General features: G+C 61.6%; 51 protein-coding genes (1 of these 51 running past the window's edge). 12 read left to right on the top strand and 39 right to left on the bottom strand.

Going from position 1 to position 57,237, the window contains the following annotated elements:
* Positions 1 to 130: 130 nt before the first annotated feature.
* From HMPREF2822_RS01470 to HMPREF2822_RS01410, 13 genes are all read right to left on the bottom strand, one after another.
* Positions 131 to 499: a Na+/H+ antiporter subunit G gene (locus tag HMPREF2822_RS01470; RefSeq protein ID WP_070519999.1), complete on the bottom strand. Its 369-nt coding sequence runs from the start codon at positions 497 to 499 to the stop codon at positions 131 to 133.
* 4 nt (positions 500 to 503) lie between these two features.
* Entirely contained in the window at positions 504 to 776 is a 273-nt protein-coding gene (locus HMPREF2822_RS01465) for a cation:proton antiporter (protein WP_029158995.1), read from the bottom strand.
* A gap of 14 nt (positions 777 to 790) precedes the next feature.
* Positions 791 to 1,345, bottom strand: coding sequence for a monovalent cation/H+ antiporter subunit E (locus HMPREF2822_RS01460; protein WP_070519997.1), 555 nt, complete (start codon positions 1,343 to 1,345; stop codon positions 791 to 793).
* On the bottom strand, positions 1,346 to 2,887 hold the full coding sequence (locus HMPREF2822_RS01455; protein WP_070519994.1) for a monovalent cation/H+ antiporter subunit D family protein: 1,542 nt from the start codon (positions 2,885 to 2,887) through the stop codon (positions 1,346 to 1,348).
* On the bottom strand, positions 2,888 to 3,325 hold the full coding sequence (locus HMPREF2822_RS01450) for a sodium:proton antiporter (RefSeq protein WP_070519992.1): 438 nt from the start codon (positions 3,323 to 3,325) through the stop codon (positions 2,888 to 2,890).
* Positions 3,322 to 6,303 (bottom strand): DUF4040 family protein, encoded by a 2,982-nt coding sequence (locus tag HMPREF2822_RS01445; protein WP_070519990.1) that lies wholly within the window; start codon positions 6,301 to 6,303, stop codon positions 3,322 to 3,324. The genes HMPREF2822_RS01450 and HMPREF2822_RS01445 overlap by 4 nt, the downstream gene beginning before the upstream one ends.
* Before the next feature lie 188 nt (positions 6,304 to 6,491).
* The gene (ftsY, locus tag HMPREF2822_RS01440; protein ID WP_070519988.1) at positions 6,492 to 8,381 is read right to left on the bottom strand and encodes a signal recognition particle-docking protein FtsY; all 1,890 of its coding nucleotides are present in this window, start codon (positions 8,379 to 8,381) and stop codon (positions 6,492 to 6,494) included.
* Positions 8,382 to 8,455: 74 nt separating this feature from the next.
* Positions 8,456 to 11,959 (bottom strand): chromosome segregation protein SMC, encoded by a 3,504-nt coding sequence (gene smc / locus HMPREF2822_RS01435; protein ID WP_070519986.1) that lies wholly within the window; start codon positions 11,957 to 11,959, stop codon positions 8,456 to 8,458.
* Positions 11,960 to 11,969: 10 nt separating this feature from the next.
* On the bottom strand, positions 11,970 to 12,278 hold the full coding sequence (locus HMPREF2822_RS01430) for an acylphosphatase (RefSeq protein ID WP_070519984.1): 309 nt from the start codon (positions 12,276 to 12,278) through the stop codon (positions 11,970 to 11,972).
* On the bottom strand, positions 12,279 to 13,805 hold the full coding sequence (locus HMPREF2822_RS01425) for an alanine/glycine:cation symporter family protein (protein WP_070519982.1): 1,527 nt from the start codon (positions 13,803 to 13,805) through the stop codon (positions 12,279 to 12,281).
* A gap of 49 nt (positions 13,806 to 13,854) precedes the next feature.
* Positions 13,855 to 14,688 carry a bifunctional DNA-formamidopyrimidine glycosylase/DNA-(apurinic or apyrimidinic site) lyase gene (gene mutM, locus HMPREF2822_RS01420; protein ID WP_070519980.1) on the bottom strand — a complete coding sequence of 278 codons (834 nt, stop codon included), beginning with the start codon at positions 14,686 to 14,688 and terminating at the stop codon, positions 13,855 to 13,857.
* A 14-nt stretch (positions 14,689 to 14,702) separates the two neighbouring features.
* Complete coding sequence (rnc, locus tag HMPREF2822_RS01415; RefSeq protein ID WP_070519978.1) at positions 14,703 to 15,473, bottom strand: ribonuclease III; 771 nt, start codon at positions 15,471 to 15,473, stop codon at positions 14,703 to 14,705.
* A complete protein-coding gene (locus HMPREF2822_RS01410; protein WP_070519975.1) occupies positions 15,470 to 16,009 on the bottom strand; it encodes a YceD family protein in 540 nt (179 codons plus the stop codon). Before HMPREF2822_RS01410 ends, rnc begins: the two co-directional genes overlap by 4 nt.
* 133 nt (positions 16,010 to 16,142) lie before the next feature.
* Between HMPREF2822_RS01410 and HMPREF2822_RS01405 the strand changes: the two genes are divergently transcribed.
* Complete coding sequence (locus tag HMPREF2822_RS01405; RefSeq protein ID WP_232755531.1) at positions 16,143 to 16,781, top strand: hypothetical protein; 639 nt, start codon at positions 16,143 to 16,145, stop codon at positions 16,779 to 16,781.
* 29 nt (positions 16,782 to 16,810) lie between these two features.
* On the opposite strand, the gene HMPREF2822_RS01400 is transcribed toward HMPREF2822_RS01405, so the two are convergent.
* Positions 16,811 to 17,557 (bottom strand): DivIVA domain-containing protein, encoded by a 747-nt coding sequence (locus HMPREF2822_RS01400; RefSeq protein ID WP_070519973.1) that lies wholly within the window; start codon positions 17,555 to 17,557, stop codon positions 16,811 to 16,813.
* 115 nt (positions 17,558 to 17,672) lie between these two features.
* On the bottom strand, positions 17,673 to 19,019 hold the full coding sequence (gene gdhA / locus HMPREF2822_RS01395; RefSeq protein ID WP_070519971.1) for an NADP-specific glutamate dehydrogenase: 1,347 nt from the start codon (positions 19,017 to 19,019) through the stop codon (positions 17,673 to 17,675).
* A 172-nt stretch (positions 19,020 to 19,191) separates the two neighbouring features.
* Between gdhA and HMPREF2822_RS01390 the strand changes: the two genes are divergently transcribed.
* Positions 19,192 to 20,310, top strand: coding sequence for a glycerate kinase (locus HMPREF2822_RS01390; RefSeq protein ID WP_167595644.1), 1,119 nt, complete (start codon positions 19,192 to 19,194; stop codon positions 20,308 to 20,310).
* Positions 20,311 to 20,341: 31 nt separating this feature from the next.
* On the opposite strand, the gene HMPREF2822_RS01385 is transcribed toward HMPREF2822_RS01390, so the two are convergent.
* Positions 20,342 to 20,740: a hypothetical protein gene (locus HMPREF2822_RS01385; protein ID WP_070519967.1), complete on the bottom strand. Its 399-nt coding sequence runs from the start codon at positions 20,738 to 20,740 to the stop codon at positions 20,342 to 20,344.
* Positions 20,741 to 20,776: 36 nt separating this feature from the next.
* Here HMPREF2822_RS01385 and HMPREF2822_RS01380 point away from each other — a divergent pair, with 36 nt between their 5' ends.
* Together HMPREF2822_RS01380 and HMPREF2822_RS01375 are read left to right on the top strand one after the other, a co-directional pair.
* Positions 20,777 to 21,985, top strand: a complete 1,209-nt coding sequence (locus tag HMPREF2822_RS01380) for an amidohydrolase (protein ID WP_070519965.1) — start codon at positions 20,777 to 20,779, stop codon at positions 21,983 to 21,985.
* 142 nt (positions 21,986 to 22,127) lie between these two features.
* Positions 22,128 to 24,518: a glycogen/starch/alpha-glucan phosphorylase gene (locus tag HMPREF2822_RS01375; RefSeq protein WP_070519963.1), complete on the top strand. Its 2,391-nt coding sequence runs from the start codon at positions 22,128 to 22,130 to the stop codon at positions 24,516 to 24,518.
* Positions 24,519 to 24,677: 159 nt separating this feature from the next.
* Here HMPREF2822_RS01375 and pyk read toward each other — a convergent pair whose 3' ends face one another.
* The 14 genes from pyk to hisD form a co-directional block, all read right to left on the bottom strand.
* On the bottom strand, positions 24,678 to 26,099 hold the full coding sequence (pyk, locus tag HMPREF2822_RS01370) for a pyruvate kinase (RefSeq protein WP_070520168.1): 1,422 nt from the start codon (positions 26,097 to 26,099) through the stop codon (positions 24,678 to 24,680).
* Between the two features lie 304 nt (positions 26,100 to 26,403).
* Positions 26,404 to 27,309 carry a prolipoprotein diacylglyceryl transferase gene (lgt, locus tag HMPREF2822_RS01365; RefSeq protein ID WP_070519960.1) on the bottom strand — a complete coding sequence of 302 codons (906 nt, stop codon included), beginning with the start codon at positions 27,307 to 27,309 and terminating at the stop codon, positions 26,404 to 26,406.
* 41 nt (positions 27,310 to 27,350) lie between these two features.
* Positions 27,351 to 28,178, bottom strand: a complete 828-nt coding sequence (locus HMPREF2822_RS01360) for an indole-3-glycerol phosphate synthase TrpC (RefSeq protein ID WP_070519958.1) — start codon at positions 28,176 to 28,178, stop codon at positions 27,351 to 27,353.
* A 172-nt stretch (positions 28,179 to 28,350) separates the two neighbouring features.
* The gene (locus HMPREF2822_RS01355; protein WP_185963198.1) at positions 28,351 to 28,980 is read right to left on the bottom strand and encodes a TIGR02234 family membrane protein; all 630 of its coding nucleotides are present in this window, start codon (positions 28,978 to 28,980) and stop codon (positions 28,351 to 28,353) included.
* Positions 28,973 to 29,317, bottom strand: coding sequence for a phosphoribosyl-AMP cyclohydrolase (gene hisI, locus HMPREF2822_RS01350; RefSeq protein WP_154736475.1), 345 nt, complete (start codon positions 29,315 to 29,317; stop codon positions 28,973 to 28,975). The genes HMPREF2822_RS01355 and hisI overlap by 8 nt, the downstream gene beginning before the upstream one ends.
* A 53-nt stretch (positions 29,318 to 29,370) precedes the next feature.
* Positions 29,371 to 30,135 carry an imidazole glycerol phosphate synthase subunit HisF gene (hisF, locus tag HMPREF2822_RS01345; protein WP_070519949.1) on the bottom strand — a complete coding sequence of 255 codons (765 nt, stop codon included), beginning with the start codon at positions 30,133 to 30,135 and terminating at the stop codon, positions 29,371 to 29,373.
* Between the two features lie 129 nt (positions 30,136 to 30,264).
* Complete coding sequence (locus HMPREF2822_RS01340; RefSeq protein ID WP_070519947.1) at positions 30,265 to 31,068, bottom strand: inositol monophosphatase family protein; 804 nt, start codon at positions 31,066 to 31,068, stop codon at positions 30,265 to 30,267.
* Positions 31,069 to 31,072: 4 nt separating this feature from the next.
* The gene (priA, locus tag HMPREF2822_RS01335; protein ID WP_070519945.1) at positions 31,073 to 31,855 is read right to left on the bottom strand and encodes a bifunctional 1-(5-phosphoribosyl)-5-((5-phosphoribosylamino)methylideneamino)imidazole-4-carboxamide isomerase/phosphoribosylanthranilate isomerase PriA; all 783 of its coding nucleotides are present in this window, start codon (positions 31,853 to 31,855) and stop codon (positions 31,073 to 31,075) included.
* A 30-nt stretch (positions 31,856 to 31,885) separates the two neighbouring features.
* Positions 31,886 to 32,521 (bottom strand): imidazole glycerol phosphate synthase subunit HisH, encoded by a 636-nt coding sequence (gene hisH / locus HMPREF2822_RS01330; protein WP_070519943.1) that lies wholly within the window; start codon positions 32,519 to 32,521, stop codon positions 31,886 to 31,888.
* Positions 32,518 to 33,738, bottom strand: coding sequence for an MFS transporter (locus HMPREF2822_RS01325; protein ID WP_070520166.1), 1,221 nt, complete (start codon positions 33,736 to 33,738; stop codon positions 32,518 to 32,520). The genes hisH and HMPREF2822_RS01325 overlap by 4 nt, the downstream gene beginning before the upstream one ends.
* A 50-nt stretch (positions 33,739 to 33,788) precedes the next feature.
* Positions 33,789 to 33,971 (bottom strand): hypothetical protein, encoded by a 183-nt coding sequence (locus tag HMPREF2822_RS01320; protein WP_070519941.1) that lies wholly within the window; start codon positions 33,969 to 33,971, stop codon positions 33,789 to 33,791.
* A gap of 6 nt (positions 33,972 to 33,977) precedes the next feature.
* Positions 33,978 to 34,610, bottom strand: coding sequence for an imidazoleglycerol-phosphate dehydratase HisB (gene hisB / locus HMPREF2822_RS01315; protein ID WP_070519938.1), 633 nt, complete (start codon positions 34,608 to 34,610; stop codon positions 33,978 to 33,980).
* Positions 34,611 to 34,666: 56 nt separating this feature from the next.
* Positions 34,667 to 35,770, bottom strand: a complete 1,104-nt coding sequence (locus tag HMPREF2822_RS01310) for a histidinol-phosphate transaminase (RefSeq protein ID WP_070519936.1) — start codon at positions 35,768 to 35,770, stop codon at positions 34,667 to 34,669.
* A 3-nt stretch (positions 35,771 to 35,773) separates the two neighbouring features.
* The gene (gene hisD, locus HMPREF2822_RS01305; protein ID WP_070519934.1) at positions 35,774 to 37,123 is read right to left on the bottom strand and encodes a histidinol dehydrogenase; all 1,350 of its coding nucleotides are present in this window, start codon (positions 37,121 to 37,123) and stop codon (positions 35,774 to 35,776) included.
* 152 nt (positions 37,124 to 37,275) lie between these two features.
* Here hisD and HMPREF2822_RS01300 point away from each other — a divergent pair, with 152 nt between their 5' ends.
* Complete coding sequence (locus HMPREF2822_RS01300; RefSeq protein ID WP_070519932.1) at positions 37,276 to 38,199, top strand: YbjN domain-containing protein; 924 nt, start codon at positions 37,276 to 37,278, stop codon at positions 38,197 to 38,199.
* On the opposite strand, the gene HMPREF2822_RS01295 is transcribed toward HMPREF2822_RS01300, so the two are convergent.
* Both HMPREF2822_RS01295 and HMPREF2822_RS01290 read right to left on the bottom strand, forming a co-directional pair.
* Complete coding sequence (locus HMPREF2822_RS01295; protein ID WP_227485693.1) at positions 38,196 to 38,597, bottom strand: hypothetical protein; 402 nt, start codon at positions 38,595 to 38,597, stop codon at positions 38,196 to 38,198. The two genes, HMPREF2822_RS01300 and HMPREF2822_RS01295, sit on opposite strands and share 4 nt — an antisense overlap.
* Before the next feature lie 149 nt (positions 38,598 to 38,746).
* On the bottom strand, positions 38,747 to 39,484 hold the full coding sequence (locus HMPREF2822_RS01290) for a hypothetical protein (protein ID WP_070519931.1): 738 nt from the start codon (positions 39,482 to 39,484) through the stop codon (positions 38,747 to 38,749).
* Between the two features lie 176 nt (positions 39,485 to 39,660).
* Between HMPREF2822_RS01290 and HMPREF2822_RS01285 the strand changes: the two genes are divergently transcribed.
* The 4 genes from HMPREF2822_RS01285 (at position 39,661) to HMPREF2822_RS01265 (ending at position 45,746) form a co-directional block, all read left to right on the top strand.
* Complete coding sequence (locus tag HMPREF2822_RS01285; protein WP_070519928.1) at positions 39,661 to 40,251, top strand: TetR family transcriptional regulator; 591 nt, start codon at positions 39,661 to 39,663, stop codon at positions 40,249 to 40,251.
* A gap of 20 nt (positions 40,252 to 40,271) precedes the next feature.
* Positions 40,272 to 42,467, top strand: coding sequence for a glycogen debranching protein GlgX (glgX, locus tag HMPREF2822_RS01280; RefSeq protein WP_070519926.1), 2,196 nt, complete (start codon positions 40,272 to 40,274; stop codon positions 42,465 to 42,467).
* A gap of 89 nt (positions 42,468 to 42,556) precedes the next feature.
* The gene (locus HMPREF2822_RS01275) at positions 42,557 to 43,942 is read left to right on the top strand and encodes a 3'-5' exonuclease (protein ID WP_070519924.1); all 1,386 of its coding nucleotides are present in this window, start codon (positions 42,557 to 42,559) and stop codon (positions 43,940 to 43,942) included.
* Positions 43,943 to 44,741: 799 nt separating this feature from the next.
* The gene (locus HMPREF2822_RS01265) at positions 44,742 to 45,746 is read left to right on the top strand and encodes a GTP pyrophosphokinase (RefSeq protein ID WP_070519920.1); all 1,005 of its coding nucleotides are present in this window, start codon (positions 44,742 to 44,744) and stop codon (positions 45,744 to 45,746) included.
* On the opposite strand, the gene HMPREF2822_RS01260 is transcribed toward HMPREF2822_RS01265, so the two are convergent.
* From HMPREF2822_RS01260 to ilvA, 4 genes are read right to left on the bottom strand one after another with little or no spacing between them, the layout of a single operon-like run.
* Positions 45,743 to 46,129 (bottom strand): RNA-binding S4 domain-containing protein, encoded by a 387-nt coding sequence (locus HMPREF2822_RS01260; RefSeq protein ID WP_070519918.1) that lies wholly within the window; start codon positions 46,127 to 46,129, stop codon positions 45,743 to 45,745. The two genes, HMPREF2822_RS01265 and HMPREF2822_RS01260, sit on opposite strands and share 4 nt — an antisense overlap.
* 6 nt (positions 46,130 to 46,135) lie before the next feature.
* Positions 46,136 to 46,372 carry a hypothetical protein gene (locus HMPREF2822_RS01255; protein WP_070519916.1) on the bottom strand — a complete coding sequence of 79 codons (237 nt, stop codon included), beginning with the start codon at positions 46,370 to 46,372 and terminating at the stop codon, positions 46,136 to 46,138.
* A gap of 34 nt (positions 46,373 to 46,406) precedes the next feature.
* Positions 46,407 to 47,045: a YigZ family protein gene (locus HMPREF2822_RS01250; protein ID WP_070519914.1), complete on the bottom strand. Its 639-nt coding sequence runs from the start codon at positions 47,043 to 47,045 to the stop codon at positions 46,407 to 46,409.
* Positions 47,045 to 48,328 (bottom strand): threonine ammonia-lyase IlvA, encoded by a 1,284-nt coding sequence (gene ilvA, locus HMPREF2822_RS01245; protein ID WP_070519912.1) that lies wholly within the window; start codon positions 48,326 to 48,328, stop codon positions 47,045 to 47,047. The genes HMPREF2822_RS01250 and ilvA overlap by 1 nt, the downstream gene beginning before the upstream one ends.
* A gap of 178 nt (positions 48,329 to 48,506) precedes the next feature.
* On the opposite strand from ilvA, the gene HMPREF2822_RS01240 reads away from it, so the two are divergent.
* Both HMPREF2822_RS01240 and HMPREF2822_RS01235 read left to right on the top strand, forming a co-directional pair.
* The gene (locus HMPREF2822_RS01240) at positions 48,507 to 50,420 is read left to right on the top strand and encodes a choice-of-anchor I family protein (RefSeq protein ID WP_070519910.1); all 1,914 of its coding nucleotides are present in this window, start codon (positions 48,507 to 48,509) and stop codon (positions 50,418 to 50,420) included.
* 110 nt (positions 50,421 to 50,530) lie between these two features.
* Positions 50,531 to 51,157 (top strand): hypothetical protein, encoded by a 627-nt coding sequence (locus HMPREF2822_RS01235; RefSeq protein WP_070519908.1) that lies wholly within the window; start codon positions 50,531 to 50,533, stop codon positions 51,155 to 51,157.
* Positions 51,158 to 51,244: 87 nt separating this feature from the next.
* Here the strand turns inward: HMPREF2822_RS01235 and HMPREF2822_RS01230 are convergent, their stop codons facing one another.
* Together HMPREF2822_RS01230 and dnaE are read right to left on the bottom strand one after the other, a co-directional pair.
* A complete protein-coding gene (locus tag HMPREF2822_RS01230; protein ID WP_070519906.1) occupies positions 51,245 to 52,441 on the bottom strand; it encodes a cobalamin-independent methionine synthase II family protein in 1,197 nt (398 codons plus the stop codon).
* Between the two features lie 112 nt (positions 52,442 to 52,553).
* On the bottom strand, positions 52,554 to 56,129 hold the full coding sequence (gene dnaE, locus HMPREF2822_RS01225) for a DNA polymerase III subunit alpha (protein ID WP_070520164.1): 3,576 nt from the start codon (positions 56,127 to 56,129) through the stop codon (positions 52,554 to 52,556).
* Positions 56,130 to 56,194: 65 nt separating this feature from the next.
* Between dnaE and rarD the strand changes: the two genes are divergently transcribed.
* The gene (rarD, locus tag HMPREF2822_RS01220) at positions 56,195 to 57,100 is read left to right on the top strand and encodes an EamA family transporter RarD (protein WP_070519904.1); all 906 of its coding nucleotides are present in this window, start codon (positions 56,195 to 56,197) and stop codon (positions 57,098 to 57,100) included.
* Here rarD and HMPREF2822_RS01215 read toward each other — a convergent pair.
* Positions 57,097 to 57,237 carry the 3' portion of a type II secretion system protein gene (locus HMPREF2822_RS01215; protein ID WP_070519902.1) on the bottom strand. The gene runs 129 nt beyond the window's last position, so 141 of the gene's 270 nt are visible here — the last part of the coding sequence; its start codon lies beyond the right edge, outside the window; its stop codon occupies positions 57,097 to 57,099. The two genes, rarD and HMPREF2822_RS01215, sit on opposite strands and share 4 nt — an antisense overlap.

Here is a 57,237-nt window from a genome sequence, read left to right as displayed (position 1 = left end):
TGATAGGTACAGTTCTCAAAAGGCCTATAGGCCTATAGATTTAGAAAGAGGAATGAGTCACAGATCACATCTGGGCTCCAAAAAAGCGGCGAGAGCATTGTTGCCCTCGCCGCTCACTTAAGCGTGCGCCCTAGATTTCCTCCTCGGACGCTTCCACGGTCTGTGCTTGCTGGCGCATACGTTTGGCGTACTTCACGTCGGTGACGGTCACGCCGTAGATGGAACGGCCCATGTAAAAAGAGCCCACCGAACCGATGATCCACACGCCGAAACAAGCAATGAGGACACGGACCAGCGACCATAGCGAGAACCCGTTCTCGGCAAAGTCAACGACCAGCTTCGCCACGAGCAGAAGAGGAACGGCCAAACCGACCGTCGGCCCCAGCAGGTTAACGCGGGTCAAGGCATCGGGCGCGCGCCACAAAGCGATGGCCGTCGCGATAACCAGGACCGTGGCCACAACCAGCAGGACCGAAGCAATAATCTCCGCGATAGTCATGGTTTTACCTCCTGCCCTTCGAGATGATGCGGGCCATCGACAACGTCGGCAGCACGCCCGCCGCGATGCCCGCGAGCATCGCGATGTCGTAGACGATGGACGCGTGATTGGTCATGGCCCATGCAAAGTACATGCACATCATGCCGTAGAAGACCATGTCACTCATCACGGTACGGGTGAGCTCATCGCGGGAGCGCAACGCCAGCACCAACGCCGAGCACACCGATGCGCCAATGAGGAACACACAGACAAAGACAACCCATTGAAAGGCGCTCATCGAGGAAAAATCAATCACTTCTTATCATCCTTTCGGGCGTCCTTGCCCGGCACGACCTGACGCAGCGGCCACACGGAATACTTCTCCACGTCGTTCGCTGCCAACGGGGTATCGTCCGCCTTCGCGATATCGGGGGCGCGCATATGACGTCCCAGCGTATCCAGCGGATACTCGTAGAACGTCGGGGCGAGCTCCTCCGTCGGACCCTGGCCAGGCACGCCATAATCGATGCCCTTCACTCGTGGCGCGAGGCGCTCCTCCATGTCCGCGAGGTCCGCCATGACACTGGCCGGGTCATCCCCCATCACGGCTTGGACCAGCACGATGCGCGGAAGGCCTTCGGCAACTGGCTCGCGCAAGCCCAACGACAAGGTGCCCGGCGTTGCGGTAATGGACGAGGTGAACCAGAAGATCTCCCAGGCGCTCGTCACACGCAAGGGGTACCGAAGCACCACTGGGCGATAGTTGTTATGCGGCTTGAAGGATTCCATGGCGAGCGAAAAGCCCGCGACGAAGATCTCCTTAATGAGCCACAGCGCGTAGACAACGGCATGCACAGCACTCTTCATTTAACGGCCCTCCTGAAGGGAGTCGATATCGGGTAGGGCTACGGGGTCGTCGCCAAGCACTGCGTGTGCGTAGGCCTCCGTGTCCAACAAATCCTCCGATGCCTCCATGGTGACACTAATGACCGGCCCGGACAGGATGAACATGGTCAGCGAGCCCAAGATCAACGCCGCCGAGGGAGCCATCAGCTTCTTGCGAATCACAAGTTCATCGGGCACCTTCTCCTTGGGCAGGTCCTTGCCCCAGAAGACGCGGCGCCACACGCGCAACATGGCCAGGAACGCTGCGAAGGAGGCGATGATAATCACCGCGATAACGGTCCAGGCCCATCCCCCGCCGGTACGGGCGATTTCCGCGACGATGAGGACCTTGCCCCACATACCGGAGAAAGGCGGGAAGCCCACGACGGAGAAGGCACCGGCGGCGAAGATCCACGCGATAATCGGATCACGGCGCGCCAAGCCAGAAAGCTTGTTGAGCCTGCCCGTACCGTACGTCTCCTCGATGGCACCGGAGGCCAAGATGAGGGAGCCCACCGTGAGCATGTGGTGAATCGTGTAGAGAATGCCGGCAGCCAACGCGCGCTGCGCATCGTGGGTAGTGAAGGCCATCATCACGAGGATGAAGGGCATACCGTTGAGCATCTGGTATCCCAGCACGCGGCGGATGGAGTTTTCAGCCAAGCCGCCGAAAGCGCCAACCAGCATAGAGATGATCATGATGACGATGATGAGTGTCCCCCACCGCTGGTCCATATCAAAGAGCTGCACCCACAGGCGGTAGAGCATGTACACCGCGACCTTGGTGTGCAGGCCAGAGAACAGGCCCATGACGGCAGCCGACGTACCCGGGTAGGTGCGCGGCAGCCACGACTGCACGGGGAATACGCCGGCCTTCGCGGCGATGGCGATAACGATGATGCCGGAGGCCACCGTCACCGGACCGTTGCCGGCAGCAGCGCCCGTCAGCGCCGCCAAGTTGACCACGCCCGTAACCGAATAGATATAGCCCACGCCGACCACAAGCAGCGTGGAGGCGAACAGATTGACCAGCACGAAAGCGCGGCCTGCGGCCAAGCGCGACCACGTGCCCGACATCGTGATGAGGCCATAGGACGGCAGCAACATAACCTCAATGAACACGAAGAAGTTGAAGAGGTCAGCGGTGAGCAGGGCGCCGCACACGCCGGTGATCAGAATAAGAGTCAGCGACGGGTAATAACGCGACTTGGTCTCACCACCAACGATTGCGAACCAGTTGGCGCCGAAGGCCACGATCATCGTCGTGATGAGCATGAGAGCCGAGAAGGTGTCGGCAGCAAAGGCGATACCCGCGTTGCCCACGTAATTGCCCACCGTGTGCGCCACCACGCCGTTGTTCATGGTGTAGAGCAGCAGCGCGAAGGAGGCGAAGATGCCTACGCCCGGCACGATGAGCATGATGGCATCGCGCACGCGGTGCCACGGCGCGAGCAGCGCCAGCGCCGCCGATACCAGTGGAACCGCTGGGAAGAGCGGAAGAAGAGCGCTTACAGTGTCATACATTTACTTCTCCCCCTCGTGGTCAAGTTCCTTCAGACGGTCCATCTTGTTGGCCGAACGCTGCAGAATCTCCCGGTTTTGGGTATCGCGGCCCAGCGTGGAGAAGGCGTGGTCAATGGTGTTGTCATCCACCGGCTCGACAACATCCGTGTCATCGTTGGCGCCCATCGCCGCCATGGTCAGCAGAATCGTGGAGGTGGCCATGGAGATCACCACGGCGGTCAGAACGAATGCCTGCGGCAGCGGGTCCGCCATCTGGTCCGCTGGGACCTGTGACGGGAAGGACTCACCGCGGTAGGAGTACACGCCGGTGGCCAAGAGCATGAGGTTGGCTCCGTGGCCAAAGGCCATCATGCCCAACACAATGTGGACCAAGCCGCGCTGCTGAATCAGGTAGACAGCACTACCGATGAGCAGTGCAATAGTCAGTGCGAGGATCATGAATTCTTCTCCTCTGTAGCCGGAGTGTGGTGGGGCGAAGACGCGCGGTGGCGCGCCTCGGATTCATTGAGCAAGGCCAGTGGATCCGAGGATGGGTTGATGGATTCGGGGTACGGATCATCGACGTCCTCCATCACCACGCGCGGCGTGTTCGGCAGCGCCGAATCATCGTCGTGGACCCACGGCAGGAAGTCCCGCTCAGTACCCGGGCGCAAGTAGCCGCCCAGGGCGTTGATAGCCATGGTGAGCATGCCCAGGACCGCCAGGTAGATACCCAGGTCAAAGATGAGCGACGTGGTCCAGTGCTGCCCCAGGGCGTGGCCGTGGATGGCAGTCAAGAAACCACCGGAGCCGTGCGAGGTCGGAATGTAGCCGATGAATCCAGCCGTCAGCGCAACGATGATGCCCACGCCGGTGAGGTGAATTGGGGTCATGCGGCCGAAGACGATCTCATCGGTGCCGCGAGAGAGATACGTCAGGCCGATGGCCGCGCCCATGATGAGAGCAGCCGGGAAGCCGCCGCCGGAAGCCTGGTGCCCGCGGTAGAACACGATGAAGGACATGACCACCAGAATCGGGATGGCAATGGAAATTCCCTTGCGCAGCGGAACCGAGTTGAGCTGCGACTGACCGAACGGCGCCGGACGCGTACCGGAGGTAAACGGGAAGCGAGGCAGCGTCGACGTGACCGCGGCAATCACCACGGCGGCCATGCCGAGCACCGACAGCTCACCCAGGGTATCGAGTGCACGGAACTCCACGATGATGGTGGCCACGACGTTATCGCCGCCAGTGATGTCTGGGGCGTTATTGAGGTACCACATGGACAAGTCGGAGCGCTCGTGGCGGCCCATCAGCGCCCACACACCGAGGAATGCGGTGATACCCGCGAGCACCGCCACCACGATGGAGCCAACCTTGCGGTTGGTGTTCTGTACCGGGTGGAATTTCTCCGGCAGGTAGCGCAGGACCATCATCATGACGATGACGGACAGCGCCTCCACCGTGAACTGAGTCAAGGCAACGTCCGGTGCACCCAACAGGAACATCTGCAAGGTCACGCCGGTACCCGCAGTACCAATCATGACCGCACCCGTGAGGCGGTTGCGGGTACGAACCAAACCAAACATCGACAGCGCCACGATGCCCAGCGGCAGCAGATCCCACGGGTTGTCCAGGCCATCCACGCGCGGGTTCAAGGCCACGCCGTCGACGCCCGTCGACACCAGAGTGGAGCCCGCAAGAATGATGACGAGGAGGACAATCGGCAGGATGAGCTTCGATGGGTTGTGGGTATCCGACATGCGGCCGACGAAGCGGCCGAAGGCTGCGCACACGTCCTGAATCCACTTCAGGATTTGGTTACCAGTGCGCGGCAGGAGCTGGCGCTCCTCCATCGCCGTCCACAGCGGCCCGCGGAAGAACAAACCGACGACGCCAGCGATGAGAACCACGACGGAAATAAGCAGCGGGACGTTGAGACCGTGCCACAGAGCAAGGTGAGAATGCCCCTCCATGCCGATGGCCGCCACGACGTCATCAAGCGGTCCATCAAGCGCGCCCATGACGAAGATGATCGGCACCGACATCACGCCGGGAAGAGCCGCGGGCAGCCACAACCGCACCGGCGCCTCGTGGACCTTCGACATATCGCGCGGGCCGTCGAAGAAAGCGCCAAAGATGATCTTGGCGGAGTAGGTAAACGTGAAGAATGCACCCACACCCGCAACGATGAGCAAGAGCACCTGGCCGGCCGATCCGATGGGCGCGTCCTCGAAAGCGGTCAGCATGCCTTCCTTCGACACGAAGCCGAAGAGCGGCGGGACCGCAGCCATGGAGGCAGCGCCGATGAGCATGGAGCCGAAGGTCCACGGCATCTTGTTCCACAGCACGCCGAGGCGGCGGATGTCACGTGAACCAGCCTCATGGTCAATCACGCCAATGAGCATGAAGATGGAGGACTTAAACAGCGCGTGTGCCAGCGTGTGCACGAGGGCCGCTGCGATGGCGAAGGGCGTGCCAACACCAATCGTGGCCACGATCCAACCCAGGTGGGACACGGTGGAGTAGGCGGTCAGCTTCTTCAGGTCCGTCTTCTGCACGGCGAAGACCGCCGACATGACGGCGGTGCCCATACCGGCGACGATGAGCAGCCAGTTCCACGCGGCAACGTCGTGGAAGATGGTGGAGAAACGAATCAACAGGTAAACGCCAGCCTTGACTACGGCCGCCGCGTGCAGGAAGGCCGAGACCGGCGTGGCAGCCGCCATGGCCTCCGGCAGCCAGAAGTGGAAGGGGAACTGCGCGGACTTGGTGAATGCCGAGGCCGCGATGAGAATGGCAACCCCGGTGGTCAAACCTGGGCGTTCGGCCCACACATCGGAGGCCAAGATGCCCTCAAGGTTCGTCGTCCCCGCTGCCGTCGCGGCAATCGCCACACCTGTGAGCAAGGTGAGGCCGCCGATGAAGGTCAGGATGAGCGTGCGCTGCGAACCGGCCTCACCGGACTTGCCGCTGCGTGCGATCAACATGAACGAAGCCAGCGATACCAGCTCCCACGCCAGGAAGAGCACGACGACGTCATTAGCCAGCACGAGCAAGAGGATCGACAGCGTAAACGCGGTCATCAGCACATAAAAGCTGACGTTGCCTTTCCCCTTGGGCAGGTAGGCAGCGGAATAGGTGAAAACCACCGCGCCGATGACGAGAGCCAACATCGCAAAGAAAACGCCCAACGCATCGCCGCGGAAGGCGAGGTTCACGTCGACGCCTGGTGCGATGACGTCACGCACCCACGTCACGGAATAGGACAGTTCTTCGCCACGGGCCAGTGCCGGAAATTCTTTAGCCAACAGTGCCGCTGCGATAATAAAAATGCCGGCTAGCGGGTAGCCGGCTGCGCGATCAGCAACCTTGACGGCTACCGGTGCTAGCGCCACTGCGACAGCTGCGAGGAGGACGACATACAAGAGTGTCACGAAAGAGTAGCCTCACGAACCGTTGTTAGGGCTGAAAACTCAGCCTCACATAGACAGGACTGTCCTAGACTACCATTGTGACCTCTCCCAAAGCACATCTTTAATGGGATGGAGACGACGAAAGCGCCTCACAAAAGAGGCGCTGCGTCTCGAAAGAACTTAGGTATAGCCCAGGGATCTATAAGGTCTTACTTCTCCCCCAGCAAGGCATCGACGAATCCCTCAACCTCAAACGGCGCAAGGTCATCGGCTCCTTCGCCAAGGCCCACGAGCTTGACCGGCACACCCAGTTCTTCCTGAACCTGGAAGACAATGCCGCCCTTTGCCGTGCCATCGAGCTTGGTCAGGACAACACCGGTGATGTCGACAACGTCGCGGAAGATGCGCGCCTGCGTCAGGCCGTTCTGCCCCACCGTCGCGTCCAGGACGAGCAGGACCTCGTCGACTTCGGTCTTCTTCTCCACCACGCGCTTGACCTTTCCCAGCTGGTCCATGAGGTCAACGGAGGTGTGCAGACGCCCAGCGGTATCGATGAGGACCACGTCCACGCCCTGGTCCACACCAGCGGCGACGGCATCGAAGGCCACGGAAGCCGGGTCCGCGCCTTCCTTGCCGCGCACCGTCGATGCGCCTACGCGGCGACCCCAGGTCTCGAGCTGATCAGCTGCCGCTGCACGGAAGGTATCCGCCGCGCCGAGCAAAACGTTGTGGCCCATCGCCACGAGCACGCGCGCGAGCTTGCCCGTCGTAGTGGTCTTGCCGGTGCCGTTGACGCCAACGACCATGATGACGGCAGGCTTGCCGTCGTTCGGCATGGCCTTGATGGAGCGGTCCATCTCCGGATGGCCAACCTCGATGAGTGCCTCGCGCAGCATGGCGCGTGCTTCCGCCTCGGAGCTCACGCCGCGTTCAGCGATCTTCTCGCGCAGGGAGTCGGTGACTTTCATCGTGGACTTGGTGCCCAGATCAGCCATGATGAGGGTGTCTTCAATCTCTTCCCAGGCATCATCATCCAGATCACCAGCGGAAAGAATGCCCATGAGGCCTTGGCCGATGGCGTTCTGCGAGCGGGACAGGCGCCCACGCAGCTTGCCCAAGCGGCCGGCGGCCGGTGCGATATCCTCCTGCGGCTGAGATGCCGGGGCCTCAACGACCTCGGCGTCCTCGGAAACTTCCAGCTCCTCGGGCTCAGCCTCGAGCGCCGCGCTTGCCGACGCCGCCTGCGCCCCCGCCGCCGCAGCGGCTTCCTCTGCTTCAGCCTCCTCTGGCTCGGGCTGCGCTTCTGGTTCAGGCTGTACTTCTACCTCTTCCGCTGCCTCTTCTTCGGCTTCAGACTGAGCAGAAGGCTCCTCCTCTACCTTCGGGGCCTCGTCCACTGCTTCTGCCTCAGCAGCTTCGGGAGCTTCGGGCTCCGGCTCAGTGGTTTCTTGCTCGGCGGCTGGGGCATCGTCCTCCGCGCCTTCTTCTAGAGCGTCCTTATCATCCTTGTCAGCGGCAGCGGCTCCGGTCACGGCAGTACCAGCGGCTGCGGCGCCCGCGGCACCTGCCGCGACAACGCCAGCGGAAGAGTCTTTTCCCTCTTCTTCTTTTGCCGGCTCCGGCTCGCTCACTGGCTTGGCCTCTGCCGCCGGTTCCGGCTTAACCTCAGCCTTAGCCTCCGCCTCGGGCTTAGTTTCTACCGTTGGTTGTGCCTCCGCCTCCGGCTCCGCCTTAGGCTTCGTGCCCTTCGGTGTTTCCTCGGTGCCCTCTAACTGCGCATTCGCCAGCTCAGTGGCATCACGCTGCTCCGCCTGCGGCTCAGGCTTGGGCTCAGCAGGGGCCTGCGCCGGCTGCTCGGGCTTCGAGGCGGTGACAGGCTCCTTAGTTGTACCGCCACCAGCAGGGGCAAAGTTAAAGCCAGACTTGGCCTGGTAGTTGCCGGACTTCTGCTGTTGGGTCAGCTCCTTCGGCTCCTCCGCGGGCTTTTCGAAGGAGACCTTCTTCGACTCGCCGCGCTTCTTGCCCAGGACGATGAACAAGACCACCAGCAGAATCAGGACGATGACTGCTATCGCAATCCACAGAAAAGTAGTATTCATGCCCTCCATAGTGCCAGGGTTGTTCGCGCCCGGCACGATGAGGAGGGCGAAAGCCTCGGTCTGGCACCGCGCCGTTAGCGCGGAGCATCCACGCCAAGGCGCGTGGCGTCCTCCGCCGCCTGAGCCGTGCCCGGCGCCTCACCCGCACGGGTCATGCGCTGTGAAATCACGCGTGTGACACCATCACCACGCATCGTCACGCCGTAAAGGACGTTGGCCACGTCCATCGTCGGCTTCTGGTGAGTGATGACGATGAGTTGAGAATCCTTGCGCAATTCCTCGAAGAGGGCGATGAGGCGGCGCAGGTTGACGTCGTCCAGCGCGGCCTCCACCTCATCCATGACGTAGAACGGTGAGGGGCGCGCGCGGAAAATAGCCACGAGCATCGCCAGCGCGGTCAGTGACTTCTCGCCGCCCGACAGCAGCGTCAGGCGCTTGACCTTCTTGCCCGGCGGGCGAGCCTCCACCTCGATGCCGGTGGCCAGCATGTCATCCGGCTCAGTGAGGATGAGTCGGCCCTCGCCGCCGGGGAAGAGTGTTTGGAAAACCTTGGGGAACTCCGCCTCCACGTCGTGCCAGGCATCCGTGAACAGCTGCAAGATCTGCGCGTCAACGTCCTCAATGACTCCGGCCAAATCCTTGCGCGCATGAATCACGTCATCGAGCTGCGTGGACAGGAAGCTATAGCGCTCCTCCAGAGCCTTGTACTCCTCCAAGGCCAGCGGGTTCACCTTGCCCAAGGAGTTGAGGTCCTTCTCGGCCTGCTTCAACCGCTTGGTCTCGGCGGAGCGATCGAAGTCCTCGCCCGGCGTGTAGTCCTTGAGCAAATCCGGGATAGATATGCCCAGCTGCTCCACGATCTTGCCCTCAGCCTCATCCACGCGCACCTGCGCCTGGCTGCGGGCAATCTCCGAGTTGTGCGCGGAATCGGTCAGGCGATCAAGCTGCTGACGGGTCGCGGAGACCGCCTGCTTCGCCGACTGCGCACGCCCCTGCAGCACACCGCGCTGGGTCACTAGCTCATCGCGTTCCTCAGCTGCGCGCTCGAGTGCCTGAGTGGTGCGGGCGGCTAGGTCCTGGGCATGCTTGTCGACGGCCCCCGCCAACCGCGCCTGCGCCTGCCGGCGGGCCATCGCCTGATCGTGGCGTGCCTTGGCCTGGCGCTCATGTTGGGCTTGGCGCCGCAGGGCCTCTCCCTTGCCAGCTGCCTGGCCTACTTTTTCCTCCGCGCTGCGGGCCGCCAGTTGAGCCTCTACCTCCATGGCCTTGACCTGTTCAAGGGCGGCCGAGGCTGCATCGCGTTCCACCGAGGAAGGTTCATCCGCTTGCTCATCAGCGTCCACGCGCGACAAGCGGTCACGAGCCTCCGCCAGTTCTTCGCGCAGGCGGGCCAACTGCACCTCGATATCCGTGGCGCGGGCGGCAGCCTTTTCGTGCTCCGCCTTGTTCGCCTCATACTGCTTGAGCAAGCGCTGGTGGTCGCGCTTCCACGCCTCGAGCTCGTGATCGTGCTCGCGCAGCGCGGCCTTAGCGCTCGCCGCGCCTACCCGGGCATCATCGGCGGCTAGCTTCGCGCCTTCCAGCGTGCCTGATAGCTCCTCCAGCTCGTGGGTGGCGGTTTCCAACTGTTGCTCGGCTTCTGTAATCTGGCCGCTCACCTCGACCGTGGAGACGGCACCAGTTCCGGCCTCGACCCAGCCTTCACCAACCAGCAAGCCCTCGGCGGTGACGGCCCGCAGGCGCGGATCTTCAGCAATGAGCTCGCGGGCCGCGGCATAGTCATCCACCAGAACGACGTCGGAGAGCAACCGTGTCACCGCCGCCGATACTTCCGGGACCAAGACCATCTGGTCGAGCAACCAGCTAGCACCGGAGGGCAAGTCCGCATCAAGGCGCCAGGCTGAACCGGTAGGTTCCGTGGAGACGTCGATCAACGGAGTGCGGCTCGCCTCAGCGAGATCACCCACGATGTCCCCACTCACCGCGCCGGCCTGCGCCTCCGCGAAGGAACCGAGTGCCGCCGCGACGGCCGTTTCATAACGCGTAGAGATGAACTCCGCGAGAGGCTTAAAACCCTCCCCCAGCTCGAGCGCTTCCGGAGCGGTCTGGCCCAGCGTATCGATCCTGGCTCGCAGGCTGTACACGGTGCGCTCGCGCTCCCGCTGGGCATCGCGCAGCTGCTCCAAGCGTTTATCGGCCGCGGCGGACTCGCTGGCCGCGCGCACGTGCGCTTCTTCCAGCGGCTCACGCTCGGCAGCCAGGTGCTCTAGTTTGTCCGCTACCTCATCGGCCTCCGCCTGCGCTCCCCTGGTGCGCGCTTTCGTGTTCGCCAGGGTTTCTTCCTGGCGCGCCAACTCAGATTCCGCGGAGCTTACCTGACCCGCCAGGTTTTCCTCGGCCGCGATGAGGCGGACCACGCCTTCGCGGCGATCCGCAATGGCGCGCAGCTGCGCCATGTGCTCCTTGTCCGCGGCCTCGAAGGCTTCCCGGCGCTCAGCCACTTCCTCCCGGATCGATTCCAAGCGCTCCGCCGCTTCTTCGGCAGCGGCCAGCAGCTCGTCGTGCTCCTCGTCGGCACGCCGGGCGCGCGCCTCCAGCTCCTCCGGATCCTGGCCGGCATAGGCCACCTGGGATCCGACGTTGCTGGCGCGCTCGGCCGCAATACGCTGCGTGGCAGAGATGCGTTCGCTCAGCGTCGATAGCTCGAACCACAACTTCTGCGCGGCCTCCGCGCGCGGAGTGACATCCCCCAACTCGGCCTCTACCTCGAGCTGAATTTCCGTGGCCTCTTCCAGCTGCGCCGTGACTACCTCGACCTGCTCGGCGAGCACCACAGCGCGTTTCTCGGCATCCTCGAACGTGGCACGCAACCTGACCACACGGTCACCGGCGAGGCGCAGGCGAGCATCGCGCAAATCCGCTTGCACAGTGGCTGCGCGTTGGGCGGCCTCCGCCTGGCGGGCCAGCGGCTTGAGCTGTTTTCCCAGCTCATCGGTCAGGTCTTGCAGGCGGTCCAGGTTGGCCTGCATGCCCGTGAGCTTGCGCTGCGCCTTTTCCTTGCGGCGGCGGTGCTTGAGCACGCCCGCAGCTTCCTCAATATAAGCGCGACGATCTTCTGGTCGGGACTCCAGGATCTCCGCCAGTTTTCCTTGGCCCACGATGATGTGCATCTCGCGGCCAATGCCGGAATCCGACAGCAGCTCTTGGATATCCATGAGGCGGGCCTTTGACCCATTGATCTCATACTCGCTCGCGCCATCCCGGTACATGCGGCGGGTGACGGAGACCTCCGAGTACTCGATGGGCAATGCGCCATCGGAGTTATCGATGGTCAGTGTGACCTCAGCGCGGCCAAGGGCCTTGCGCTCACCGGCGCCAGCAAAGATGACGTCCTGCATCTTGCCGCCGCGCAGCGTCTTGGCGCTGCCTTCACCCATGACCCACGCCAGTGCGTCGACGACGTTAGATTTACCCGAGCCATTCGGGCCCACCACGGCACAGATACCGGGCTCGAATTTCAGGTTCGTCGCGGACGCAAAAGACTTGAATCCCTTGAGCGTGAGCGATTTGAGGTGCATTCGACTTAGTTTAGCGCTCGATAAAGCCCGACTCACCGCGCGGTGCGGCCCACTGCTCCACCACGGCGTTCACAGCGCCCGGGCGGCGCGTGGTTGATGGTTCTTCGCGCAGCAAGGACAGCAGCTTCTCGCAGTCAGCTCGCGGGCCTTCAGCAACCACCTGGACGCGTCCGTCCTGAAGGTTCGTCGCGTGCCCAGCCAGCCCTAGTTCGAGGGCCCGGGAACGCGTCCACCAGCGAAAGCCCACGCCTTGGACGTGGCCAAGGACGAAAGCTGTGAGGCGTTCATGACCCGCAGAGGCTGCTGCCGTGTCTGCCATCTAGTACTCCCTCAAGTTTGTGCGGTCGCTCAGGTCGAATTCGTGATCGAGACGGCGGCGGTCTTCCGCGCTGCGGCGCGTCACAGGATCGGTACCATCCCAGCACTCGACGTTCTGCAGTTCCGGCAGCATATCACGGTGGAAGACGGGATCCAGGCCCTTGCGGCGCTGCTCGTTGTAGTTCTTCAGCAGCTTGATGGCCACGCCGCACAGCGGCACGATGGCGCACACATTGAGCAGCACCATGATGGCGGCACCCGTATCCGCCAGGTCGAACACGGTGCCCAGCGGGGCCACCGCACCGTAGAAGACGAAGGCCAACACGATGAGGCGGAAGGCCCACAGCACCCACTTCTTCCCGGAGAGGTACTCCACGTTGGACTCTGCAAGGTAGTAGTTACCCAGAATCGAGGAGAATGCCAAGAAGAACAGGATGAACGTGACGAAGTGGATGCCCCACTCGCCGACCACATTGGACAGCGCGTTCTGGGTCAGGGTCACGCCCTCAATCGCGTCGGAACCAAAGCTTTCGAAATCAGTACCCAGCAAAATGATGAAGGCGGTAATCGTACACACCACCAAGGTGTCAAAGTACACGCCGAGGGTCTGCACAAGGCCCTGCTTCACGGGGTGGGAGACCGTCGCCGTTGCTGCCGCGTTCGGCGCCGAACCTTCGCCGGCCTCGTTGGAGAACAGACCGCGCTGGATGCCCTTCAGCATGGCCATGCCCAGTGTCGCGCCAGCAGCCTCACGGAAGCCGAAGGCAGAGCCGACGATGGAGACGAACATGTCCGGCACCTTGTCAAAGTTAAGCACCACCACGATGAAGCCCATGATGAGGTACGCACCGGCCATAAACGGCACGATGAACTGGGTCATCGAGGCAATGCGCTGAACACCACCGATAATGATGAGGCCAGCTACGGCAACGACGGCAATACCCACGCCCGCCTTGAAGGCACCGGAATCCTGTCCGAAGGAGGCCGCCAAGGAATCAGAGATAGCGTTGGTCTGGAAAGCGTTGTAAAACCAACCAAAAGTAATGGCGATGGCGACGGAGAAAATGGTTGCCAAGGGCTTCCAGCCCAGACCGCGGGACATGTAGTAGGCCGGGCCGCCGCGGTAGGTATCCCCCTCGCGGACCTTCCACAGCTGGGCCAGCGTGGACTCCACGAACGCAGTTGCGCCACCCAGGATGGCGATGAGCCACATCCAGAACACCGCGCCGGGCCCGCCCACAGAAATTGCTACGGCCACACCCGCGACGTTGCCGGTGCCCACACGCGACGCCGCCGAGATGGTGAACGCCTTGAAGGCAGAAATACCGCCGTAATCGGCGTCCTCATCGACGCCGACCCCCTTGGGCTTTTCGACGACCGCTTTGAACATATCCGGCACCATGCGGACCTGCACCAAAGCGGTGCGGATACCGAAGTAAAGGCCAGCAGCGATAAGCAGCCATGGCAGGACATAGGACCACAGGCTGTCGTTAATGACACCGATCACGGTGCTGAAGATTTCTTGCATACGTTACACACTAGTGACAACCCCCGCCATCGGCCTAGTTGGAGCCTGACTACTTCCCCACCCCACGGCGCTGACAGGACGGGCAATAGTGGGTACCGCGCCCGCCCAACACGGTTTTCACGATGTCTTCGCCGCAGCGATCACAGGGCTGCCCGCCCCGCCCATAGGCGTGCAAGGAACGGTCAAAGTACCCGGATTCGCCGTTGACGTTGACGTACAGCGCGTCAAAGCTGGTCCCGCCAACCTCAAGGGCGGAGCGCATGACGTCGGCGGCTGCGGAAATCACCGCGACGGCATCGCGCTGCCGCAGGGCGCTGGCCTTCTTCAGCGGAGAAATCTGGGCCGCCCACAGCGCCTCATCCGCATAGATATTGCCCACTCCGCTGAGCACAGTTTGATCCAGCAGGGCAACTTTCACCGCCGTACGTTTTGCGCGCAGGCGCCTGCCCGCCGCAATAAGGTCGAAGTCTGCTTCGAGGGGATCGGGCGCGATATGCGCCATGGTGAGCCACGGGCCGAGGTGCCAATAGCCAAAAGTGCGCTGGTCGACGAAGCTGATGCGGGTGGCGTCGCCAAGCACGGCGGCGATGCGCACGTGGGGTGAATCCACCTCACCGATCCGCACCTGCCCCGACATTCCGAGGTGGATAAAGAGCACATCGCGGGCAGGATCAGTGCGGTCCTCGTCGGCGAACTCCAGCCACATGAACTTGCCGCGGCGCGCCACGGCGGCGATCCTCCTGCCCACGAGCAGCGCGGACAGCGGTGCCTCCTGCTTGCGATTGGCGCGCGGGTGGAGGACATCGACCGCCGCGAAGGAACGCCCCACGACGTAGGGCTCGAGCCCGCGGCGGACGGACTCAACTTCAGGCAGCTCCGGCATAGAGTCCTCGTGGGTTAGTTCTCTTTGCCGGCGGTGCCCTGCACCAGTAACGGAGTCTCACGCAGCGCCTGGCAGGCTTCTTCCGCCGCCTGCTGCTCCGCAAGCTTCTTGTTGTGTCCCGTTCCCCTACCCACGGTCAAACCGGCCACCGTGGCAACGGCATTAAAGGTCTGATCGTGCTCGGGGCCAGTCGAGGTGGCCGAATACACCGGCATCGCTGCCTTCAGCTCGGCGCACAGCTCCTGCAAGGTCGTCTTCCAGTCCATGTGGCGGCCGGATACCACGGCGTTCTCAACCTTGGCGGCAAACAGCCGCAGCACCACCCCGCGGGCGACTTCGAAACCATGCTGGCGGTAGATGGCCCCCAAGATGGCCTCGGTGGTATCGGCCAAGATGGAGTCCTTGTCACGGCCGCCGGTAGATTGCTCACCCTTGCCCAACAGGACGTGTTGACCCACCCCGATTTCACGGGCTACGTCAGACAAGCCGTAGCGCGAAACAATGGAAGCGCGCATCTTAGAGATGTCGGATTCGGGGCGCGATGGGAACTTTTCGTAGAGCTTGGCCGCGATGGACAAGCCTAAGACCGCGTCCCCGAGGAACTCCAGACGCTCATTGTTGGGCAGGTGACCGTTCTCGTTGGCAAAGGAACGGTGCGTCAGCGCCAAGCACAGCAGCTCATCGTTGAGCTCCACGCCGAGTGCCTTGAGCAGCGGACCGTGGTCTACCTCCGCGAATGCTACGGCAAGTGCCTGCTCGCCGGTGAGTTTCTTCTTCTTGCTCATAGGAATTTCTCCAACCCAGACCACCGCGGATCGACGCGCTCTTCTTCCCCGGAGACCCCCGTGGTCACGCCTTCGGGAACATCTACTTCACAGCCATCCTCACACGTCGGCGCGAAAGGAAGCACCAAACCTGCCTCATCGATCACGGTCTGCAGGAGGTCAAGGACACCGTCCTCAATCTCGGGGATCTCATCGCCGGAACCGCGATCCTCTTCCTCTGTTTCATCTCCGCTGATGAAGGACTCATCCGCGGAGAAAACCTGGGATACGTGGAGATCTAGTGCTGGATGTAGCTCAGCTAAGCAGCGTGCGCATTCGCCGCTGAGGGTGCCGGTGATATCAGCGTCCACCAACACGCCGGAGCCCAACGGCGTCAAGGTGGCGTCCACCTTAACCTCAGCACCTTCCGGGATGCCGATCATTTCCACGCCGATGCGCTCGGGGGCGGGTCCGGTTTGCACGCGGTGCTCAGGCAGCGCTTCAGCTCCTTGGCTGCGGAGCAATTCCGTCACGTCGAACTTCAATGGTGATTTCATAACGCCCACCAGCTTACCCTGTGCTGACCCACGCGCCCTAGACTGGCAAGGGCCTGAATGTTGGGTCATAGCCGCTTAAGCGCTTGCCCACAAGGCTCGATTCTTTCGCCTGTGGCTTTTAGCCTAAAACTCCATGAGCTACACCGCGACCGACACGGCGTCTCTGGGCGCCACGGCACGTGAACTCGCGCTCAGCTTTCCCTTGCAGTGCCTTGTCCCCGCCGTGGTCCTGACCGTCGTAGGAGTGACCTGCCGCCACCTCATCACGCGAGTCCGCCCCAGCATTTTCGGCGATGCCGGCCTCTCCCTGCACCGCGCGGCCCTCGCCAGCGCCCTTGCGGGATTGGCCGTGGGCGCGGTGTCCTTTCTTCCCCTGCATTTTGGGCCTATCGTCATACTCTCATCGGCGCTGTTCTCGCTGTGTGCCGCGCTCATCGCGTGGAGCGCGCGCGAGTCCTTTTCTGCCGCCGGCATGGGGATTGGTGTGATGATGCTGACCGTCGGTGCGGTCGATGTGGTGCTGTTGCTTGTCGACGCCGCCTGGGGCCCCATCCCCGAGCCTCACACCACGGGCACGGACTTCGGCATTATGTGGGTGCTTTATGCACTGCCGGGCCTCGTCGCCGCGGGATTGGCCGCAGCCTTAAGCACCATGCCGGCCAAGGAAGCCGCCCGGATTCGCCGCGCGGAACAGGCGCGCGCTGCGGCGCAGGACTCTACCTCGCTTCACTCGACCTCGCTTCGGCTACGCCGAAGCGTCACCACTAGGTAGTTGCCCGCACCTTAATTCAACAATTCGGCTTAGTAATCACGGGGCGCACGCGGCGCACGGCGCACAGGCTCCCGGGTCTCGCGCACAGCGCTTCGTCCCTCACCATGTGATTCACCGCGGGAACGCACGCCGGCGCCCCGCCGCAGCGCGGAGCGATCGTTGTTGACGGTACGCAAGAGATCGGACAAGGTGGTCTCGAACTCCCCGAGCTTGGCGTCAACGAATTCATCGCACTCGGTGCGCAGGCGGTTGGACTCAGAGTGCGCGGTCTCCACAATGCGGTGCGCCTCATCGTCGGCGCGGCGCACAACCTCGGATTCGGAGACCAAACGGTCCTGCTCGGCTTGGCCTGCTGCGACGGCGCGCTGGTACTCCTCATCCGCCTGGGCGCGGGTGCGCTCGGCGTCGGAGCGTGCGTTCTCTACGAGGTTGGTGGCCTCATCTTCCGCCTGGGCTACCAAGGTGGTGGCGCGGTGTTGAGCGTCGGCAAGCATGGCGTCTGAGTCCTCACGCGCACGGGCAACGGTGTCATCGGCCTCGGCGGTGGCCTCAGAAATAATCTGCTCCGCGCGCTCCTCAGCACCCTGGAGGATCTCGTCCTGCTTGTCTAGGACGTCCTGGGCGTCATCCATTTCAACGGGGAGGGCGTTGCGGAGATCGTCGAGAAGCGCCAGCATTTCGTGGCGCGGAACCATGCAGTTGGAGGTCATGGGAACGGCATAGGCCTGTTCCAGATTGCGAACAAGTTCATCGAGGGACTCAAATACGCGGTACATGGCACCAGCCTATCCAAGCGCACGCACACTGCGACGTATCCCACGCGGGAAGAAATGGCGAAAACCTCCCCGGCAAGCGAGGAGGTTAAGCGCGGATACAGAGATAAGGAAACGGCTAGATTACGCCTTGGGCCAGCATGGCGTCGGCCACCTTCTTGAAGCCGGCAATGTTGGCGCCCGCCACGTAGTCACCTTCCAGGCCGTATTCCTTGGAGGTCTTGTCGATGTTGCGGAAGATATTGGACATGATCTCATGCAGGCGCTGGTCGGTGTACTCGAAGGACCAGGAGTCGCGGGATGCGTTCTGCTGCATCTCCAGCGCGGAGGTTGCCACACCGCCCGCATTCGCGGCCTTGCCCGGCGCAAAGGCGATTCCGCTCTCCCCGAAGTAGTGCGCGGCTTCCGGGGTACACGGCATGTTTGCACCCTCAGCAACGTAGCGGATGTGGTTCTTTACTAGGAGCTTGGCGTCATCGCCGTCGAGCTCGTTTTGGGTCGCACACGGCAGGGCAACGTCGGCGCTGATCTCCCATACGTTGCCGCCCTCGTGGTACTCCACGCCCGCGCCAGCCTCGCCGACGTAGGTAGAGATGCGCTCGCGGCGTACTTCCTTGATGTCTTTGAGCAGCTCCAAGTCCACGCCGTTCGGCGTCGTGATGTAGCCGGAGGAATCGGACATCGCCACGACGGTTCCGCCGAGCTGCTGAACCTTCTCGGCGGCGTAGATAGCAACGTTGCCGGAGCCGGAAACAATGACTTTGGCGCCGTCGAAGGACTCGCCGTGGGTCTTCATCATCTCCGAGGTCAGATACACCAGGCCGTAACCGGTGGCCTCAGTGCGCACGAGGGAGCCACCCCAGGTCAGCCCCTTGCCCGTGAGGACCCCGGACTCGTGCTTGTTTTCTAAGCGGCGGTACTGGCCAAACAGGAATCCGATTTCGCGGCCGCCCACGCCGATATCGCCGGCCGGCACATCGCGGTACTCACCGATGTGGTTGTGCAGCTCCGTCATGAAGGACTGGCAAAAGCGCATGACCTCGGCTTCGGACTTGCCCTTCGGGTCGAAGTCAGAACCGCCTTTGCCGCCGCCGATGGGAAGGCCGGTCAGCGAGTTCTTAAAAATCTGCTCGAAGCCAAGGAACTTGATGATGCCCAGGTTCACGCTCGGGTGGAAGCGCAGGCCGCCCTTGTACGGGCCGAGGGCCGAGTTGAATTGCACGCGGAAGCCGCGGTTGACCTGAATCTGGCCGTTGTCATCCACCCACGGGACACGGAAGATGAGCTGGCGCTCGGGTTCGCACAGCCGCTCGACCAAGCCATAATCAGCGTAGTGAGGGTCCTTGTTGAGGACGATCTTGAGGGAATCCAGGACCTCAGCGAGCGCCTGGTGGAATTCCGGTTCACCAGCATTGCGCTTGAGAAGCTTGCTGTAATAGTCGGAGATTTGCTGGTCGATGGACATGGCAATCCTTTCATTCGGCACCGTGTTTAGCTGCTGGTGCGTCCTCCGTTGAACAACCGCTAGTTTTCTATCAATCGACCTAAATTGCAAGACGAGCGTACGGGGAAATTTATTAAAGGCAGGTCAGAGGGCGAAAATTTTTTCCCGTTTCCGCTTCCATATACTCATGAACATGCGCATACTTGTTGCCCCCGACTCTTTTAAAGGCACCGCCACTGCCGCCGAAGCCGCTGCCGCCATTGCTTTGGGCGCGCGCCGCGCCCTCGGCTCCTCCCCGCACGCCGCTACGGCACAGGTAACCACTCTCCCTATGGCCGATGGTGGCGAGGGCACCGCGGAGGTACTCGCCAGCGCTGCCGTTCACCGCGACGGTACGGCGGGCCAGACCATTACGCTGCCCACCACCGATGCCATCGGGCGCCTCACCGAGGCCAGCTACCAGCTCGTGGGTGACACGGCCTTCATCGACGTCGCGGCGGCCACCGGCCTGCCCGCTGTCTCCGACGCCCTCGATCCGCTCCACGCGGATTCCTATGGCACGGGAGTGCTGCTTGCCGACGCCGAATCGCGCGGCGCCAAGCACATCGTCTTGGGGCTTGGCGGCAGCGCCAGCATCGACGGCGGGCTCGGCATCCTCGCCGCGCTCGGCGCCGCCGCCCACGATTCCCGCGGCTACGCCCTGCCCAAAGGCGGCGCCCCGCTGGTCAACCTCGATCACATTGACACCGCACAGCTCAACATGAAGGCGGCCATGCTGGACTACACCTTGGTCACCGACACGCGCGCCGTTCCCATCCAGGCCGCGACGATGTACGGCCCTCAAAAGGGCGCCGAGGGCGAACAGGTGGCGCTGCTCGCCGGCGCGATGCTGAAGCTATGCGAGGTCACGGATACCGACCTGCAAGCGGAGTTCTTGGGTGCCGCCGGCGGCATCCCCATCGCCTTAAGCTGGCTCTCACGCACACTGTGGGGCACGGCTGAGCACTGCCGCATCGTTCCCGGCGGGCGCTATGTGGCCGAGGCGCTCGACCTGCCCGCGCGCATCGCCGAGGCCGATCTCGTCCTCACCGGTGAGGGGCGCTTCGACGAGCAATCGCTCACAGGAAAAGTCGTGGGCACGCTGGCGGAGATGACCGGGCCGCCGACGCTGGGCATCATCGCTGGCTCCGCTACGGCACCGGCGCCGCAAGGCGCGCTGCTAGAGGAGCTCGGCGGGGAGGGACGCGGGGACGTCGCCCAGCGCTTGAGCGCCGCAGCCGAACGCCTCGTCCGCAGCTTTCTACAGAGCTAGCTCTCTTCGGGGCTAAACCTTCTCTGCAGGACTAAGGGGTTACCTGCACCGCCCACGGGAAGATGGCCGGGCGCTCGTGGGCGAGCTCATCCTCCAGCAACACGTGATCCTTCGGCAAGACCGAATGCGGAGTTAACAGGCGCGCGAGGACCATGGTCAGCTGGTTAACGGACCCCTTCACGCCATCGACGTCGATGGCGTAGCGGTAAACATTTGCGTCTTCGAGGTCACGTTCTTCGTGCTCCTCCCGGTAGGTCTGGCGCAGCTGCTCTTCCAGCCCCGCCGGGAGTGCGGGCTCGTGCACGCGAGTAACCTCAGCAGAGGCCAGCGAGTTATTGTCCACCAGCTTGTGGGTGGCAGTACTAAAGATTTCGGCCACACGCTCGGCTTGGGCATCCGGCACCAGAACATCAAAGTGAATCAATGGCATGTAGGTAACCCTACCCAAACTTGGAGGACAGTAACTATGGCAGATCCCACACTTTCCCGTCTGACCGAGCTCTTAGTGGACGATTCCGTCGATCTCAGCTGGCAACGGACCTTCTACGAGGATCTGCATGCCCACCCTGAGCTCTCCCATGAGGAGGAACGCACCGCCGGGCGGATTCTGGAACAACTAGAAAACTACGATTGTGAACTCGTCACCGGCATCGGCGGACACGGTATCGTCGCTATCTTCCGCAATGGGGATGGCCCCACCGCGCTGATGCGGGCGGATTTCGATGCTCTCCCTGTAGCCGAGGAAACCGGCGTCCTCTTCGCCTCGACCAACGGCGCGATGCATGCCTGCGGGCACGATGTGCACGCCACCGCGTTGCTCGGCGCGTGCGCGATTCTCGACGCCCACCGCAACACCTGGCGCGGCACCTTCCTAGCACTGTTCCAGCCCGCCGAAGAATCGTCCATGGGTGCCAAATACATGATCGCCGACGGGCTCACCGAGCGCGTCCCTGCACCGGATGTGTGCTTCGGCCAGCACGTCATGCCGGGCCCCGCCGGGCAAGTCCAATCCACCGCCGGCCCCATCCTGGCCGGCTGCGACTCCCTTCGCATTCGCATCACGGGGCGCTCGGCGCACGCCTCCATGCCGCACGAAGCCATCGACCCCTCCTATGTGGCCGCCATGGTGGTCACGCGTCTGCAGGCCATCGTCGGCCGCGAAGTTCCTCCCCATGACTTCTTCGTCATCTCGGTGGGCGAGCTACATTCGGGTGATAAGAACAACATCATTCCAGGTGGCGCCGAGCTAGTGCTCAACACGCGTTATTACAAACCGGAATTGGCCGAGCGCGTCTACGCCTCCCTCGAGCGCATGGTGCGCGCCGAATGCGAGGCGTCCGGGTGCCCGGCAGCACCGACCTTCGAATACTTCGCTCACGGCGAGGTCACCGATAACGACGCTGCCACCCACCAGGCTGTTCGCGCCGCCTTCGACGAGGTCTTCGGCAAGCTCTCCGTCACCGCCGCGCCCTCCACCGTCTCCGAGGACTTTTGCTATCTCCCGCAGGCCTGGGGCGTGCCTTATTACTTCTGGTTCATCGGCTCCACACCGGAAAACCTCCTCGACAACCCGCCCGTTAACCACCAGGCCACCTTCCTACCGGACTATGAGCCCACGATGCGCTCGGCCACTCGCGCTGGGGCCGCCGCCGTTCTGTCTTTCCTTGGACGCTAAGCCTCTGTGCCCAACGCCACTCGGCATCACGGTCTGCGTGAAACGTTGGTCAGTGTCCTGGTCTGCAGGTGCATACAGAACTGGTTAAGCTTGGGAGTTGGTATTTTTTCCGCATTTATATGCCTCAAGTGAAGGGATTCTCATGAGTCAACCCCAGCACTCCGATTTCCAATCCGCAGTTCCTGGACACGTTCGCGCCGCAGCCGGCGTCTCCCCCTCTCGTGCGACCGACCGCAAGTTTTGGTCCGGTCTGTCTTCCTCGGTGATGGAGCAGATTGCAGACAATTGGGAGGCCACCCGCAGCGCCTACGCTGCCACTCGTCAGCAGCACTACTTCTCCGCTGAGTTCCTGCAGGGTCGTGCCCTGCTCAACAACCTCACCAACGTCGGTCTCGTCGATGAGGCCCGCGCCGCTACTAAGGCTGCGGGCCACGAGTTGGCTGATGTCCTCGAAGCCGAGCACGATGCCGCACTCGGCAACGGCGGCTTGGGCCGCCTCGCCGCCTGCTTCCTCGACTCCGCCGTCACCCAGGACTACCCGGTGACCGGCTATGGTCTCTTGTACCGCTATGGCTTGTTCCGCCAGTCCTTCGACAACGGTTTCCAGCGCGAGGAGCCGGATGCATGGATGGAAAACGGCTACGACTTCATCATTCGCCGCGCTTCCGAGCAGCGCCTAGTCCACTTCGACGACATGGACGTGCGCGCCATCCCCTATGACATGCCGATCACCGGTTATGGCACCGATAACGTGGGCACCCTGCGCCTGTGGAAGTCCGAACCCATCGATGAATTCGATTACGATGCTTTCAACTCGCAGCGCTTCACCGAGGCCATCGTGGAGCGCGAGCGCGTCATGGACATCTGCCGCGTGCTCTACCCCAACGACACCACCTACGAGGGCAAGGTCCTGCGCGTCCGTCAGCAGTACTTCTTCGTATCGGCCTCGCTGCAGCAGATGATCGATAACTACATCGAGCACCACGGCGAGGACCTCACCGGCTTCGCTGAGTACAACTGCATCCAGCTCAATGACACCCACCCGGTGCTGGCCATCCCGGAATTGCTCCGCCTGCTTCTCGACGAACACGGGATGGGCTGGGATGACGCATGGAAGGTCGTCACCGAAACCTTCGCCTACACCAACCACACGGTGCTGGCTGAGGCCCTAGAGAGCTGGGAAGTGTCCATCTTCCAGAAGCTGTTCTGGCGCATCTGGGAACTGGTGGAAGAGATCGACCGCCGCTTCCGCGAGGACATGGCCCAACGCGGATTGGATCAGGGCCGCATCGACTACATGGCCCCGGTATCCGATGGCCACGTGCACATGGCGTGGATCGCCTGCTATGCCGCGTACTCCATCAACGGCGTCGCCGCCCTGCACACCGAAATCATCAAGGCGGACACGCTCTCCGAGTGGCACGAGCTGTGGCCGGAGAAGTTCAACAACAAGACCAACGGTGTGACCCCGCGCCGCTGGCTGCGCATGTGCAACCCGCGCCTGTCCGACCTGCTCACAGAACAAGCTGGCTCCGATGCCTGGGTCACCGATCTGACCGAGCTGGCGAAGCTGGCTCCTTTGGCTGAGGATGAGAAGGTACTGCGCCAACTCATCAATATCAAGCGCGCCAACAAGCAGGATTTCGCCGCCTGGATTGACGCGCACCAAGGCGCATCCGTAGACCCGGATTCCATCTTCGACGTCCAGATTAAGCGCCTGCACGAGTACAAGCGCCAGCTGATGAACGCACTCTACATCCTGGACCTGTACTTCCGCATCAAGGTCGACGGCGAGACCGTCCCGAAGCGCACCTTCATCTTCGGCGCGAAGGCCGCCCCGGGCTATGTCCGCGCCAAGGCCATCATCAAGCTCATCAACGCCATCGGTGACTTGGTCAACAACGACCCAGCCACCAAGGACGTACTCAACGTGGTCTTCGTTGAGAACTACAACGTCTCCCCCGCCGAGCACATCATCCCGGCCGCTGACGTCTCCGAGCAGATTTCCGTCGCTGGCAAGGAAGCCTCCGGTACCTCCAACATGAAGTTCATGATGAACGGTGCCCTGACCTTGGGCACCATGGACGGCGCCAACGTGGAGATCGTCGAGGCAGTGGGCGAAGAAAACGCCTACATCTTCGGTGCCCGCAACGAGGAGATCCCGCAGCTGCGCGCCGAGTACAACCCGGGTGAGCTCTACAACACGGTTCCGGGCTTGGCACGCGTCCTCGACGCCTTCACCGATGGCACGCTGGGCTCTGAAAATGCGGGCATGTTTGGGGATCTTCGCTCCTCGTTACTCGATGGATTTGGCGAGCACGCCCAGGACACCTACTACGTTCTTGGGGACTTTGCCGACTACCGCGAGACCCGCGACCGCATGGCAGCCGACTATGACGCTGATGAGCTGGCATGGGCCAAGAAGGCATGGCTTAATATCTGCTACTCCGGCCGCTTCTCCTCCGACCGCACAATCGCCGACTACGCCAACGAGGTGTGGAAGCTGGCCCCGACTCCCATCGCCAACGTCTAGGTAGACGGGGTTAATAGGCGCGCTAGTGCCTATTAACCCTTAGATGGGTAGTCCTTCAAGACTCCTTCAAGGCAAAAGCGCCGCCCCACTCAATTACCCCCTTCCGCCATTGCGGGAAAGAGGCCGAGTGAGGCGGCGTTGCCTTACTGCGCGAGAGCCCTACTTATCGCGCAGCGTCTGACCCAGCTCGTGGACCTGAATCATGTTGGTGTTACCGGAGATTCCAGGAGGCGTACCGGCGATGACGACGATCATGTCGCCTTCCTTGTACTTATCCATCCCCAGCAGCGCCTCATCGATGGCTTCCATCATGTTATCGGTGGACTCCACCGATTCACTCAGGAAGGTCTCGGCGCCCCAGGTCAAAGCCAACTGCGAGCGCACGGCCGGATGCGGGGTAAAGGCAAGCAGCGGCAGCGGCGAGTGCAAACGAGCCACGCGCTTTGCGGTATCACCGGAGGTGGTGAACGCCACGATTGCCTTCGCGTTAAGGCGCTCAGCGATATCGCGTGCGGAGTAGGACACGACACCGCGCTTGGTGCGCGGAACGTGCGTCAGCGGAGGAACGCGGCCACCCTGCTCGGCATTCGCGACGATCTTGGACATGGTGCGCACGACATTCTGTGGGTCGATGCCCACGGACGTCTCGCCGGAGAGCATGACTGCATCGGCGCCGTCGAGCACTGCGTTGGCAACGTCGGACGCCTCCGCGCGGGTCGGCCGCAGATTGGAAATCATGGAATCGAGCATCTGTGTTGCCACGATTACCGGCTTGGCGTTCTCACGCGCAATCTGGATGGCGCGCTTCTGGAACAGCGGAACCTGCTCCAGCGGCACCTCGACGCCGAGGTCACCGCGGGCAATCATGATGGCATCGAATGCCAGCACGATGGACTCGAGGGCATCGACAGCTTCCGGCTTCTCCAGCTTGGCGATGACCGGAACGCGGCGGCCTTCCTCATCCATAATCTCGTGGACCTTGTCCACGTCGGCCGGGGAACGCACGAAGGACAGAGCAATCAGGTCGACACCAAGCTTCAAGGCGAAGCGGAGATCTGCGATGTCCTTTTCCGACAGGGCCGGGACGGAAATGTCCATGCCCGGCAGGGACACGCCCTTGTTGTTCGAGACCGGACCGCCTTCGGTGACCTCACAGACGACGTCGTTGCCATCGACTTCCTTGCACACGACGGCGACCTTGCCATCGTCGATAAGCAGGCGGTCACCCGGCTTCGCGTCCTTCGCCAGGTTCTTGTATGTGGTGGACACGCGGTCGTGCGTGCCTTCCACGTCCTCAACAGTGATGCGGACGATCTCGCCGTCCTTCCACATCTCTTCACCGTTGATGAAGCGACCCAGACGGATCTTCGGACCCTGCAAGTCCGCCAACACACCGACGGCGTGGCCGGTCTCATCGGTGGCCTCGCGGACCCAGCGATAGTTCGCTTCATGATCCGCGTGCTCGCCGTGAGACATGTTCAGACGCGCCACGTCCATGCCCGCTTCAACGAGGCCAAGGATTCCTTCCTTGCTTGCTACCGCGGGACCCAACGTACAAACGATTTTGGTTCTTCTATCCAACATGGAATGCCTTACTCACATCGGGAGCTTCTAACGGTTCCCAAACTACCCCGGTTTACTGGTCTCGGCCACTACGAATGACGCTCATAGCGCGTTTTCAAGCCTCGTCCCGAGTGCTCTCCAGGACTGAGCAAAGCCCCAAATATTCGGCAACAAACGGGAATACCCGGGCACATCTGGGCATTTCGTACTCATCATTCGGAACCTCAGGCTTCCGAATAAGAGCTCAAAAACACCGTGTGTGATCCCGGCTACTTTTTCTGTTTTCAGCGCCTAAAACAGGCAGACGCTACGAAAGCCGTACCTAATTAAAGCCTGCGGAGCCACCATTCTTCTCAACTTCCGCGGAACGAGCGGGATCCACTTCCTCCGGTGACTCCTGCCCACGTGGCAACCGGAAGTACACGATGAGCGCAACAACGAAGCAGACCACCGAAACGATGACGTTGACGCGCAACCCGAAGATGTGCGTGGCCTCATCAGCGCGCATGTTTTCTACAACGAACCGCCCCGCCGTGTATCCGGCAACGTACAGCGCGAACACACGCCCATGGCCGAGTTTGAACGCCTTGTGCGCCCACAGCAGGAACACACACACCGCCACATTCCACAGCAGTTCATAGAGGAAGGTCGGATGCACTGAGGTCGCTACTTCCCCGGTCGAGCGTCCGCTGATTGGTGCGTACGCGCCGCTGTCATTTACTCGGTAGTAGATGTCCAAGGCCCACGGAACCGTGGTTTCACGGCCGTAGAGCTCCTGATTGAACCAATTACCCAAGCGCCCGATAGCTTGGGCCAAGACAAGTCCGGGCGCGACGGCGTCCGCAAATGGCCCCAATGGGATGCCTTTAACCTTGAACATGATCCACACCGCTATTGCGCCCAGCGCCACTGCGCCCCAAATGCCGAGGCCGCCGTTGGTAATCTTCAGCGCATCAACTGGATTGCACGTGGAACAGAAGTACTTTTCGTTATCCGTAATCACGTGGTAGAGGCGCCCACCAATAATTCCGGCCGGTATCACCACCAAGGCCGCATCCCACACCACATCCGGGTTTCCACCGCGGGCAGTATAGCGGCGCAGCGTCATCCACATCGCAACGAGGATGCCGACGATGATGCACATGGCATAAGCGCGAATTGGGACCGGACCTAGATGCCACACGCCTTGCGGCGGAGAGGGAATGTTGGCGAGATTGTAAATTTGCACGGGAAACAGTGTGCCTGAAAATAACGCCCACTACAACGCGTCTAGGTCCTGCGCGAAGGGCACGCCGGATGCTGGCCGGTAGCCACCAAAGAACGCGCCAAGGCCATGGGGTCTTGGGCAGCCATGATGGACTCACCGACCAAGATGGCATCAGCGCCCTGAGAAGCATAAGACAACACGTTTCGCGGGCTATTGACCCCACCCACCGCGATGCGCGTCATGCTCTCAGGAAGACCCGGCGAAATAGTAGAAAAGGCCTCCCGATTAATAGCATCGGAGGCCAAAGACCACGCGTTGATCGCCACGACAGTTCCCCCTGCCTTAATGACGCGATCCACCTCAGCGCACGTACGAACTTCCAGGATGGCGGTCATGCCGAGAGATTCCACGCGGTCTAGGAGAGACTCGAGGCGAGCCTGGTCGAGCAGCTCCACTTGCAGGGGAATCGCATCCGCCCCATAGCACCGCGCCTCATGGATCTGATAGGGGTCGACGATGGTGTCGCGGCATAGCATCGGTATGTCAACGGCGGACCGGGCCGCCCGCATGTCTTCGAGGGAACCGTGGAAGCGGCGGCGATCCGTTTGACACGCCATCACATGCACTCCGGCTTCCTCCAGGCTATGCGCCAACGCTGCCACGGACTGCGGGCTCTCCAAATGCGCAATTTCACCGCCATAAGGTACGGCACGCTTTATTTCGGTAATGATAGAGCATCCCGGACGCAGCAAAGCCTGTGCAGCATCGCGCGGGGCATCCATGTCTCGGGAACGCGCCTTTACTTCCTTGAAGGGAACGCGGGCCTCCCGCGCGGCGACATCAGCTAGTACGCCGGCCACGAGGTGATCGACGGCAATCGGGGTAGGCATGGAGCACCTCCCTTCCCCGAAGGAAACTCAATGAAAGAAACAGGATGGAGTTCGAGATCACACTTAGGCTAGCGCGCTCTTACCTCCAACCAGAAATCCGGGGTCCCCTTCTATCAGCGCAACACCCCGTGGTGGAGATGAGACGAGCCGGTGGCTCGTGCCGCCACCTCCCCTAGGTGGTGCGAGGATCTGTGGGGTCGATATCGGCGTCCAAAGCGTCCCACATCACGCGGCCAGAATCCTGGGAGGTTTCTAGATCTTCCTGCAGGCGCTCCTGCCGTACAGCTGGTGTCTCATATTTGGCGGAGCGGGGCTTATCGCCTCCCGGATTGCTGGCCACCATGACCGCACCAAAGAGCGCGAGTGCAGCGCCGACGAGGGCGAGGACAGGGCCGGCAGTCGAGGCATCCGCGGAGAGCACCGTGGCCCAGTCAGAAATGGTCGTGGACTCCACGGAGGTATCATTCGTGCCTCCCTGCAGCAGTTCCTCGGCGCGCTCCGCCTCCGGGCCGGCGGTCAGCAACGCAACAGGCCGCCATCCCGCAGCCGCCGCGGCAAGTGCTGTGAGGCCAGATACGATTCGGCGGCCGGTGCGCCGTAGCGCGAAGGCCGCAACACCGCCAGCGAGGACCACAACGCTCAACGCGATGAGCTCGAGGGACCACAAGGAACCCGATAGCTCCGCAACGCTGGAGCCGGCCTTATCATCCTCAACCGCAGCCTTTACCCACGTCATGCGGGAAGACAGCCACAATAGGATGGCACCGACAAACATCAACAGGGGTCCAATGCGCTTAGCCATCATTCTCCTCCCCTAAGAGATCACGTGCATCGAAACAGGTCCGGTCACCGGTATGGCATGCCCCGCCGCGCTGACGAACGGTGAGCAGGATGGTGTCACCATCGCAATCCAAGCGCGCGCCGACCACTTCTTGGGTGTTGCCGGATGTTAGGCCTTTGATCCAATACTCGCGGCGGGAACGTGAATAGTAGGTTCCGCGGCGCGTCGCCAACGTGTAGGCCAAGGCATGGTCATCCATCCACGCCAACATGAGCACCTCACCGCGCTCCGACTGCACGATGGCTGGAACAAGCCCCGCCTCGTTGCGCTTAAGTTGCTGAGCAATCTCATCACTCAGCTCATAAGCCCCGACAGCCGTTGGGTCGGTGGTGGGGTTGTCACTGTTCCTCGTCACCGTCGCACCTCCTTGCCTGCCGCGGCTAGCGCCTGCTTGACCTCAGAGATCTCCACTTCTCCGAAGTGGAAAATGCTGGCGGCCAGCACCGCATCTGCCCCAGCGTCGACAGCCGGTGGGAAGTCCTCGGCCTTTCCCGCACCGCCGGAGGCGATGATCGGAACGGAAACTTTCTCGCGCACTGCCTCGATCAATTCGATATCAAAGCCCGCCTTGGTTCCGTCGCCGTCCATGGAGTTCAGCAAGACTTCGCCGACACCCAATTCCTCACCGCGCTTGGCCCATTCCACGGCATCGAGGCCCGCAGAACGCGTTCCGCCATGCGTGGTGACCTCGAATCCGCTAGGGAAATCTGCAGCACGGCGCGCATCCACCGACAACACGATGCACTGCGAGCCAAACACATCCGCAAGCTCACGCAGTAGCTCCGGGCGCGCGATGGCAGAGGAGTTGACGGAGACCTTATCGGCGCCGGCACGCAGCAGTTCACGGACGTCGTCGACAGACCGCACTCCACCGCCAACGGTCAGCGGGATAAAGACCTGATCGGCGGTGCGGCGTACGACGTCAAGCATGGTACCGCGGCCGTCCTTCGACGCTGACACATCGAGAAAAGTCAGCTCATCAGCACCCACGCGGTCGTAATGGGCGGCCAACTCAACTGGGTCGCCGGCATCACGCAAGTTTTCAAAGTTAATGCCTTTGACCACGCGGCCATTATCAACGTCAAGGCACGGGATCACTCGCACGGCAAGAGCCATGGTGACAATCCTCCTAAAGCTCAAAGCGAAATGAAAGGCAGCTCGAATCGAACTGCCGATTGATGTAATTCAAGTCCGGTATGCGGCGCCAGCGACGAGCGCTAGCGTCCTAGGCAAGCCAAACGCGTATCAACGGCTTCCGCGGGGGTTTCGGGCGATGGCATCCAAGATCGTGGCATGCACCTGCGGGGTACCGCCCACGAATCCCTGTGAATGCGCGGTCCACTCGTTGCCTTCTGGATCACTCACGCGGCCACCGGCAGCCTTGATCATGAGAGCACCCGCCGCGTTATCCCACGGGTGCGGCGAGAAATTCACCGCGCCGTCAAACACGCCTTGAGCCACAAATGCATTATCCAGACCCACGGACCCGGTCATGCGGGGACGCAGCCCGGTCTCCCGGAGATCATTGAACAGGCCCGTAGGCAGGTGCGAGGAGCAGCCCACGTGGCCACGAGCCTCGTCGAATCCCTGGGCATCTTCGCCACCACCGAATCCAGAGGAGGGGCCGCCGCTGGTTCGCAGCTGCATGCCCTGCGCCGCAACGACGCGGCGGTGTAGCAGGGGGAAATCCGCTACTGCAACAACCGGCTTTGCTTCGTGGATAAGCGTGACAAGAATGCCGCAGCATGGATTCCCGGCTGAGTAGTTCGCGGTTCCGTCCACGGGATCCACAACCCACACCGTCTCTTCAAGGCTGCCGCCTGATTCTTCACCGAGTACCGGGATACCGGTGAGCTGGTTCAGCGTCAGTCGCAGCTGCTGTTCAATCAGCAAATCCACCTCGGTGGCAAAGTCCCCTTCGCCCTTGAAACGCGCGGGCGCTGCACCGAGGCCCCGGCGGAAGAGATCATCAACCTGGTCCACCGCTGCTTCTGCAAAGGCCACGAGTTCGCGCGGATCCGACGCGGAGGTTCCTGACATCGGGGCCATTGGCCTACCTCTCCTCGATCGGGTCAATGTATTCTTCACCCGGCAACGGCGTAACTTCCGCAACCGCCGCGAGCGCCTCCTCCAGTGTGAAGCGCTCCTCATAGAGAGCCTTGCCGATGATGGCGGAATCAATTCCCTCATTTTCGTAGAGGGCCAATTCACGCAGATCATCAAGGGTGGAAATCCCACCGGAGGCTGTTACCTTTGCCTCCGTGGCGGCCGCAACCTCACGCAGCAGTTCGATGTTGGGGCCTTGCAGCGTCCCGTCCTTGGACACGTCCGTCACCACGAAGCGAGTGCAACCAGCGGCGTCAAGGCGCTCGAGCACCTCCCAGAGGTCGCCACCATCGGAAACCCAGCCGTTACCGCGCGTGCGCCACTCGCCGTCCACCATCCGGACTGCGAGATCGACCGCGATGCGGTCACCATGCTCTGCCAAGACCTTGGCAATCCATTCGGGGTTCTCCAAAGCCGCGGTACCAATATTGACGCGGCGGGCTCCGGTGGCGAGTGCACGGGCCAAGGAGTCATCATCCCGGATACCTCCGGTCAGCTCCACGTTAAGGTCCACGCTCGTGGTGATCTCAGCGAGCAGCTCGTGGTTGGAGCCGCGGCCAAAGGCTGCGTCCAGATCTACTGCGTGCAGCCACTGCGCGCCTTGGGCCTGCCACTTAAGGGCGGCCTCACGCGGCGAGCCATAGGGCTTTTCAGTTCCGGCCTCTCCCTGATCAAGGCGAACCGCCTGACCGTCGACGACATCAACCGCGGGCAACAGTGTAAAGCTCATGGTGGGTAGTCTACCTTTCGAGTGGGCTCTTTAAAGCGTTCCAATCCAGTTCTTTAGCAGCTGCGAGCCGACGTCACCCGACTTCTCCGGATGAAATTGCGTGGCCCATAGCGCACCGTTTTCTACCGCGGCGACAAAACGGTCACCGCCATATTCGGACCACGCCACCTTCGGCGGCTCAGTGATTTCAGTCTCGAGCTCCCAGCTCCGCGCGGCATAGGAGTGCACGAAGTAGAAGCGATCCTGCGCGCTCACGCCATGGAACATAAGGCTATCGTCGGGAAGCTCAACGGTGTTCCAGCCCATGTGGGGCAGAACCGGCGACTGCAAGCGGGTCACCTCCCCCGGCCACTCACCACAGCCTTCCGTATAAACGCCGTGTTCTGTACCGGACTCAAAGAGAATCTGCATTCCTACGCAGATACCGAGAACTGGGCGGCCGCCAGCTAAGCGTTGACCAATGATCCGAGGCCCCTGGGCTGCGCGCAGGCCTTCCATGCAGGCAGCGAAGGCGCCTACGCCGGGCACCAACAGGCCATCGGCTTCCACCGCTAGCTTCGGGTCTGCGGTCACCGTCACGGTGGCACCGACCCGCTCAAGTGCGCGCAAAGCCGAGCGGAGGTTGCCGGCACCATAATCAAGGACAACTACGTCGTGTGAGCTCATCGTGGCTCCTTTCCGGGCCTCCTCGGCCTTCTAATCCTGCGCAAGCGCGTTTGGATGTCATTAAGTTCGCTCACGCGAGTCTTACCCAAAGCTAGGTCAGCAGCCGTCATGAGCAAGCCCACTGCAATGATGGCGGCACCTGCGGCAAAAGCGCCTTTGTATCCTGACATCGCCACGACGGCGCCAAGGACCGTCGAACCAAGGCCAGTACCACCGTCGTAGAAGATGTTCCACACCGCAGAACCCTCGGAGAGCCGCTCGCGTGGGAGGCGGTCAAACATCGACAGCAGCGCCTCGTTTTGAACGATGCCGAAGCCGGCACCGTAGATGACCGTACCGAACACGAGCAGCCATACCGACCACTCTTGCCACAGCACGGCGGCGATGAGTCCCACACCCACGACCGAGGAAGCCTGGGCCGGAATCATGAGTGTGCCGGGCTTGCCCACCCGGTCCGCCACGACACCGGCGACGTAGCGCGCAATCATGCCCGCGCCACCAATCACGGACAGCATGAAGCCGCCCAAAACCGCGCCGCGTTCAGGATCCAATTCGCGCACGGCCGGCGAAATGAAATTCGAGGCCACGCCGTAGCTCACGGAGAAGCTCATCAACGCCAGTGCCGGCACGAGCACAAGCTTCCACATTGGAGCACGCGGAGTGGTATCCGATGGGTCCGGCATTCCCACCGGGGCAGCCTTGATCTGCGGTACGAGGATGCAGGTGAAGAAACCCAGAAGGCCGAGGCCGGCGGCCAAGAGGTACACCACGTTATAGTTGTACGCTGCGGCGACGGCAAGGCCGACGGGCAGGAAGGCCATCTGTGCCGCGCCGATAAAAAGGCCGAAGATTCCAGTGGCCTTGCCCAACAAGCGCCGCGGCGTGATTTCCGCGATGAGCGCGTTTTCCGACACCGTCAGGGCACCAAAGCCAATACCGCGCAGTGCGGAAAAGCCTAGGGCGATTGGGGCGGCGTCGCCCAGCATGTGGCCCAACGCCGGCACGCCCAAGAGCAGCGCCGACGCCGCCATGATCGGCCGGTAGCCAAAGATGCGCAGCAGCATCGGAGTCGCCATTTGGGTAAGCACGGTGGCCAGCATGAACACGCCGGTTGTGGCGCCAGCCAGCGTGGCCGATCCGCCGGAATCCAACACAGCCAACGGCACCACGGGTAGCAAGACTGACCACGCGCCGAAGGCGGAAACCACCGCGATCATGGTTTCCTTGAAGCCGGCAACCTTCCACACACTCTGAGGGGCGTTATCTGTCACTTTGCCGCCAATCCTGCCGAAAAGATGTCGAGGAACCAGACCAACGCGGCGGCCACGGCGACCGCCGCGAGCGCGCCCGCGACCACAGTCAGCAATACTGAACCGTTCTGATACGCCGCCCACGCGCCGCCGACGAGCAGACCGGCGACGAGAAAGAGAATGAGAACCATGACATTCATAGCGTCTTAGAGTGCTCCCTTCGTCGAAGGAACTCCGGTTACTCGCGGATCCCGCTCGGTTGCCTGGCGCAGGGCGCGGGCCACTGCCTTGTACTCGGCTTCCGTGATGTGGTGCGGATCGCGCCCATAGCGCACGTTGACGTGCAGAGTCGTCGCCGAGTGTGTGGCAAAGGTTTCGAAGAAGTGCCGGTTGATCACCGTGGCGTAGTGCCCGCCGATAACCTGCCACTCCAAGTTCTCCGGCTCGCCATTCATGACAAAGTAGGGCCGCCCAGAAATGTCAACGACGGCCTCCACCAGCGTTTCATCCATGGGCAGAAGCTGGGAGCCGAAACGGCGGATGCCGGACTTATCCCCCAGTGCTTCGAGGAAAGCGCGGCCTAGCACAATCGCGGTGTCCTCCACTGTGTGGTGGGCATCGATATCGATATCACCCTCGGCATGGACCTTAAGGTCGAAGGAGCCGTGGGTACACACAGCGTTGAGCATGTGGTCAAAGAACGGCAGCCCCGTTGAAATATCCGCCTGGCCGGTGCCATCGAGGTTGATTTCGACGGAGATCTTTGTCTCCCCAGTCACGCGCTCTGCGCGGCCAATGCGGTCGCCTAAGTCGTGGCGTGTAGCTTCACCAGCGCTCATTGTCCCACGCTCCTTCTTTTCATCATGAGCCTTTTCCTGGGCTCAAGTTTCAGTTCTCAGTTAGTCATCTCTACTGTATCTGCCAAGTCCGCCGCGGCCGAAAGGAAGGCGTCATTCTCTTCGGGCAGCCCAATCGTGGCGCGCAGGAGACCCGGTACGCCGTTGTCTCGGATCAGCACATCGCGGTCGAGGAATCCCTGCCACACCACGTGTTGGTCGGCAAAGCGCCCAAAGGAGACGAAGTTGGATTCGCTCGGCACAACGTAATAGCCAAGCTCCTGGAGCCGTGCGACAACCCGATCCCGCTCCGCCGAAAGCTTCGCCACGGTACCCAAGGTCTCCTCCTTGTGAGCAAGAGCCACGGTGGCCGCGATCTGGGATAAAACGGAGAGGTGATAGGGCAAGCGGACGAGCATCACGGCTTCCACGAAGGCGGGATCCGCCACAAAGTAACCCAAGCGCCCGCCGGCGAAATCGAAGGCCTTGGACATCGTGCGCGAGACCACGAGCTTGGTCGGGTACTTCGCCAGCAGTGTTGTAGCTGACGGCGAGGGCGAGAATTCCATGTAGGCCTCGTCCACGATGACGATGCCCGGCGCGGCCTGCACGATCTTCTCCACTAGTTCGATCGGGGTGACATCACCGGTGGGGTTGTTCGGGGTGGTGATGAAGACGACGTCGGGGCTGTGCTTGGCGACGGCCCCCAGAGCCGCCTCCTCATCGATGCGGAAGTCCTCATCGCGCGGGCAGGAAATGAATTCGGTCTGCGTGCCTGCGCACAGAATCGGATGCATGGAGTAGCTCGGCGTAAATCCCAGCGCGCTGCGGCCCGGCCCACCGAAGGCCTGCAGCAGCTGCTGGAGCACCTCATTGGAACCGTTGGCTGCCCACACGTTCTCCACGCCCACGGTGACACCGGTCTGCTCGCTGACGTATTCCGCCAGCGCCGTGCGCAGCTCGACGGCATCGCGCTCCGGGTAGCGGTTGAGTTGGCGTGCGTGCTTCTCGACGGCCTCCACCATGTCCTTCACCAGCGCCTCCGACGGCGGATAAGGATTTTCGTTGGTGTTGAGTTGGTTGGTTACCGTCAGCTGCGGGGCACCATAGGCACTGGAGCCACGCAATTCTTCACGCAGGGGAAGATCCTTCAGCTCAGCCATGGTTTAAGCCTCTCCTTTCTGGGCATCTGTGTCTTCGGCGAATCGTGCGGCGATTGCTTCACCGTGGGCGGGCAGCGCCTCCGCGGTGGCGAAGGCGATAACGTTCTCCGCTACCTCGCCGAGTGCCGCGCGGTCATACTCGATGAGGTTTACTGGGCGAAGGAAGGTGTGCGTCGACAAGCCGGCGCTAAACCGCGCGGTTCCAGAGGTTGGCAAAACGTGGTTGGAACCCGCGGTGTAATCACCAAGAGGTACGGGCGAATAGTCGCCAACGAAGATGGCACCGGCGTGGCGGATGCGCTCCGCAACTGCCCGGGCGTTTATCGTGTGCACCTCCAAGTGCTCGGCGGCATAGGCATCCGCGACGGCGATTCCCGCCTCAAGGTCCTCAACCACGACAATGCCCGACTGCTCACCGCGCAGCGCCTCGGCGGCGCGTTCGGCATTGGCGGTGGCGGTATAACGCTGCGCTACCTCCGCGTTCACGGCGGCGGCAAACTCCTCTGAATCAGTAATGAGCACGGAAGCAGCCATGGGATCATGCTCTGCCTGGGAGATGAGGTCATAGGCCACGTAGACGGGGTTGGCGCTATCGTCTGCCAAAATGGCGATCTCCGTGGGCCCGGCCTCCGCATCAATGCCCACCACGCCCTGCACTGCGCGTTTAGCAGCGGCAACAAACACGTTGCCTGGACCGGTAATGATATCGACAGGCTCCAGTGCTTCCTCACCGGTAACCGGTTCATCATCGCCATAGGCCAGAAGGGCAATGGCTTGCCCGCCGCCTACTGCCCACACCTCGTCCACGCCGAGCATGTGACACGTTGCCAAGACAGTCGGGTGCGGCAGACCACCAAACTCCTTCTGTGGTGGGGAGGCCACGACCATCGCCTCAGCGCCCGCTTCCTGGGCGGGGACGGCGTTCATAATGACGGAAGACGGATACACCGCCTTGCCGCCTGGGACATACAGCCCCACCCGCTCGATGGGGTGAAAGACCTCGGTGACCGTTGCCCCCGGCGCCAGGGTGGTCGTGTGCGAATCCGGCCTCTGGTCAGCGTGGACAGCACGCACGCGCGCGATGGATTCCTCGATGGCTGCCCGCACTTTCGGGTCCAGCTCATCGACTGCTTTCTTTAGCTCCTCCTGAGGAACTCGCACCGCGGCCGGGCGAATGCCGTCAAATTTTTCGCCGAAGTCGAGGGCGGCCGCCGCTCCGCCGTCACGGACCTTCTCCACCATGGGGATAACAGTGCCCATCACCGAGGACACGTCCGTGCCCCCTCGCGGCAATACTCGGCGCAAACGGGAGGTAGTAAGTGCCTCTCCACGCAGGTCGATGGTTCGTAGCATGCTGGGACCTCTTTTTATAATATGCAGTGGTTTCTATACCTTCCCATTACTATACCCGGACCGAAAAGCCAGCGAACCGGCAGGTGCGGGTTATAGAATGTGCCACTAGTAACACATTCCGGCATCCCGAATCGGTAGAGGGAGGTGGCGAAATGAGCAACGGCGCCGACGGCCTGGACCGCCAGTCCCCGTCAGACCTGCTCGCCCGCGTCGAACGCCTCACGCGCCGGGAAAACCTTGACTGCATACGGGTAACCGCACACGAACTCCTCTTCCCGCACTCGCCACTCGGGGAAACCCGCGCTTTCATGGACACTGAGGGCGAGCCGATCCTGCGTTTCTACACCACCCACCATGGCATTCTTGGTTTCGGCGATATCCCCAGTCTCAGCGAGTTCGTCAACGACTGGAACCACGACTGCCTCTCGCCGCACCTCGTGCTCAACTATTCCTCCCCTACCGAAGTCGAAGTGTGGGGTCACTCCTTCCTCGTGGTGCACCAGAAACCCACGAGCGCCCAACTCTCCGCTTCGGTAGTGCCAGCGCTCCACAACGCCGCGGCCTGCCTCGAAGAACTGGCTAAACATTTCCCCGTTCTCACGCTTCCCCGCCCGGCAGTCCCGGAAGAACAGACAGAACTCGACGGCCCCGTCGCCAGCGTCGATACGGCCCGCCTCGAAGCTCTCTTACCCGCTCTGGGAATTTCGCGCTTCCAATCAGATGGCGATGAAGCAGTTTATGCCTGGATCAATGACGTCCTCTTTGCCTTCGCCATTGACTCCGGCCCAAGCCTCATCATCAAAGGCCATTGGGACCCGAACCTACAGGGCAGCGAGTTCTCCAAGATCTTCCTCATTTGCAATGATTGGAACCGGAACAATCACTCGGCCTCGGCCTTCTGCCACTCCAACGTTGACGGGCTGCAGGTGCGCATTGATTACGCGGTCATGACGGGCGCCGGGCTTTCCGACGCCCAACTGATAACCGCCCTCGGCCGCGGCATCAAGCACGTCCTCCACGGCATCGACGACATTTCACGCGATGCCGTGGGCTCCTCCCCCGTCGCGTGGCCCTAGCGCACGTCGACCGCTGCCTCATTTTCTTCCGTTTCACTTTCGAGCGCCACGCTGGGCGGCTCAAAGAACAGCGCGGACCAGTAGACAAACATGGCCATAAATGGTCCCACAAGCCACGCGATGCCGGGCGAAAACTTCGGCACGAACTCCACGAATTCCCCGGGGTTCTCCGGAACATCAGTGGCCGTCGCCCCACCGAAGACATAGAAGGACGCCGCACCGGCCAAAGCCGCCAGCGCCACCCACAGCAGCACACCGACGCCACGGTAGCGCTCTCCCCAACGGTGGGCGATTGCTCCCAAGGCCATACCGAGGACTCCGGTGATCAGCACGAAGGTGATATAAGAATCGAATTGCACGTCGGCAACGTTGCGCAGGACATAGCCGCCATCCTCCATGCGATGGCCCTCCAGAGTAGGCCGCCACAGCCCCCAGACAGCGCCAACAGCGGAGAAACCAAGGAGCGCTAACGCGAGCAACCCCGCGCCGAATCCAATGGCGCGGGGTATATGAAAGCTAGGTGCACGCAGTGCAGGCACGATAATCTCTAGCCGCAGAAGGTCCAGTTACCATTCTCGCGCTTGAAGCGCATGGTGGAGCTATCCATGCCCTGGCTGGTGTTGACGTTCACGGTCGCGGAGGCGTCATCGCCGTTAACCACGACATCATTGATGGACTCAACGCCGGTCTTGGACCAGTCGAAGCCCTCCATCTGGGAGGTGTCCTGGCCAGCTGCGGCCATCATGTCCTTGAGCTGGTTCATCGGCACATCCGGGACCTGGTTGTAGTCCACCTGGTCGAGGCCGGAGTTTGGATCATTACGCACGGCCGCGCAGGTGTGTTCCGGAAGGTACTTCACAAAGGAGCGCATGGTCTGCTGCTCATACATGCCACGTACCAGGGTGTTGATACCGTCGATATCCTCCTGGCTTGCGGCCTCGCCCTGAACCGGTTCAACCTTTGGCATGTTCTGGAACGGGTCCGCGCCCTCTTCGAAGGGGTTGGCCACGGCCTGGTCGCCGCCCTCAGGGTTCTCTCCCTCCGGCTTCGGAGCAGCGCTCTCGCCGTCCTTATTCTCTTCCCCCTCCTTCTTATCCTCAGAAGTCTTCTCTTCCGTCTTCTTCTCAGACGTCTTTTCCTTGGACTTCGTCGTCGTGGTGGTCTTTGCCGCAGAGGAAGCGGTGTCGCCTGCGTTCTCGTCATCGGAACCACAAGCAGCCAAGGAAAGCGGTGCAACGAGTGCAACAGCGATGAGGGACTTCTTGGCAGGTGTCAAAAAGGACAAGGGATAACTCCTCAAATTAAATAGAGAGCGATAGGTGAATCCACGCTAGGCGTGGTGGTTGCTCTTGGGCATCTCCGACAACCCTAACAAGGGCTGTTTGAAGAAATCATATTTTACACCTTGAAGCTTCCTGTGAGCCCCACTAGGGGTTTCTTGCGCCGCGTAGAGTTGGTCGTGTGCATCTATCTCGCGACGCTATCGTTTCCACTGCCCTCGAACTCTTGACCCGCTACGGGCTTGCCGACGTCACCATGCGTCGCGTCGCTACCAACCTCGACGTGGCCCCCGGCGCCTTGTACTGGCATGTAGCTAACAAGCAATCGCTCATCGCCGCCATGACCGCTGAGATCCTCTCCCCCGTCGCGGGTGAAACCACGGCGGAGTTGGTCAGCTCGCTACACCGGGAGCTGCGCCGCTGGCGCGATGGCGCCGAGGTAGCCATTGCTGGCGCCGCTTTCCCAGAGTCTTCAGTCAGCGCTGACTTAGAAGAGCTATTCACTACGGCACTGCAGAAAGAAGCCCCCGATGCATCGAAGGAAGATAGTGCCGTCGCCGCCCGCACGCTGATCCACTACACACTGGGCGCTACTTTCATGGAGCAATCCCGCGAGCAGCTCAGTGGGGCGTCGTCCAGCGAGGCGTCGCCAAGCACGGTCTTTCCCTCTCCAAGTATCTCAAGCACCGCGCCCGTGGACGCCACCTCTGTGCGTGCCGCGGAACTCATGGTTGCCGGTTTAAAGTCACTGCGAACCGATCGCTGCGAATAGAATTGACTAAGCTGAGCCTCATGACTGAGACCCGTGCTGATCTAACGCCATCTCGCCAGGTGTGGCCTGGTTCCCCCTCCCCGCTCGGCTCCACCTTCGATGGAGCCGGAACTAATTTTGCTATCTTTTCCGAAATCGCGGAAAAGGTTGAGCTCTGCCTCATCGACCACGATGGCAGCGAAGAGCGCATTGAGTTGACTGAAGTCACCGCCCATGTCTGGCACGCCTACCTCCCCAACGTCAGCCCCGGACAGCGCTACGGTTACCGCATCCACGGCCCTTATGAACCGGAGCACGGCCTGCGCTGCGATCCCTCGAAGCTACTTGTCGATCCTTATGCCCGCGCCTTCGACGGTGATTTTGACGGCGATGCCTCGCTGTACTCCTACGATATCTTCGCTGAAGAGCCCGGTACCGGGCGCAACGAGGATGATTCCTTGGGCCACACGATGCTGTCGGTGGTCATCAACCCCTTCTTCGAGTGGCACGGCGACAACCGGCCGCATACCCCGGATAACGAAACCATCATCTACGAAGCCCACGTCAAGGGCATGACGATGACACACCCGGATGTGCCAGAGGAGCTGCGCGGCACCTACGCCGGCATGGCGCACCCGGCGATCATCAACTACTTCAAGGACTTGGGTGTGACGGCCGTCGAGCTGCTGCCGGTCCACCAGTTCCTCCAGGATGATCGTCTGCGCCAGCTGGACCTGCGCAACTACTGGGGCTATAACACCTTCGGCTTCTTCGCTCCGCATGCGGACTACGCCTACGCCAAGAAGCCAGGCGAGGCAGTGGCTGAGTTCAAGGCTATGGTTCGCGCTTACCACGAGGCAGGGATTGAGATCATCCTCGATGTCGTCTACAACCACACCGCCGAAGGCAACCACATGGGGCCAACCATTGCCTTCCGCGGTATTGATAACCATGCCTACTACCGCTTGGTCGATGACAATCCCGAGCACTACATGGACTACACCGGCACCGGTAACTCCCTCAATGTCCGCCACCCGCACTCCCTCCAGCTGATTATGGATTCGCTGCGTTATTGGGTGACGGAGATGCGCGTGGATGGCTTCCGTTTCGATCTCGCGTCTACTCTGGCGCGCGAGCTGGATGACGTCGACAAGCTCGCCACCTTCTTCGATCTGGTGCAGCAGGACCCGGTGGTCTCCAAGGTCAAGCTCATCGCCGAGCCCTGGGACGTGGGCCATAACGGCTACCAGGTTGGTAACTTCCCGCCCATTTGGAGCGAATGGAACGGTAAGTACCGCGATACCGTCCGTGATTTCTGGCGCGGGGAACCGTCGAAGATGGGTGAGTTTGCCTCACGCTTGACCGGCTCTTCCGACTTGTATGCCAACAACGGCCGCCGCCCCACCGCATCCATTAACTTCATCACCGCTCACGACGGCTTCACGCTGCGTGATTTGGTGTCCTACAACGAAAAGCACAATGCGGACAACGGGGAGGACAACCGCGACGGTGAATCCCACAACCGCTCGTGGAACCACGGCGTGGAGGGCCCGACTGACGACGAAGAAATTAAGAAGCTTCGCCGCCGCCAGGTCCGCAACTTCCTCACTACCCTTCTGCTCTCCCAGGGCACCCCGATGCTGTGTCACGGCGATGAACTAGGCCGCACCCAGGGCGGCAACAACAACGTGTACTGCCAGGACAACGAGATTTCCTGGATCGATTGGTCGATGTTGGAGCAGGAAAAGAACATCGCCATGCACGGTTTTACTAAGCGCCTGATTAACATCCGCAAGAACCACCCGGTGTTCCGTCGCCAGCGTTTCTTGGCCGGTGGCCCCTTTGGTTCTGAGGTGAAAGACCGCGATATTGCATGGCTCGTGCCCTCCGGCAAGCTGATGACCTCTGAGGACTGGGATTTTGAATTCGGCAAGGCCCTCATGGTCTACCTCAATGGCAACGCCATCACGGAAACGACGGCCCGCGGCGAACGCATCACGGATGATTCCTTCATCATGATTTTCAACGCCCACCACGAGGACATTGAGTTCACCCTGCCGAAGAAGGACTTGGGCGCTAGCTGGCGGCTCATCGTCGATACTTCTGATTCCGGCGGATACCCGGACGAGGAAAAGCTGATCTCTGCCGAAGGAACCATCATGGTGCAGCCGCGCTCCACGCTGATTTTGCGCCAGACCGAGCCCCCAGTCTTCGACGACAACGACGAACCTGCATAATCGGTTGCTTCGGCAAGAAGCAGCTGAAGCTTTGGCTACTTCTTCACCGCTTGCTCTCCACCACCAACACCATGCTTTGAAAGGAATCCGTGTCCTACACTGCCCACGGTGCCGTCATTGATGTCACCGCCGAAGCCCTTGTCTTCCGCCGCTCTTTGCTTGCTTCTTCCCTCGGCGCACCAGCCCACGAGAGTCTCTCCCTCGCTGGAGCCACGGGCGTGGAATGCACGGAGCCGACGGCAACGAGTTTTGGGCAGGTCATCGTTCACGGCACTAGCGGTGCCGAAGGTGGTGTTGGTGACACGGTCATCCGTTTTGCACCCGGCCAGGATGCCACGGCTTTCGCGCAGGCGGTGGAGGCTGCCTTGCGCGGCGAAGCACCGGCCGCCAGCACTCGTGTTCAGGGATTGAACTTCACCGCCGTCGATGTGGAAACGGCCAATGACAACTGGGGTTCGGTGTGCCAGATCGGCGCGGTCCGCTTCCGCGATGGCAAAGAGACCGAGTCCCGTACGTGGTTGTGCACTCCCCCGCCGGGCCTAGAGCACTTCGACGACGTCAACATCAGTATCCACGGCATCACGCCAGATGACGTCGCAGATGCTTCGCCCTTTGCGGATGCTGCTGCCGAGCTCTTCGACTTCCTCGGCTCTGACACGATGGTGGCCCACAACGCACAGTTCGATTCCACGGCCTTGCGCAGCGGCCTTAAGAAATCTGCGGCGCCAGTTCCGGAGATTCGCTTGGCGTGCTCGCTGGCCCTGGCTCGCGATGCCTCCCGCGCCGGCGTCATCGACGTGGCCAACCATAAGCTTCCGACCGTCGCCTCCTGTATCGGGGCCGAGGACTTCCACCACCACGAAGCCACAGCGGATGCCCGGGCAGCCGGCGAAATTGTTAGCGCCCTGGCTCAGCGCTTTGGTCACTCTGGTTCCATCGAGGACTTGTTCACCATCCGTGACTTTGCCCTGGGCACCTTGAGCGAGGAGTCCGTCATCCCAGTTCTGCGCGCTAACACTGCTCCGCTGTCTGCAGCGGACTTAGGCGCAGGCACGGATTTCCGCGACAAGACGCGCATGGCCGGAACGACCTCGGGTGCGAAAAAGAAGAGCTCCGGGTCCGCACAGCGCCGCGGGCCGGCCCCATGGCAGTCCGTATCCACGCCAGACACCATCCCGGATCCGAACCCCGACGCCGATCCAGAAGGCGCATTGTTTGGCCAGAATGTCACCCTCACTGGTGACTTCGAACCTTTTGATAAAGGTCTGTTGTGGTCCAAGATTGCTGAGCGCGGTGGAAAGGTGGGCAAGAACGTCACGAAGAAGACCACCATCCTCGTCGTAGGCCAGTGGGCCACCAAGACATCGAAGGAAAAGCGCGCCGAAGAGCTACAAGGCAAGGGCCAGGATATTGAGATCTGGCAGACAGACAAGCTCCTCGAGGAGCTTCAACTCGATGAAGCACCTCCGTTTTAACCCGCGATTGGCCTCAAGGCATCCGCGATAAGCCCCAATACAAAGGAATTCTCCTCTTCGCTGGGAACCGGTGGGCGTGGAGCGCAGTCCAATAAGCATAAGGAATCTGCACCTGCCCAACCGTTACGGAGATAAATCCTTATGACCATCGCGCTATCCACTTCCCTCCACGTCGATCGCCTTCTCCCCTCGCTCTGCCCGAGCGAAGAGCTGACCGGAAATAAGCTGTGTGATGATGGTTTTGGGGACTCACCTGCTAGCCTCCAGCTATCGCGCACGCTATCGATGTCCATAGTGCGCGGCACGGGTACGGAGGCCAAGCGTGTGAGCCAGCGCGCTCTGGATGATATGGGCTTGACCGTACGCCAGGCATGGGATTCCGCAGCGTTGAATCTGCAGCGGCGAGCGTTGACGGAGCAGGGACTGCGATTCTTCACCCGCCCTGCCGAACTGGGCTTCATGGGGGCCGAGGCAGGTCTCGAGGTGCGAGCTCATCGCTGCACGATATCGTCCTGGTTGGCCCATCCGCAGGCTTTCGTTATCCTAGACAATCATCTTCAGAGGCTCAGCCAGGCTCGAAGTATCACGTACCTCGTGCCTGATGCGCACACTCTTTATGCGTTGTTCAACGTATCCCCGCATCGCGCCACAGAGTTAGCGTGGCGCGCTGCTGAATTGCGCCCGCGCCATCGAGCCCCGCTCAGCATGCAACCGCTAGTATTAGCTAACGGCTTCCCATTGGAGGTGTAGACGCACCCCCGCGCTTTTCCGCCGTGGCCGAAAGGAGTCACGTTTCACGATGGCTGAATCATCCATGTCCCGCTTGAGCAACCAGTACCATTCCTGGGTGCACGCGCATCCCACTGCGGCGCAGGACTTCCGCGATGCCATCGAGGACTTGCTTAACGACGCCGGAATTATCTTCGACCGCGTAGCTACCCGCGTCAAGCTTTGGCCGTCCCTGAAGGCCAAAGCAAAGAAGCGTCGCAGCAACGGCGAGCTCATGTACCCCACTCCGTGGGAGGATATCCACGATGTCTTGGGCGTGCGGATTACCGTCTTCCACTCCACGGTTATTCCGGAGGCCCTCGAAGTTCTGGGAGAAACCTTCACCGTGCTTCGCTCGGTGGACAAGGCAGCAGAAACGCGGATTTCCGGCGGCTTTGGCTATGGCTCACACCACCTAGTGCTCAAGGTCTCTGAAGATAGTGCCGCTGCCCTTGAGGAACTTGAAGCCTATGTTGGCTGGACCTTTGAGATTCAAATCCGCACTGTGCTGCAGCACGCCTGGGCGGAATTTGAGCACGATATCCGGTACAAGCAGGGACCAAACCCGCCATCCCCACAGGTGGATCGCCTTTTCACGCTCGCTGCGGGCCTCATTGAGTTGGCGGACCAGCAGTTCGATGAGATTGCGGCGCTTAAGGCCCCCAGCTCCGAGGCGGACGATGACGTGGAAATCACGGCAGAGACCCTCCCCGGCGTCCTCGCCATCATTCTGGGTAACCGCTTTCCGCGTTCACGCTCGGAGCACTACCGCTTCCTGGCGGAGCTTTTAGAAAACAACGGCATCAATCGTCTAAGCCAGCTCAAGCAGCTCCTCGATGAAGACGCCATCGCCCACGTGCATGACGCCATGCGCTACCGCTTCCGCCCGGGCCAAGTCAGGCTTATCGACGATTTGCTGCTCAACAAGTTCGGTGCCCAGCACATCGAGGCCACCGCCCAAGCCGGCGACCGCAAGGATCGCAAGCGTCGCCTGAACGCGCGCCTGAAGGCCTTAAAAAACTTCCGGAATAATTAGCGGAATCCGCCGCGGAACTTGTCCATCTGCCGGCGCTCCTTCTTCGTGGGGCGGCCGGCACCGCGCGGGCGAACCGGAACCGAGGGTAAAAACTCCTTCGGCGGTGGCGGCGGTGCGTGGTCGATGTAGCAGGTCCGCGCGATGGGAGCGCCCACGCGCTTGGACACGGTGGCGAGCACCTCGAGATCATGTTCGTGGTGGTTGCGCCACACGCGCACGCGGTCGCCGGGGACAACCTGCTGTGCGGGCTTGGTGGCGTTGCCGTTAAGCTTGACGTGCCCGGCGCGCACCGCTGTGGCAGCTTCTGACCGAGTCTTGAACATGCGCACGGACCAGACCCAGGCGTCAATGCGGACGGGCCGCCCGTCGGGCTGATTCACCATAGGCGCTTAAAGGTTGTGGTTTTCGTTGACGATCTTCTGGATCTTGACCCAGTTGTACACGCCACCCACCACGGCGACGATGAGGCCAATGGCCATACAGGTCCAGAAACCAGTCAATGCCCAACCCAGGAGGATGCCGCCGGCGACGCCTCCCACGACACACACAGCGCCGTTGCGTGCGTGGGTGCGTACGGCTTGTTTGCGTTGCTCAATGGGATTGTTGGGGCGTCGCTGCATAGTCATGGGGCTTATTTTACATGGCCAGAAGCCCGCAACCTTAAAGCTCCACCCAGGCTGTTCCGGCTTCCTTCGGCTTTACCCCACCCTGAGTCAGTGCCGCGAGCGTTGCAGCGAGTTTCTCCTCACCGCCGGGCTCAACGGACACGGTGAAAGTCACTGCCTGGCCATAAGCGGTATCCACCATGTCGACGCCGCGGTTGCGCAGCTCCGCTTCCAGCCGGCCGGCCTCCGCGTGGGAAACCTCGACAGTATAGAGCTCGCGCAAGGCGCGCGTAACATGCTCAACCTGCTCCATCGTCTCGCTCACGGCGCCGCCATAAGCGTGAACGAGCCCGCCCGCGCCCAACTTGATACCGCCGAAATAGCGCACGACCACCGCACAAATATCAAGCAGCCCCGAGCCTTTCAAAACATCAAGCATCGGTTTACCGGCGGTGCCGGAAGGCTCGCCATCATCGGAGGAGCGCTCCACTGGATTCGAGCCATCGACGTGGTAGATATACGCCGAGCAGTGGTGGCGGGCGTCGGGAAAGCGGTCGCGGGCGGCGTCGATAAGCGCGCGTGCTTCCGCCTCATTCGTGGCGCGGCCGATGAGGGTGATAAACCGCGAGCGTTTGATCTCAATCTCGTGCTCGACGACGTCACCTGCGACCGGGCGTTGATAACTCTCCAGCATTACGCGACGAGGAAGTCGTACTCAGGGGTGCCCGGCTTAAGCTGCTGGCAATTCAGCTTCGACTTCTCCATGCGCTCCAGCAGACCATCGATGCCCGCTGCGCTGCCCAGTTCGATGCCTACCAGCGCGGCGCCGGTCTCGCGGTTATTGCGCTTGAGGTACTCGAACAACGTGATGTCATCTTCAGGGCCGAGTACATCCTGCAGGAAGTGGCGCAGCTGGCCTGGCTCCTGCGGGAAGTTCACCAAGAAGTAGTGTTTGAGGCCGCGGTGCACTAGGGAGCGCTCCATGATTTCGGCGTAGCGCAGCACGTCATTGTTGCCGCCGGAGATAACGCAGACCACCGTTGAGCCCGGCTGCAGGTTAAGCGTGCGCAGACCGGTCACGCTCAGCGCGCCGGCGGGCTCGGCGATGATGCCTTCGTTCTGGTACAGCGCCAACTGCTCAGTGCACACGGCGCCTTCGGAGACGACATCCCAGTGCAAGCGTCCTTGATTGGCCTCCAGGATTTTGAAGGGCAGCTCACCGATGCGCTTGACTGCAGCTCCATCGACGAAAGGATCGACGGTGTCGAGCGTTACCGGCTCGCCGGCAGCGAACGCAGCGCTGAGCGACGCCGCCCCGGCCGGCTCAATGCCAACTACCGCGGTGCGGGGGGCCATGTCAGCGAGGTAGGAGGTGATGCCGGAGATCAGGCCGCCGCCGCCCACGGGGACAACCACGGTGTCGAGGGATTTACCAATGGACGAGAGTTGGGACACGATTTCCGCGGCGACGGTTCCCTGGCCGGTAACGGTATCGCGTGCGTCGAAAGGCTCGATAAAGAAGGCACCGCGCTCCGCAGCATCCGCGTGTGCGGCGGCTGCTGCTTCATCGAAATTGGCGCCGGTGACCACGAGTTCCACGACGTCACCGCCATGGACCAGGATGCGGTCGCGCTTTTGCTTCGGGGTCGGCTCCGGCACGAAGATCTTGCCGTGGATCCCCATGGTGCGGCAGGCATAAGCCACGCCTTGGGCGTGATTGCCGGCAGAGGCGGTGACAATCCCCTGCTTCCGCTGCTCTTGGCTTAAGTTCGACATGCCGTACAGAGCGCCGCGAATCTTGTAGGAGCGCACGTCCTGCAGATCTTCGCGCTTTAAGTACACCTCATAGCTGGTTTCTTGGGACAGGCGCGGGCAATACTGCAGCGGAGTCGGGGCAATCTCCGAGCTAATTCGCGATTGTGCCAGTTGGATATCAGAGGCGTGGATTGGCTCGAAGTCTTGCGGGGTGCTTGTCATGGTGGCTCATTTTAGCGCCCCAGCTTTCTCCCGTCGCACATTACCTAGCATTCGACCGATTCACCGAACGTTTACCTAGATATCGTTTGTTTGCAACGCTGCGTTCCCCAAAAGCACCATGGGTGCAACGTACGGTGGTTCGGAAACTTTTTCGTTCCGCTTCAAGGAGTCTTTCTCAATGTCTCGCTCTTTCTCCCGCCGCGCTCTCGCGCTGTGTGCTGCGACCGCGACTAGCCTTAGCCTGACCGTGCCGGCATCCTCGGCCGCGATTGTGGACAACGTCATCGGGCATTCCGCCGCTGACGCCAGCCTCAAGGTGACGCCGATCGGCACCTATGAGTCCGGCGTGTACGCAGAATCGGCCGCGGAAATCGTGGCCTTCCACCCAGCCTCCAAGCGCATCCTTACGGTTAACGCGCACGCGGGCCAGATCGACGTCCTCGACGCCGCTGACCCGGCCAAGCCCACCTTGCTCGGCTCGATTTCTGCCGGTGAAGGCAAGGAAATCAACTCCGTAGCCGTGCGCCCTGATGGCCTAGCTGTGGCCGCCGTCCAGCAGGCGGACAAGACCGAGAACGGCGAGGCGCTCTTCTTCAACGCTGCGGCCGAGGACCTGGCCGCCGCCGAGCTGGGGCGCGTGGCGGTGGGGGCTTTGCCGGATAACGTCCACCTCACCGCGGACGGAAGCTACGCTCTCGTGGCCAACGAGGGCGAGCCGTCGAACGAGCTCAACGCCGAGGGCACCGATTACGTCGCCGACCCAGAAGGTTCCGTCTCCGTTATCAAGCTGCCGGCGGGAGTTGCGGCGCCGGCTCAGGCGGATGCCCGCATCGCTGATTTCACGGCTTTCGACGGCAAGCCACTGCCTGAGGGGGTGCGCGTCTTTGGTCCCTCCGGGCACGAGGCGAAGCCCTCCATTGACTTCGAACCGGAGTACATCTCCTCCCAGGCGGGCAAGGCATACGTGACACTGCAGGAGGCCAATGCCATTGGGGTCATCGATATTGAATCCGCCACCGTGGAGAAGATCCTGCCGGCTCACATTGCGGATCACTCGCAGGTGCCGCTCGACTCCTCCAACAAGGATGATTCGGCTGAGCTGCGCACCATCCCGGTCAAGGGGCTGTCCATGCCGGATTCCATCGGCGCTTTCACCGCCGGTGGCCAGACCTACTTTGCTACCGCGAACGAAGGCGATGCCCGCGAGTGGGGTGTCAAGGAAAAGGACGGTGGTTCCGGCGTCTACACCGATGAAGTCGAGCTCAAGGACCTCATCGAGGACGGCAAGGTGTGCGAGGGCGCGCTGGGCGACGTCTCTGCGGAAGACCTCGCCGATAAGAAACAGGCCGGCAACCTGAAGCTGAGTACTGCTTCCGGCTGGAATGAAGAGAAGGGCTGCTTCGATGAACTCTATGCCTACGGCTCCCGGTCTTTTAGCATCTACGATGCCAACGGCACGGTCGTCTTCGACTCCGGTAGCGATTTTGAAAAGATCACCGCTGAGCTGAATGAACCGGGTGTGTTCCACCACAACGCCGATAACGAAGCGGCCGAGTTTGATGACCGCTCTGACAACAAGGGCCCTGAACCGGAGGCCCTGACAATCGGCAAGGTTGGGGATCGCACCTATGCTTTCGTTGGCGCCGAGCGCGTCGGCGGCGTTTTCGTCTATGACGTCACTGACCCGGCCAATGCCTCCTTCGTCACCTATGTCAACAATCGCGACTTCTCCACCGATGAGTTCGCCGCTGCCGGTGACTTGGGCCCGGAGGGCTTCACTTTCGTCGACAAGGCCAACTCCCCCAACGGCGAGCACCTGCTCATCGTGGGCAACGAAGTCTCCGGAACCACCACCATCTACTCCGTTGAAGATGTGCTCGACGACGAAGACGCTGCCGACAACAAGGACGACGAGGGCAAGAATAACCACAGCTCCCACTCATCCACCGCGGGCATCATCGCCGGTTCTGTCATCGGAGTCATCGCCGCGGTGGCTGCCGCGGTAGGCCTGCTGAACACTCCGGGTATCCGCGAAACCGTCCTCAGCCTTGCACCGGCGCCGCTGCGTGAGCAGCTGGAGAAGTTCCTGTAATCCCTACTTTTCCTCGGGGCGGGCTGCTACATTGAAGTGGGCTTAGGACAAGCTAGCCCCCTTTTTTCTCACACCCCCTTCGCACCTTCTTTCAAGGAGAATTCCTGATTATGCGCCTTTCCACCTCCCTTATCGCAGTGTGCGCGACGACGATGGCCCTGGTCACTCCGTTGGCCACAGCCGCAGAATCTGCTGAGAGCAGCCAGTCCTCCGCTTCCTCCCAGAGCCAAAGCTCTAGTGGCGGAAGCTCTCAGGGCCCCAACGGTGGAAGCTCGATGAACGTCGGTCACATCGACACCTCCGATCTCTCCAAGGAATGTGCGGACGCTGTGCACAAGGCGCGTGAGGAGCACGAAAAGGCGGTTGCCGATGGCACCGCGGGTTCTTCCTTCATGGGGCCGCAGGAGCTGGGGCTCGGCATCCTTAACGGTTATGGTTCCTCTGGCATGCCAGCAGAGCCAGACTGCGTCCAAGCGGAAAAGGACGCCGAGTTGGAGAAGGAATGGGACGAGATGCCCGAATGGGTACAGTCCGCCCGCCCCAATGACACAGCCGAAGAGGTCTTTGCGTGGGTCGGCGGCATTATCGCTCTGGTCGCCGTCGCTATTAATGCGCTGACCGTGGTCGCACAATTCGACCCATCCGTTCTCGATGGTCTGCGCGCCTTCCTGAAGAGCCAGGGCTTCCACTGGGATAACTCCCAGAAGAAGGAAGGCGAGAAAGCGGCTGCGAAGTAACCGCCTCCCCACCAAAAATTAAACGCGCGAACCGAGCAGGTTCGCGCGTTTATTTAGTTTGCTCACTGGTTCATGGCCGCTCGCTGATTAGAACAGCTCCTCGGTGGCAATCTGCGCACCCTCCACGAGGGACTCCAGCTTGGCCCACGCGATCTGGTGGTGCAGACGGCCGCCGAGACCACAGTCCGTCGATGCGATCACGTTTTCTGGGCCGACCAGTTCAGCGAACTGGATGATGCGGTCTGCTACCAAGCGTGGGTGCTCCACAGCATTGGTGGAGTGAGAAACCACACCCGGGTAAATGACGGTGCCCTCCGGCAACTTGTGGTCCTTCCACACGCGCCACTCGTGGGCGTGACGCGGCGAGGCACCCTCGAAGGAGAATCCGCCGACCTTGGCCTGCAGGATCTCCTCAATGATGTCCTCGAACGGAATATCCGTCACGTGCGGGCCATGCCAGGAACCCCAGCAGATGTGCAGACGAGTCTGCTCACGCGGGATGTCCTTGATGGACTCGTTGAGGATCTCAATGCGCTCGCGTAGGAAGGCCTGGAAGTCCGCGACCGTCGGCTCCGGGACCACGGAGTCCCAGGCTTCAGCCAGGTCCGGGGCGTCGAACTGCACGGTCAAGCCAGCATCCGTGATGGCCTTGTACTCCACCTTGAGCGCTTCACCGCAGGCACGCACGAGATCGGTCTCATCCTCGTAGTACTTGTTAGGCAAGCGCGCCGCAGCACCCGGGGACAGGGCGGCGACGAAACCTTCGGTGCCCTCTGGCAGGGCGTCGGCAAGCAGCTTCACGTCTGCCTCGACTTGTTCCTGGCCAATGTAGGTAACCGGGCCGGTGAACTCCGGGTTGGCCACCTTCTTGCGGCCGGTAAAGATTCCCGAATCCGGGTCGTTGTAGGCCTCGGCGAAAAGGGCGCGGTCGCGGCGATCCTTCATCGACGAAAGGCGAATCTTGCCCGGCTCGGAACGAATCTTGTCACCGATTTCCCAGCGGTCCTTGTCCGTCATGGTCAGACCACCCAGGCGGGTAAAGGAGTAGTTCCACCACGCGCCGTAGTCCACGGCGCCGGAGGTGATGTGGCCGTATTCGCCCTCGTTAATGATGTCGATGCCGAGATCGACTTGGCGCTTAACGACGTCTGCGACCGAGCGTTCCAGAATCTCGTGGAACTTCTCATCGGAGATGGTGCCTGCGGAGCGCTCGAGGTTAGCTTCCAGCAGCTCCTTCGTGCGCGGCAGCGAGCCAACGTGGGTGGTGCGGATCTTATTGACCATGAGGAAACGGTCTCCCTTTCAACTAGACTGTGCTGTCTAGCGTAACCCACGGGCGAGGCGCAGCCCGCTTCATTCTGTACTTTTATTCAGCACCCGAACGAAGCATGCTGTCTCAGCCCAGGATGCCGGCGCCCATCGTCGCCTTGAGATCACCCATGAGGTTGCTGGAGCGCTCCACACGCAAATGCTCACCAAGGACCATCATGGTGGACTCTTCGCCGTCGACAAGCGTGAGGTACACATCCGACTCGCCCTTGTTGTTGACCAGGACCTGCTTGAGGCGCGCAATGTTGTCCATCGTGCACTGATCCGTGCGCATGGTCAGGCGCAGCGGCAGGCCGGCACCGTTGCCGGGACCAAGATCGGGGATGCGGATATCGGAGCAGAACAGGGACATGCGCTCATCGCGGATCTTCACCTGCACCTTGGCCAGGATGATGTTATCTTCCGCGATCTGCGCGGCCACCAACGAATACACCTGGTTAAACACGAGGATGTCTACCTGTGCACCGTTGTGGTCCTCCATGCTGACGATGGCCCAGGGCGAGCCATCACGCTTGGAAAAGCGCCTGTCAACGCCCGAGATAATGCCGCCAATCACCAGCTCTTGGCCATTGCCCACCTCACCGTTGAGGATCTTCGTAATCGGGGTATCGGTCTGCGCGTTGAGGGCTTCTTCGAATCCGTCGAGCGGGTGGCCGGAGACATACAGGCCCAGCATTTCCCTCTCCAGGGCCAGCTCGTGCTTGCGGTCCCAGTTCTCGTCCGGAATATCGATGGCGAAGGCGGAAGCGGACTCGCCTTGCCCTTCCTCCCCACCAAAGCCGGCGAAGAGATCGAATTGACCCTTGTCGGCTGCCTTCTTCGTCGTCTGCACCGAATCCACGGCATCTTCGTGGATGAGCATGAGTCCCTTGCGCGGATGCCCCAAAGAATCGAAGGCACCGGCCTTGATCAGGGATTCGGTGACGCGCTTCGAACAGGCCGCCAGCTCGATTTTGTCCAGGTAGTCGGAGAAGGACGCATAGGCGCCTTTCTCCCGCCTAGTCTTCACGATGGAATCCACCACGTCCCCACCAACGTTGCGGATAGCGCCCATGCCGAAGCGGATATCATCGCCCACGGCCTGGAAAGTCTCCACCGATTCATTGACATCCGGGGAGAGCACGCGGATGCCCAGGTGGCGGCAGTCGGCCAGGTAGATGGCGGACTTATCCTTTTTGTCACCCACCGAGGTCAACAGCGCAGCCATGTACTCCGGCGCATAGTAGGCCTTGAGATAGGCCGTCCAGAAGGACACCAAGCCGTAGCCTGCGGCGTGGGACTTGTTAAACGCGTAGGAGGCGAAGGGCTCGATGGTGCCCCACAGAGCGTCCATCGCTTCCTTGGAGTAGCCGTTGTCCTTCATGCCGCCCCAGAACTTGTCGTACTGTTGCGCCAAGACTTCGGGCTTCTTCTTACCCATGGCCTTACGGAAGCCGTCTGCCTCGCCGGCGGTGTAGTTTGCCACCTTCTGCGAGATACGCATGATCTGCTCCTGGTACACGATGAGACCGTACGTCTCATCGAGGATTTCCTTGAGCGGCTCCTCCAGCTCGGGGTGGATCGGAGTGATTTCCTTGCGCCCATTCTTGCGGTCCGCGTAATCCCAGTGCGCGTTCACGCCCATCGGGCCCGGGCGGTAGAGCGCCAGCGAGGCCACGATGTCCTTAAAACCAGTCGGTTTCATGCGCTTGAGCAGCTCCTGCATGCCGCCCGAGTCCAGCTGGAACACGCCCAGGGTATCGCCGCGCGAGAGCAGGTCATAGACCTTCGAGGCTTTCGGGTCGTCGGCGTGAAGGTCTTCGAGGTGGACTTCCTCGCCACGGTTTTTCTTGATGTTCTCCAGGCAGTCACCAATCACGGTGAGGTTGCGCAGGCCCAGGAAGTCCATCTTCAGCAGCCCGATGGCCTCGCAGGCCGGGTAGTCCCAGCCGGTGATGTAGGCGCCGTCGGCTGGGCGCTTCCACATCGGAATGTGGTCCATGAGGCGCACCGAAGCCATAATCACGGCACACGCGTGCACGCCGGCTTGGCGGACCACGCCCTCAAGACCACGGGCGGTCTCGTAGATCTTCTTGACGTCCGGGTCGGTCTCAATCATCTGCCGGACCTCGGCCGCCTCCGAATAGCGCTCGTGCTCCGGGTCCATGATGCCGGCGAGCGGGATGTCCTTGGCCATGATGGCCGGTGGCAGAGCGCCGTTAATGCGGTCGGCCATCTGGAAGCCGGGCTGGCCAAAGTGGACCTTCGCGGAGTCCTTAATAGCCTGCTTCGTCTTCACGGTGCCGAAGGTGATCACCTGCGCCACCTTGTCCTCGCCCCACCTCTCGGCGGCGTAGGTAATCATCTCGCCGCGGCGGCGATCATCGAAGTCGATATCGATATCCGGCGCGGAGGGGCGCTCCGGGTTCAAGAATCGCTCGAAGAGGAGATCGTGCTCGATGGGGTCAATGTTGGTAATCGTCAGCGCGTAGGCCACGAGTGCACCGGCCGCCGAACCACGTCCCGGACCAACGCGAATGCCGATGGACCGCGCGTGCTTGATGAGCTCGGCCACGATGAGGAAGTAGGAAGGGTAGCCCTTCATATCGATGACGCTGATCTCGTATTCAGCACGGTCGATGTACTCCTGCGGAACATCTCCACCGGGGAAGCGATCCTTGAGTCCTTCCATAACCTCATGGGTCAGCCAGGAGGTTGGGGTGTGGCCTTCGGGGACGTCGGCAATCGGCATGCGGTCGTGGGTATGTTCCTCCCAGATCTTGCCGTAGTCTTGCACGCGCTCCGCAATCCACAGAGTATTATCGCAAGCCTCCGGCACCATATGATCCCACAGCTCACGCATCTGGGCGGCAGATTTGATGTAATAGCCGGTGCCGTCGAACTTGAAGCGGTCCGGATCCATAAAGGTCTTGCCGGTTTGCACACAGAGCATCGCCTCGTGCGCGGGGGCTTGGGTTTCCAGCACGTAGTGGCAGTCATTGGTCACCAGCGGCGGCAGGTCCAGCTTGCGGCCGATCTCCAACAGGCCATCGCGCGTGCGCTTCTCGATGTCCAGCCCATGGTCCATGAGCTCCAAGAAGAAGTTGTCCTTGCCATAGATGTCTTGCCACATAGCGGCCGCCTCTAGCGCCTCATTGAACTGGCCCAGGCGCAGGCGGGTCTGCACGTCACCCGACGGGCAGCCGGTGGTGGCGATGATGCCCTCGGCGTGCTCGGCAATCAGCTCCGCGTCCATGCGCGGCCACTTGCCCAATTGGCCTTCATAGGAGGCCAGGGAGGACAGCGTGAACAGATTGCGCAGGCCGGTCTCATTTTCCGCCAGCATGGTCTGGTGCAGGTAGGCACCGGAAGCGGAGACGTCATCGCGCTTCTGATCCGGGGTTCCCCACAGCACGCGCTTCTTGTTGAAGCGTGACTCGGGCGCGAGATAGGCCTCGATGCCGATGATGGGCTTCACCCCGGCGCTCGTCATCCTTTGGTAGAAGGCGTTGGAGCCATACATGTTGCCGTGGTCTGTCATGCCGACGGCAGGCATTCCTTGGCGAACCACCTCATCCGCCAACATATCCACCTTGGCCATGCCATCCAGCATGGAGAACTCGGTGTGGTTGTGCAGGTGGACGAAGGAGGAGTTTTTGGCCATGCGGCTCATCTTAGCGGGGACGTCAAACTTCGCTCGTACGTCCTCGTTAAGGTACATTTTCTTAAATGTTCTACACCATTGCTGCCTATCTCATGTGGGGTTTCTTCCCGGCGTTTTTCCCGCTGCTGCGCCCCGCCAGCCCTTTCGAGATCTTGGCCCACCGCATCGTGTGGACCGCGGTTCTTGTCACCGCAATGCTCTTGGTAACCGGCGGCTGGCGCGAGTTACGCGCGTTCAGCTTGCGCACCTGGGGGTGGATGCTCGCCTGCGGCGTGGCCATCACCATCAACTGGGGAACCTACGTCATCGCCATCAACAGCGACCACGTGGCCGATGCCGCACTTGGCTACTTCATCAACCCGCTCGTCTCCGTGGCCCTAGGAATCATCTTCCTCAAGGAAAAGCTGACGAAGGCGCAGGTGGCGTCGGTCAGCATCGCCTTCATCGCCGTGTTGTGGCTAACCTTCATGACCGGTCAGGCCCCCTACTACTCACTGGCCCTAGCCTTCAGCTTCGGTATCTACGGCCTGCTTAAAAAGCGCATCACGGTCTCCTCCATGGGGTCGGTCGCCGCGGAAACGATTGTCATGCTCCCCTTCGCGCTCATCTATCTGGGCTACCTGCAGGCACAGGGCGAATCCACCTTCACTACCGAAGGCCCCGGGCACATCGCGCTGCTGATTACCTCCGGCCTCGTCACCGCCCTACCGCTGCTGTGTTTCGCGCAGGGTGCTAAGCACCTGCGCCTGTCTACCCTCGGCATGCTGCAGTACATGACCCCCATCATGCAGATGCTGTGGGCGCTGTTCGTGACCCAGGAGCACATGTCCACCGAACGCTGGATTGGCTTTGCCATCATCTGGGTTGCGGTGATCATCTACCTTGCAGACTTGGTGCGCATGGGCCGCGCTTCTCGACGCCGCGCCCGCCTCCACCCCGCCGACGCATCACGCGCCACCGCAGAGGGCTAGCGGCGCTTCAGCTCCTCGCGCGCTTGCTTAGCCTGGGCGCGCCGGGCGGATTCCTCGCGCGCGTTCAGCGCCCACCGCGGCATGAGGACGGCCATGGCGATGCAGTAGATGGCCACCACGATGAGAATGCCGAGGGC

The organism is Corynebacterium sp. HMSC062E11, assembly GCF_001811845.1.
GTDB lineage: Bacteria > Actinomycetota > Actinomycetes > Mycobacteriales > Mycobacteriaceae > Corynebacterium > Corynebacterium hesseae.
The sequence above is the reverse complement of the archived record's forward strand: the minus strand, read 5'-3'. Positions and strand labels throughout refer to the sequence as shown.

Excerpts from the sequence above, each read along its gene's own strand:
- HMPREF2822_RS01470 (WP_070519999.1), bottom strand. The coding sequence starts at position 499 with ATGACTATCGCGGAGATTATTGCTTCGGTCCTGCTGGTTGTGGCCACG.
- HMPREF2822_RS01465 (WP_029158995.1), bottom strand. The coding sequence starts at position 776 with ATGAGCGCCTTTCAATGGGTTGTCTTTGTCTGTGTGTTCCTCATTGGC.
- HMPREF2822_RS01460 (WP_070519997.1), bottom strand. The coding sequence starts at position 1,345 with ATGAAGAGTGCTGTGCATGCCGTTGTCTACGCGCTGTGGCTCATTAAG.
- HMPREF2822_RS01455 (WP_070519994.1), bottom strand. The coding sequence starts at position 2,887 with ATGTATGACACTGTAAGCGCTCTTCTTCCGCTCTTCCCAGCGGTTCCA.
- HMPREF2822_RS01450 (WP_070519992.1), bottom strand. The coding sequence starts at position 3,325 with ATGATCCTCGCACTGACTATTGCACTGCTCATCGGTAGTGCTGTCTAC.
- ftsY (WP_070519988.1), bottom strand. The coding sequence starts at position 8,381 with ATGAATACTACTTTTCTGTGGATTGCGATAGCAGTCATCGTCCTGATT.
- smc (WP_070519986.1), bottom strand. The coding sequence starts at position 11,959 with ATGCACCTCAAATCGCTCACGCTCAAGGGATTCAAGTCTTTTGCGTCC.
- HMPREF2822_RS01430 (WP_070519984.1), bottom strand. The coding sequence starts at position 12,278 with ATGGCAGACACGGCAGCAGCCTCTGCGGGTCATGAACGCCTCACAGCT.
- HMPREF2822_RS01425 (WP_070519982.1), bottom strand. The coding sequence starts at position 13,805 with ATGCAAGAAATCTTCAGCACCGTGATCGGTGTCATTAACGACAGCCTG.
- mutM (WP_070519980.1), bottom strand. The coding sequence starts at position 14,688 with ATGCCGGAGCTGCCTGAAGTTGAGTCCGTCCGCCGCGGGCTCGAGCCC.
- rnc (WP_070519978.1), bottom strand. The coding sequence starts at position 15,473 with ATGAGCAAGAAGAAGAAACTCACCGGCGAGCAGGCACTTGCCGTAGCA.
- HMPREF2822_RS01410 (WP_070519975.1), bottom strand. The coding sequence starts at position 16,009 with ATGAAATCACCATTGAAGTTCGACGTGACGGAATTGCTCCGCAGCCAA.
- HMPREF2822_RS01405 (WP_232755531.1), top strand. The coding sequence starts at position 16,143 with ATGAGCTACACCGCGACCGACACGGCGTCTCTGGGCGCCACGGCACGT.
- HMPREF2822_RS01400 (WP_070519973.1), bottom strand. The coding sequence starts at position 17,557 with ATGTACCGCGTATTTGAGTCCCTCGATGAACTTGTTCGCAATCTGGAA.
- gdhA (WP_070519971.1), bottom strand. The coding sequence starts at position 19,019 with ATGTCCATCGACCAGCAAATCTCCGACTATTACAGCAAGCTTCTCAAG.
- HMPREF2822_RS01390 (WP_167595644.1), top strand. The coding sequence starts at position 19,192 with ATGCGCATACTTGTTGCCCCCGACTCTTTTAAAGGCACCGCCACTGCC.
- HMPREF2822_RS01385 (WP_070519967.1), bottom strand. The coding sequence starts at position 20,740 with ATGCCATTGATTCACTTTGATGTTCTGGTGCCGGATGCCCAAGCCGAG.
- HMPREF2822_RS01380 (WP_070519965.1), top strand. The coding sequence starts at position 20,777 with ATGGCAGATCCCACACTTTCCCGTCTGACCGAGCTCTTAGTGGACGAT.
- HMPREF2822_RS01375 (WP_070519963.1), top strand. The coding sequence starts at position 22,128 with ATGAGTCAACCCCAGCACTCCGATTTCCAATCCGCAGTTCCTGGACAC.
- HMPREF2822_RS01360 (WP_070519958.1), bottom strand. The coding sequence starts at position 28,178 with ATGCCTACCCCGATTGCCGTCGATCACCTCGTGGCCGGCGTACTAGCT.
- HMPREF2822_RS01355 (WP_185963198.1), bottom strand. The coding sequence starts at position 28,980 with ATGGCTAAGCGCATTGGACCCCTGTTGATGTTTGTCGGTGCCATCCTA.
- hisF (WP_070519949.1), bottom strand. The coding sequence starts at position 30,135 with ATGGCTCTTGCCGTGCGAGTGATCCCGTGCCTTGACGTTGATAATGGC.
- HMPREF2822_RS01340 (WP_070519947.1), bottom strand. The coding sequence starts at position 31,068 with ATGGCCCCGATGTCAGGAACCTCCGCGTCGGATCCGCGCGAACTCGTG.
- priA (WP_070519945.1), bottom strand. The coding sequence starts at position 31,855 with ATGAGCTTTACACTGTTGCCCGCGGTTGATGTCGTCGACGGTCAGGCG.
- hisH (WP_070519943.1), bottom strand. The coding sequence starts at position 32,521 with ATGAGCTCACACGACGTAGTTGTCCTTGATTATGGTGCCGGCAACCTC.
- HMPREF2822_RS01325 (WP_070520166.1), bottom strand. The coding sequence starts at position 33,738 with ATGATCGCGGTGGTTTCCGCCTTCGGCGCGTGGTCAGTCTTGCTACCC.
- HMPREF2822_RS01320 (WP_070519941.1), bottom strand. The coding sequence starts at position 33,971 with ATGAATGTCATGGTTCTCATTCTCTTTCTCGTCGCCGGTCTGCTCGTC.
- hisB (WP_070519938.1), bottom strand. The coding sequence starts at position 34,610 with ATGAGCGCTGGTGAAGCTACACGCCACGACTTAGGCGACCGCATTGGC.
- HMPREF2822_RS01310 (WP_070519936.1), bottom strand. The coding sequence starts at position 35,770 with ATGGCTGAGCTGAAGGATCTTCCCCTGCGTGAAGAATTGCGTGGCTCC.
- hisD (WP_070519934.1), bottom strand. The coding sequence starts at position 37,123 with ATGCTACGAACCATCGACCTGCGTGGAGAGGCACTTACTACCTCCCGT.
- HMPREF2822_RS01300 (WP_070519932.1), top strand. The coding sequence starts at position 37,276 with ATGAGCAACGGCGCCGACGGCCTGGACCGCCAGTCCCCGTCAGACCTG.
- HMPREF2822_RS01295 (WP_227485693.1), bottom strand. The coding sequence starts at position 38,597 with ATGGAGGATGGCGGCTATGTCCTGCGCAACGTTGCCGACGTGCAATTC.
- glgX (WP_070519926.1), top strand. The coding sequence starts at position 40,272 with ATGACTGAGACCCGTGCTGATCTAACGCCATCTCGCCAGGTGTGGCCT.
- HMPREF2822_RS01265 (WP_070519920.1), top strand. The coding sequence starts at position 44,742 with ATGGCTGAATCATCCATGTCCCGCTTGAGCAACCAGTACCATTCCTGG.
- HMPREF2822_RS01260 (WP_070519918.1), bottom strand. The coding sequence starts at position 46,129 with ATGGTGAATCAGCCCGACGGGCGGCCCGTCCGCATTGACGCCTGGGTC.
- HMPREF2822_RS01255 (WP_070519916.1), bottom strand. The coding sequence starts at position 46,372 with ATGACTATGCAGCGACGCCCCAACAATCCCATTGAGCAACGCAAACAA.
- HMPREF2822_RS01250 (WP_070519914.1), bottom strand. The coding sequence starts at position 47,045 with ATGCTGGAGAGTTATCAACGCCCGGTCGCAGGTGACGTCGTCGAGCAC.
- ilvA (WP_070519912.1), bottom strand. The coding sequence starts at position 48,328 with ATGACAAGCACCCCGCAAGACTTCGAGCCAATCCACGCCTCTGATATC.
- HMPREF2822_RS01240 (WP_070519910.1), top strand. The coding sequence starts at position 48,507 with ATGTCTCGCTCTTTCTCCCGCCGCGCTCTCGCGCTGTGTGCTGCGACC.
- HMPREF2822_RS01235 (WP_070519908.1), top strand. The coding sequence starts at position 50,531 with ATGCGCCTTTCCACCTCCCTTATCGCAGTGTGCGCGACGACGATGGCC.
- HMPREF2822_RS01230 (WP_070519906.1), bottom strand. The coding sequence starts at position 52,441 with ATGGTCAATAAGATCCGCACCACCCACGTTGGCTCGCTGCCGCGCACG.
- dnaE (WP_070520164.1), bottom strand. The coding sequence starts at position 56,129 with ATGGCCAAAAACTCCTCCTTCGTCCACCTGCACAACCACACCGAGTTC.
- rarD (WP_070519904.1), top strand. The coding sequence starts at position 56,195 with ATGTTCTACACCATTGCTGCCTATCTCATGTGGGGTTTCTTCCCGGCG.